Annotated in this window: 52 protein-coding genes and 1 tRNA gene; 8 read left to right on the plus strand and 45 right to left on the minus strand. The window is 64.4% G+C overall.

Annotated features, from left to right (window positions below):
- Positions 1-360: 360 nt before the first annotated feature.
- The 4 genes from AruPA_RS18110 to AruPA_RS18125 form a co-directional block, all read right to left on the minus strand.
- Complete coding sequence (locus AruPA_RS18110; protein WP_265638164.1) at positions 361-1,200, minus strand: glycosyltransferase; 840 nt, start codon at positions 1,198-1,200, stop codon at positions 361-363.
- A complete protein-coding gene (locus AruPA_RS18115; RefSeq protein WP_265638165.1) occupies positions 1,197-1,994 on the minus strand; it encodes a hypothetical protein in 798 nt (265 codons plus the stop codon). The genes AruPA_RS18110 and AruPA_RS18115 overlap by 4 nt, the downstream gene beginning before the upstream one ends.
- 272 nt (positions 1,995-2,266) lie before the next feature.
- Entirely contained in the window at positions 2,267-4,441 is a 2,175-nt protein-coding gene (locus tag AruPA_RS18120) for a glycosyltransferase (RefSeq protein WP_265638166.1), read from the minus strand.
- An 11-nt stretch (positions 4,442-4,452) separates the two neighbouring features.
- Positions 4,453-5,451: a glycosyltransferase family 4 protein gene (locus tag AruPA_RS18125; protein ID WP_265638167.1), complete on the minus strand. Its 999-nt coding sequence runs from the start codon at positions 5,449-5,451 to the stop codon at positions 4,453-4,455.
- Between the two features lie 120 nt (positions 5,452-5,571).
- Between AruPA_RS18125 and metZ the strand changes: the two genes are divergently transcribed.
- Positions 5,572-6,756: an O-succinylhomoserine sulfhydrylase gene (metZ, locus tag AruPA_RS18130; protein WP_265638168.1), complete on the plus strand. Its 1,185-nt coding sequence runs from the start codon at positions 5,572-5,574 to the stop codon at positions 6,754-6,756.
- A 191-nt stretch (positions 6,757-6,947) separates the two neighbouring features.
- Here the strand turns inward: metZ and AruPA_RS18135 are convergent, their stop codons facing one another.
- The 4 genes from AruPA_RS18135 to AruPA_RS18150 all read right to left on the minus strand — a co-directional run bounded on the left by AruPA_RS18135 (position 6,948) and on the right by AruPA_RS18150 (position 9,280).
- Positions 6,948-7,499 (minus strand): acetate uptake transporter, encoded by a 552-nt coding sequence (locus tag AruPA_RS18135; protein WP_265638169.1) that lies wholly within the window; start codon positions 7,497-7,499, stop codon positions 6,948-6,950.
- A 139-nt stretch (positions 7,500-7,638) separates the two neighbouring features.
- Entirely contained in the window at positions 7,639-8,268 is a 630-nt protein-coding gene (locus AruPA_RS18140; protein ID WP_265638170.1) for an ankyrin repeat domain-containing protein, read from the minus strand.
- A 42-nt stretch (positions 8,269-8,310) separates the two neighbouring features.
- Positions 8,311-8,766 carry a TspO/MBR family protein gene (locus AruPA_RS18145; RefSeq protein WP_265638171.1) on the minus strand — a complete coding sequence of 152 codons (456 nt, stop codon included), beginning with the start codon at positions 8,764-8,766 and terminating at the stop codon, positions 8,311-8,313.
- A 121-nt stretch (positions 8,767-8,887) separates the two neighbouring features.
- Positions 8,888-9,280: a winged helix-turn-helix domain-containing protein gene (locus AruPA_RS18150; RefSeq protein WP_265638172.1), complete on the minus strand. Its 393-nt coding sequence runs from the start codon at positions 9,278-9,280 to the stop codon at positions 8,888-8,890.
- 86 nt (positions 9,281-9,366) lie between these two features.
- Between AruPA_RS18150 and AruPA_RS18155 the strand changes: the two genes are divergently transcribed.
- The 3 genes from AruPA_RS18155 to glgX all read left to right on the plus strand — a co-directional run bounded on the left by AruPA_RS18155 (position 9,367) and on the right by glgX (position 13,371).
- Complete coding sequence (locus AruPA_RS18155) at positions 9,367-10,296, plus strand: extracellular solute-binding protein (protein WP_265638174.1); 930 nt, start codon at positions 9,367-9,369, stop codon at positions 10,294-10,296.
- Positions 10,297-10,326: 30 nt separating this feature from the next.
- Positions 10,327-11,067, plus strand: a complete 741-nt coding sequence (locus AruPA_RS18160) for an ABC transporter permease subunit (RefSeq protein ID WP_265638175.1) — start codon at positions 10,327-10,329, stop codon at positions 11,065-11,067.
- Between the two features lie 189 nt (positions 11,068-11,256).
- Positions 11,257-13,371 (plus strand): glycogen debranching protein GlgX, encoded by a 2,115-nt coding sequence (gene glgX / locus AruPA_RS18165; protein WP_265638176.1) that lies wholly within the window; start codon positions 11,257-11,259, stop codon positions 13,369-13,371.
- A 60-nt stretch (positions 13,372-13,431) separates the two neighbouring features.
- Here glgX and AruPA_RS18170 read toward each other — a convergent pair whose 3' ends face one another.
- The 3 genes from AruPA_RS18170 to AruPA_RS18180 all read right to left on the minus strand — a co-directional run bounded on the left by AruPA_RS18170 (position 13,432) and on the right by AruPA_RS18180 (position 16,239).
- Complete coding sequence (locus AruPA_RS18170) at positions 13,432-14,376, minus strand: hypothetical protein (protein ID WP_265638177.1); 945 nt, start codon at positions 14,374-14,376, stop codon at positions 13,432-13,434.
- A 71-nt stretch (positions 14,377-14,447) separates the two neighbouring features.
- Positions 14,448-14,630: a CsbD family protein gene (locus AruPA_RS18175; protein WP_029314330.1), complete on the minus strand. Its 183-nt coding sequence runs from the start codon at positions 14,628-14,630 to the stop codon at positions 14,448-14,450.
- 139 nt (positions 14,631-14,769) lie between these two features.
- Positions 14,770-16,239: a PAS domain S-box protein gene (locus tag AruPA_RS18180; protein ID WP_265638178.1), complete on the minus strand. Its 1,470-nt coding sequence runs from the start codon at positions 16,237-16,239 to the stop codon at positions 14,770-14,772.
- A gap of 137 nt (positions 16,240-16,376) precedes the next feature.
- Between AruPA_RS18180 and AruPA_RS18185 the strand changes: the two genes are divergently transcribed.
- Both AruPA_RS18185 and AruPA_RS18190 read left to right on the plus strand, forming a co-directional pair.
- Positions 16,377-16,451, plus strand: a tRNA-Gly gene (locus tag AruPA_RS18185).
- A 555-nt stretch (positions 16,452-17,006) separates the two neighbouring features.
- Entirely contained in the window at positions 17,007-17,936 is a 930-nt protein-coding gene (locus AruPA_RS18190; protein ID WP_265638179.1) for a LysR family transcriptional regulator, read from the plus strand.
- Here AruPA_RS18190 and AruPA_RS18195 read toward each other — a convergent pair.
- From AruPA_RS18195 to AruPA_RS18255, 13 genes are all read right to left on the minus strand, one after another.
- Complete coding sequence (locus tag AruPA_RS18195; RefSeq protein ID WP_265638180.1) at positions 17,900-18,157, minus strand: DUF2274 domain-containing protein; 258 nt, start codon at positions 18,155-18,157, stop codon at positions 17,900-17,902. The genes AruPA_RS18190 and AruPA_RS18195 overlap by 37 nt on opposite strands.
- Positions 18,154-19,347 (minus strand): TrbI/VirB10 family protein, encoded by a 1,194-nt coding sequence (locus tag AruPA_RS18200; protein ID WP_265638181.1) that lies wholly within the window; start codon positions 19,345-19,347, stop codon positions 18,154-18,156. Before AruPA_RS18200 ends, AruPA_RS18195 begins: the two co-directional genes overlap by 4 nt.
- Positions 19,344-20,417 carry a P-type conjugative transfer protein TrbG gene (trbG, locus tag AruPA_RS18205; protein ID WP_265638182.1) on the minus strand — a complete coding sequence of 358 codons (1,074 nt, stop codon included), beginning with the start codon at positions 20,415-20,417 and terminating at the stop codon, positions 19,344-19,346. Before trbG ends, AruPA_RS18200 begins: the two co-directional genes overlap by 4 nt.
- The gene (trbF, locus tag AruPA_RS18210; RefSeq protein ID WP_265638183.1) at positions 20,414-21,103 is read right to left on the minus strand and encodes a conjugal transfer protein TrbF; all 690 of its coding nucleotides are present in this window, start codon (positions 21,101-21,103) and stop codon (positions 20,414-20,416) included. The genes trbG and trbF overlap by 4 nt, the downstream gene beginning before the upstream one ends.
- A 3-nt stretch (positions 21,104-21,106) precedes the next feature.
- Entirely contained in the window at positions 21,107-22,465 is a 1,359-nt protein-coding gene (trbL, locus tag AruPA_RS18215) for a P-type conjugative transfer protein TrbL (RefSeq protein WP_265638184.1), read from the minus strand.
- Positions 22,462-22,791: a putative entry exclusion protein TrbK-alt gene (gene trbK-alt, locus AruPA_RS18220; protein ID WP_265638185.1), complete on the minus strand. Its 330-nt coding sequence runs from the start codon at positions 22,789-22,791 to the stop codon at positions 22,462-22,464. The genes trbL and trbK-alt overlap by 4 nt, the downstream gene beginning before the upstream one ends.
- Before the next feature lie 9 nt (positions 22,792-22,800).
- Positions 22,801-23,538, minus strand: coding sequence for a P-type conjugative transfer protein TrbJ (gene trbJ, locus AruPA_RS18225; RefSeq protein WP_265638186.1), 738 nt, complete (start codon positions 23,536-23,538; stop codon positions 22,801-22,803).
- Positions 23,535-25,973 (minus strand): conjugal transfer protein TrbE, encoded by a 2,439-nt coding sequence (gene trbE, locus AruPA_RS18230; protein WP_265638187.1) that lies wholly within the window; start codon positions 25,971-25,973, stop codon positions 23,535-23,537. Before trbE ends, trbJ begins: the two co-directional genes overlap by 4 nt.
- A 7-nt stretch (positions 25,974-25,980) precedes the next feature.
- Positions 25,981-26,256 carry a VirB3 family type IV secretion system protein gene (locus AruPA_RS18235; RefSeq protein WP_265638188.1) on the minus strand — a complete coding sequence of 92 codons (276 nt, stop codon included), beginning with the start codon at positions 26,254-26,256 and terminating at the stop codon, positions 25,981-25,983.
- Positions 26,256-26,597, minus strand: a complete 342-nt coding sequence (locus AruPA_RS18240; RefSeq protein WP_265638189.1) for a TrbC/VirB2 family protein — start codon at positions 26,595-26,597, stop codon at positions 26,256-26,258. The genes AruPA_RS18235 and AruPA_RS18240 overlap by 1 nt, the downstream gene beginning before the upstream one ends.
- Positions 26,594-27,598, minus strand: coding sequence for a P-type conjugative transfer ATPase TrbB (trbB, locus tag AruPA_RS18245; protein WP_265638190.1), 1,005 nt, complete (start codon positions 27,596-27,598; stop codon positions 26,594-26,596). The genes AruPA_RS18240 and trbB overlap by 4 nt, the downstream gene beginning before the upstream one ends.
- A gap of 126 nt (positions 27,599-27,724) precedes the next feature.
- Positions 27,725-28,186: a ribbon-helix-helix protein, CopG family gene (locus AruPA_RS18250; protein ID WP_265638191.1), complete on the minus strand. Its 462-nt coding sequence runs from the start codon at positions 28,184-28,186 to the stop codon at positions 27,725-27,727.
- An 8-nt stretch (positions 28,187-28,194) separates the two neighbouring features.
- Positions 28,195-30,174: a conjugal transfer protein TraG gene (locus tag AruPA_RS18255; RefSeq protein WP_265638192.1), complete on the minus strand. Its 1,980-nt coding sequence runs from the start codon at positions 30,172-30,174 to the stop codon at positions 28,195-28,197.
- Positions 30,175-30,426: 252 nt separating this feature from the next.
- On the opposite strand from AruPA_RS18255, the gene AruPA_RS18260 reads away from it, so the two are divergent.
- Positions 30,427-31,602 (plus strand): Fic family protein, encoded by a 1,176-nt coding sequence (locus AruPA_RS18260; RefSeq protein WP_265638193.1) that lies wholly within the window; start codon positions 30,427-30,429, stop codon positions 31,600-31,602.
- Positions 31,603-31,607: 5 nt separating this feature from the next.
- On the opposite strand, the gene AruPA_RS18265 is transcribed toward AruPA_RS18260, so the two are convergent.
- The 12 genes from AruPA_RS18265 to AruPA_RS18320 all read right to left on the minus strand — a co-directional run bounded on the left by AruPA_RS18265 (position 31,608) and on the right by AruPA_RS18320 (position 39,548).
- Positions 31,608-33,371 carry a DUF3363 domain-containing protein gene (locus AruPA_RS18265; RefSeq protein WP_265638194.1) on the minus strand — a complete coding sequence of 588 codons (1,764 nt, stop codon included), beginning with the start codon at positions 33,369-33,371 and terminating at the stop codon, positions 31,608-31,610.
- 370 nt (positions 33,372-33,741) lie between these two features.
- Positions 33,742-34,458: a lytic transglycosylase domain-containing protein gene (locus AruPA_RS18270; RefSeq protein ID WP_265638195.1), complete on the minus strand. Its 717-nt coding sequence runs from the start codon at positions 34,456-34,458 to the stop codon at positions 33,742-33,744.
- A gap of 4 nt (positions 34,459-34,462) precedes the next feature.
- Positions 34,463-34,798, minus strand: a complete 336-nt coding sequence (locus AruPA_RS18275) for a DUF736 domain-containing protein (protein WP_265638196.1) — start codon at positions 34,796-34,798, stop codon at positions 34,463-34,465.
- A complete protein-coding gene (locus AruPA_RS18280) occupies positions 34,767-35,378 on the minus strand; it encodes a S26 family signal peptidase (protein WP_265638197.1) in 612 nt (203 codons plus the stop codon). Before AruPA_RS18280 ends, AruPA_RS18275 begins: the two co-directional genes overlap by 32 nt.
- Complete coding sequence (locus AruPA_RS18285) at positions 35,375-35,896, minus strand: DUF2840 domain-containing protein (RefSeq protein WP_265638198.1); 522 nt, start codon at positions 35,894-35,896, stop codon at positions 35,375-35,377. The genes AruPA_RS18280 and AruPA_RS18285 overlap by 4 nt, the downstream gene beginning before the upstream one ends.
- Positions 35,893-36,147: a hypothetical protein gene (locus AruPA_RS18290; RefSeq protein WP_265638199.1), complete on the minus strand. Its 255-nt coding sequence runs from the start codon at positions 36,145-36,147 to the stop codon at positions 35,893-35,895. The genes AruPA_RS18285 and AruPA_RS18290 overlap by 4 nt, the downstream gene beginning before the upstream one ends.
- Complete coding sequence (parA, locus tag AruPA_RS18295) at positions 36,144-36,782, minus strand: ParA family partition ATPase (RefSeq protein ID WP_265638200.1); 639 nt, start codon at positions 36,780-36,782, stop codon at positions 36,144-36,146. Before parA ends, AruPA_RS18290 begins: the two co-directional genes overlap by 4 nt.
- Positions 36,779-37,891, minus strand: a complete 1,113-nt coding sequence (locus tag AruPA_RS18300) for a replication initiator protein A (protein ID WP_265638201.1) — start codon at positions 37,889-37,891, stop codon at positions 36,779-36,781. The genes parA and AruPA_RS18300 overlap by 4 nt, the downstream gene beginning before the upstream one ends.
- 14 nt (positions 37,892-37,905) lie before the next feature.
- Positions 37,906-38,157 carry an AlpA family transcriptional regulator gene (locus AruPA_RS18305; protein ID WP_104519085.1) on the minus strand — a complete coding sequence of 84 codons (252 nt, stop codon included), beginning with the start codon at positions 38,155-38,157 and terminating at the stop codon, positions 37,906-37,908.
- A gap of 213 nt (positions 38,158-38,370) precedes the next feature.
- Positions 38,371-38,910 (minus strand): DUF2285 domain-containing protein, encoded by a 540-nt coding sequence (locus AruPA_RS18310; RefSeq protein ID WP_265638202.1) that lies wholly within the window; start codon positions 38,908-38,910, stop codon positions 38,371-38,373.
- Positions 38,911-38,947: 37 nt separating this feature from the next.
- Positions 38,948-39,157, minus strand: a complete 210-nt coding sequence (locus tag AruPA_RS18315) for a transcriptional regulator domain-containing protein (protein WP_265638203.1) — start codon at positions 39,155-39,157, stop codon at positions 38,948-38,950.
- 127 nt (positions 39,158-39,284) lie between these two features.
- Positions 39,285-39,548 carry a DNA -binding domain-containing protein gene (locus tag AruPA_RS18320; protein ID WP_265638204.1) on the minus strand — a complete coding sequence of 88 codons (264 nt, stop codon included), beginning with the start codon at positions 39,546-39,548 and terminating at the stop codon, positions 39,285-39,287.
- A gap of 230 nt (positions 39,549-39,778) precedes the next feature.
- Between AruPA_RS18320 and AruPA_RS18325 the strand changes: the two genes are divergently transcribed.
- A complete protein-coding gene (locus AruPA_RS18325) occupies positions 39,779-40,030 on the plus strand; it encodes a helix-turn-helix domain-containing protein (protein ID WP_265638205.1) in 252 nt (83 codons plus the stop codon).
- Positions 40,031-40,201: 171 nt separating this feature from the next.
- Here the strand turns inward: AruPA_RS18325 and AruPA_RS18330 are convergent, their stop codons facing one another.
- The 9 genes from AruPA_RS18330 to AruPA_RS18370 form a co-directional block, all read right to left on the minus strand.
- Positions 40,202-40,528: a DUF736 domain-containing protein gene (locus AruPA_RS18330; protein WP_265638206.1), complete on the minus strand. Its 327-nt coding sequence runs from the start codon at positions 40,526-40,528 to the stop codon at positions 40,202-40,204.
- Positions 40,488-40,760 (minus strand): hypothetical protein, encoded by a 273-nt coding sequence (locus AruPA_RS18335; protein ID WP_265638207.1) that lies wholly within the window; start codon positions 40,758-40,760, stop codon positions 40,488-40,490. The genes AruPA_RS18330 and AruPA_RS18335 overlap by 41 nt, the downstream gene beginning before the upstream one ends.
- 423 nt (positions 40,761-41,183) lie before the next feature.
- The gene (locus AruPA_RS18340; protein WP_265638208.1) at positions 41,184-41,624 is read right to left on the minus strand and encodes a hypothetical protein; all 441 of its coding nucleotides are present in this window, start codon (positions 41,622-41,624) and stop codon (positions 41,184-41,186) included.
- A gap of 151 nt (positions 41,625-41,775) precedes the next feature.
- On the minus strand, positions 41,776-41,940 hold the full coding sequence (locus tag AruPA_RS18345; RefSeq protein WP_265638209.1) for a hypothetical protein: 165 nt from the start codon (positions 41,938-41,940) through the stop codon (positions 41,776-41,778).
- 250 nt (positions 41,941-42,190) lie between these two features.
- Positions 42,191-42,613, minus strand: a complete 423-nt coding sequence (locus AruPA_RS18350; protein WP_265638210.1) for a type II toxin-antitoxin system VapC family toxin — start codon at positions 42,611-42,613, stop codon at positions 42,191-42,193.
- Positions 42,610-42,864 carry a FitA-like ribbon-helix-helix domain-containing protein gene (locus AruPA_RS18355; RefSeq protein WP_265638211.1) on the minus strand — a complete coding sequence of 85 codons (255 nt, stop codon included), beginning with the start codon at positions 42,862-42,864 and terminating at the stop codon, positions 42,610-42,612. The genes AruPA_RS18350 and AruPA_RS18355 overlap by 4 nt, the downstream gene beginning before the upstream one ends.
- A gap of 79 nt (positions 42,865-42,943) precedes the next feature.
- Positions 42,944-43,879 carry a DUF2493 domain-containing protein gene (locus AruPA_RS18360; protein ID WP_265638213.1) on the minus strand — a complete coding sequence of 312 codons (936 nt, stop codon included), beginning with the start codon at positions 43,877-43,879 and terminating at the stop codon, positions 42,944-42,946.
- Positions 43,880-44,200: 321 nt separating this feature from the next.
- A complete protein-coding gene (locus AruPA_RS18365; RefSeq protein WP_265638214.1) occupies positions 44,201-45,262 on the minus strand; it encodes a toprim domain-containing protein in 1,062 nt (353 codons plus the stop codon).
- Entirely contained in the window at positions 45,262-45,771 is a 510-nt protein-coding gene (locus AruPA_RS18370; protein ID WP_265638212.1) for a hypothetical protein, read from the minus strand. Before AruPA_RS18370 ends, AruPA_RS18365 begins: the two co-directional genes overlap by 1 nt.
- Between the last annotated feature and the right edge of the window lie 83 nt (positions 45,772-45,854).

Consider the following 45,854-nt stretch of genomic DNA (forward strand, 5'->3'; position numbering starts at 1 on the left):
ATTGACACCTGCCGCAAGCGCCGCACGGATCCATGGGCCTATGCCTACGCCCTCATCACCGCCGCTCGCTCTAACAATCTGCTGCCCACCATCCCTGCCCAGCTAGCGATCTGACCCGGGGGTGTGAACGGTTACCACGCAATTCCCTTCAAGACCTGCGGCGAGCGGTTGGTTCCACGGAGGTCCAACACCGATCTCGAGGAACGTACCGCACACCACGTGAATGGTAGCAAAAATCTTCTCAAGGACACCATCTTCGCCGAACTGTGACAAATATTTCCGCTCAAATGCTGATAGGTCGGTTGGGAAGACAAACATATTAACGCCCATTACTTGTCTGTGATTTTGTCACCAGCGCGTTCAAACGACGATCTGCGGCAGCAGCGCCGGCGTCGATGTCGGATGAGCGGGCCGGCCATAATTGTTGGGAAGGTCATCCACATACTGCCTGATCCAGGCGTGGAAATTGGTTGCGGTCGCCCGCACTTGGCCTGGTGTCAGATCGGCCAGATATGGCCACGCCAGCGTCTCCCAGAGATGATTGGCATAACCTAGCGGCTCAATCGGCTGGTTCGACTCGTAGATCCATTTGAGATGGTCCGGCGTCCAAAGTGGCCAGAAGAAGGCGTTGTAAGGCAGCACCAAGACCTCATGAGGGTATTCCAAAGCAAGTTTTGCAGGCATCTGTACCGGGTGCTCGCCCCAAAATTCATCGCGCCCCCGGCTGCGGAAAGACTTGTAACTGTCCAACCAACGCACAAGGAATGGCGACTTGGCATGTCCGAGAATTACAGCGTCGGCCATGCCATAGATATGGTCTTTACCTTCGATGCCCAGCACGGCCGGGTGGTCCAAGAGATTTTCGAAACTTCTATGGACAAAGACATCAGCGTCGAGATAAATACCGCCATGTTCGATCAACACCTGTAGTCTGACTACACCGGCCTGATGAGCGACGTGGAGAAGATCGTTACCGAAGATCTTCTTAGGCGCCTTCATGAGCTTCAGGCTGATGAGCGGCCTTGTAAGATCCCACCACGGTCCTTCCGGCTCAAATTCGCAATGAAACATCACGACATCCGGCCGGAGACGGTCGATTGCGCTCATCAGGCAGGCGTAATGGACCAGACTCCAAGGTTTGCCTCCAAAATCGGCCGCCATGCCGAATACGTAATGGACGATACGAGCGGATTTTGTCATGACGTTGCACCTATTTCGCGCGACATAATCGAAGTACCCAAGACGGCCGGGGCGCCGAAAGAAGTGGAAGCCGTGATCTCTCGGAACACACGCGGAGAAAGCAGCTTGGTCAATTCGATATCGGACTGTGCCGGATTGTTTGGTCCATCAAAAATGCCCGGGATTACGTCGGATGAGAAACCAGAAAATGTCCCATGGTCGTTACGTATATACGTCAGTTCTACGACATCCGGAACCAAAACATTATGTACCATCGTTCGATCACGGTAACTGTTCGGATGAAGGTGAACCGGCGTATGATGCCGAGCCAATGCCGCAAAAAGACCTTTGGCCTTTTTGAAGAAGTCACCATCGTTCAGTTTGTGTAAATCGTGAACTTCGCACACGATAATGTCAAAAATAGCCAGATCGTCCGCAGCCGTGGTGGTGATCGCATCAAATTCGTCCCCTTCGATGTCAAATTTGAGAATCCAGCGCTGCGACGCGTGACGGCGATATAACGACATGATGTCTTCGAAACAAAGGAACCGCCCCTCTGTCAAAGCGCCCCAGCCGACGCTATAAAACCTGAAGTTTTCGTGCCTAGCGGGAGGCTGCTCGATCGTATGGTCGAATCGCAGCACTGTCATGCCGTATTTGGCTAACTCGAGATCGAAGCTCACGTTATTGCCAATGCCGATCAGTTGGATAATGTCCCTCTCGCAGACGTCTCCCACGGGCGGGCGGGGGGCGTCACACCTCTTGACATTTTGAGCTTGCCAGACCAACTCGTCCACTTCGATATGCTCTTCCATAGCGGTTCCTAAATTATATACTTTAGTTGCTAACCAGCATCATAGTCCTTCGGAGTAAACATTCGATTAACACCTGACGTAGCACGATTTTATTTATCGAAAAGTTGCAACTGTTCACCGCCATCGATCTGATCGACGGTTCCGGCGTACTGAACATCGTGCTTGACACGGTCACGGTGGATGGGACCTGCCATCCTTGGCACCCGTGAAGTCCGTCTCACCTTTTCCAAGGATTGTCTGGTTGACCCGGATTTGGTGCAAGAAGCATTACATCAATTATACAACGCGGCCCTGTCAGCGCGGCCATCGGATAGATCCGTTAATGTGAGTCCAAAAATCTGCCCAACTCGATCCCGATGTAGCGCTTTGGAGCGATTTTGTGCAATATAGTTGAGACAATGGCGACCCATGGCGATACGAAGCACATTATCACTGCTCAACGCCCTGATATGTTTACAATAGCTTTGAGCGACCATCAACGTATCGGCATCATAAGGCGTCAAAAAACCGGTAATCCCATCTAGAACGATATCCGGCAATCCGTCACAAGCCGGCGCGATCACCGGCAAACCATTGGCCATGGCCTCCAGCACGACATTGGGAAGCCCATCATACATTGTAGTATAGATAAACCCGTCGTAACCGGATGTATCGATCGCGCCAAAATGATCGTATGGGCCCAGATAGTTCAGATTTTGACAGTTCCGGAAAATTTCGGGGTCTATTGCATCGGCAGCACCATAGGCTGATCCGTAGATATCTATAATAATTTCAGGTTGCTCGCGCGCCAGTATTTCTGATATGATGACAAGCAGAACCGGAAATTTCTGTACTACGAGGCGTGACGCCCATAGAAATCGACCTGTGCTTGCGCCGTGGATTGCAATTGGGTCGGTGGGTACTCGTTTGACTTCACAATATGCCGGCAAACAAACCCATTTTTCAAATTGTGTGCCGATTCTTTGACGATCGAGCGTGATCAGTTGAGGATGGTCGCAGACAACCATGTCAATATATTGAATATTGTCTGATATGAAATCAAATTTGTTGGAACAAGTGATAATTCTGTCGTCAACAATAACACGTTCATCACAAAATCTATAGTAAATTACGTACTTATCGGTGAGGGCAGCAGCGAGGCCGCGCCGGAAGAAATTGAAAATAAAAGAACTTGTTTTGATGTGAACCCTAGCATCGACACCTATACTCTGTAAAATTTTATGTAGAATTAACAAATTTCGTTCTTCATTATTTATTTTTGTTAATTCATCCAGATAAATCAAGGTGACTTCAGATGGCAGTTTTGTTGTCCATTCACTATATATTTTTTCATCGTGACATATAACAAGAATTTGACTATTAATTTGAATATCTGCAATCGCGTTCATAACCTGTATTATATATTGTTCGCTACCACCAGGTTTGATGTTTGATAGTAAAAAAATGTCAGTAAAGGATCTTGACCTTAAACGCCCGCACAGGTCGAGATAAAGCAGACCGGTCGCGACGGCCTCAGAGTGGGGGAAATCAAATTGATTTGGCCGGTAAGCAGCGAGAGAAATTGCTGGTTCGATCTGGTTGGCCTGCAAAACCATACGGCGATACGCCGCCGAACCAAAGAATGCTGAGGCATCGCGCCCTATCTGATCTCGGTCGAAGAAATTGGAAAGCTTTGCTTCGTCGAAACTATCGAGCAATGTCTTATAAGACTCGCACACGGATTGATAGGTTTCGGGTTCGAAGAGAGGACTGCGCGGGATGAGATTGAGCGACCGCTGCCGTGCGAGCGAAGATAAGCTGTCGGCACGTTTGCGATAAAAGATCACCGTCTCCGGTGCGACAAGGAGATTATAACCTTGCGCAATAGCGATTGTATTGAAATGCCAGTCTTCATATGCGTAAGGCGGGTTCGCTGACATATCGTGAAATTTCAATTCCGAGAATATCGAGCGTTCGGCGAAGATTCTAGAGCCGTAGGGATGATATTCCAATAGTACCAACGGTGTTATTTTTTTTAAATCATAATATTTTCTAGCGAAGGTCGCTACACCAAAATATACGTAATACTCTGGAAAGACAATCGCCCTCGGGCCAGCGGATCGTGCTTTAAAATACATGTTAGTGATCATATTATCGGAGACAAGATCATCCGCGTCGCATGTTGCGATATAACGACCTCTTGCCACTGCGATGCCGTCATTGCGCGCGGGGCCTAGCGAGCCTCGATCCACTTCGATCACTTTTATTTCGATGTAATCATCCGATTGGTACTCACGCATCGCTCGCACCAGCGCGGGTCCGGATCGGTCGAGGACCATAATCAACTCGACAGTCAAACCAATCGTTTTCGAGGATTGTGCAGCAGCCGCCAAGGAGTGCAGCGTTCGATGGATCAAGAACTGTTCATCGTGTATGTTCAGAATCAGAGATACGTCAACCTCGCTCATAGCGGTATGCCTCATATGGCCGACGTTATGAGATCTGGCATGACTAGCCCGGACGCCTCATAGGCAGAAGGGGCTGATACATCAGCGATGATTTCAGATAATTTTCGAATCTGGGCGTCTAGGCTATGGTGATTGATAACAAACGTCCGCCAGCGTCCAGGTGCCGCGTTGAGAACCATGTCGACAGCCTCATCGATCGAACGGAAGATCGTCGTGGCGGGCCACGTCGTTTCGGCGCCGGGGTGGTCGAGCAATGCGATATCGCATCCCGAGCATGCCGCTTCGGCGATAGCATAGCCGAAACTCTCGTGGAAGCTGGTGTGCAATAGCATTCCATTGGCTGCATGCCAGCCGGGCATGTCACTTTGTGCGATGTTGCCATCCCACGCTATCGCGCCGGATAGGCCGAGGCGCTCAGCCGAATACCAGAACATCTCTCCCGCGAAGGCATCTCCCGCCATTCCGCAGAAACGCATCTGATAGCGCTGGTCTATAGCCCGCAGTTTAAAAAGGATCTGCAATGCGAGCGTTGGATTCTTTCGCAATGTCATGAGCCCACACCACCCAATCCTGAACCGGTTCCAGTTGACGGCGCCGCTAAATCGGTCGACATCCACACCGTTTGAGACGACGTGCACACGGCTGACGAAATTAAGTTCAGGCGCCGCAGAGAGAACACGCTTGCGCATGTCCGGGCTTACCACAATCACGTCATCCACCTTGGCCCAGGCGGTGTTCGCGACATAAGGCGTTTCGACCGCTTCAATACGGTGGACTCGCACAATCACCCGGCGCCCGCCAAAATCGGTGGCCTCGATCATGGCCGGGAACGGCGGCCAACAGAATTCGAACCAGATGGCGTCGCGCGATGGGTCATCAGTCCACTCCAGGGCGGCGGCCAGGACGGCCGGGCTGGTGACCATGAACTTCTGGACCTCCCAGCCCGAGGCCGCAGGCAGGCGCGCCAGGATGTCGGCCGTGAAGTGGTCCAACGTGGGCAGGGTCATCATGGCAAGGCGGGGTGGACGTTGCATGGGAACGGGATAGCAACAAGAAGTGAATTTCCGATTAACATGCGCGCATTAGCCAACAATTTTTGCGGCAGATAAGAACTGGGATATAGGCGTTGCATGACCAAACGATCTTATCGCCCCGCCACCACCCTCGTTCACGCCGGCCAGGTCCGGTCCAATTTCGCGGAGAACGCCGAGGCGTTGTTCCTTACCTCGGGCTTTGTTTATGACGATGCCGAGCAGGCCGAGGCGACGTTCAAAGGCGAGGTTTCGCATTACCAATATTCGCGTTTCGGCAACCCGACGGTTTCGATGCTCGAGGCGCGGCTTGCGGCGATCGAGGGGGCGGAGGCGTGCCGGGCGACGGCGACCGGAATGGCCGCGGTTCACGCGGCGATGCTGAGCCATTTGAAGGCGGGCGATCGGGTCGTGGCTTCGCGCGCGCTGTTCGGCTCGTGCCACTGGATCGTCTCCACGCTGCTGCCGCGGTATGGGATTGAGACCGTGTTCGTCGATGGTGGAGACCTGACCGGCTGGGCGGACGCGCTGGCGCGGAAGACCGCGCTGGTGTTGCTCGAAACACCATCCAACCCGATGCTCGATATCATCGATCTGCGCGCCGTGTGCGAACTTGCGCATGCGGCCGGCGCGATCGTGGTGGTCGACAATGTGTTCGCGACGCCGTTGCTGCAACGTCCGCTTGAGTTTGGTGCCGATGTTGTCGTGTATTCGGCCACGAAACATATGGATGGTCAGGGCCGCGTGCTCGGCGGCGCCGTGCTGGGGCGCAAGGATTGGATCGAGACCACGCTGCAGCCGTTCACGCGCAACACCGGACCCGCCATGTCGCCGTTCAATGCGTGGGTGATCCTGAAGGGTCTGGAGACCATGGCGCTGCGGGTGGCGCAGTCATGCCGCTCGGCGGCCACGATTGCCGATTATCTGGCGGGGCAGCCGGCGATCGAGCGGGTGTTGTATCCGTTCCGGGCCGATCATCCGCAGGCGGCGCTGGCGCGGGCGCAGATGAGCGAGGGCGGCACGCTGGTGACGTTTGCCCTGAAGGGGGGACAACCGGCGGCGTTCAGGTTCATGAACGCATTGGGATTGGTGGTGATTTCCAACAATCTCGGTGATTCGAAGTCGATGATGACACATCCGGCGACGACGACGCACTCGAAGATCGCACCGGCGGATCGGGCGGTGCTGGGTATTACCGAGGGCATTATCCGGTTTTCGGTCGGGCTCGAGGATGTTGCCGATCTGATCGATGATCTGGACGGGGCGCTGCGGGCGGTCGGGTAAAGCCAACCTGGGCGTTTCTGCGCGAAAGGCGGCGGACAAATCTAAACGGTCAGCGAAGCGTCCGCGTCACGGCAAATCGGGGGCTGCCGCGCGCCGGGTTTTTAGAGCGGCATACGATCAGGGTGACGGGGTACGGCACCGTGATCGCATGCAGGTAGCGGAGCGCGCGGGTTAAGGCGGGGGCGGTACGCCTAGCTTCGGGCGCCGATCGGCAGGATGGTTCTGCCGTGGGTTCCATTCGCGATTTCGGCAGCACCGAGGTAAAACGCGAGGATTGCGGTCAGAAGGCCGCCGTAGCCGCCAAACACCGACAGTTGCGGGCTGCCGAGCAGCGGGCCGAGGGCAAGCAGCAGGAAGGTGATGGTCAGGACCGCGAAAATCATTTGCAGCATGCGGTTGAGTGCCAGCGTACCGATGAACATGGCGAGGGTGAAAAAGCCCCACAGCAACAGATACCAGCCGACCATCAGGCCGGGTACGCCCTTGGCGAAAAACTCGACGAACAATGCGAAGCTCCACCAGAACGCACCGTAGGCGCAGAACGCCACGAAGCCGAAGGTGTTACCGGTCGACATCTCCATCATGCCCGCGACGAACTGCGCGGTGCCACCGAAGGCGAAGGCCATGGCGAGGACCATGCCCATGCCCGTGGCCGGCATCAGGCCGGCGTTGATCATGGAGAGCAGCCAGGTGGTCAGCGCGAAGCCGAACAACCCTAGTGGCGCGGGATTGGCTAGTTTCATAAGTACTCCCTGATTTATTGTTTCTTCGACGTTTCAACGATGGGCGTGATCGTACCGCACGATGCGACCTTACGTCAATTTAACGAAAGCCTCATCGGGACGCAACCAGGCTAAACATCAGTGGGCAAAGAATCGGCCGCTATGAATGGTTGCCGAACCCCAGGAAGCCGGCGGCGGGGTTGGGAATGCCGGGCTGCGCCGGCAGTGCGGCATCAGGCTGCACGCGCGTCTGCTGGGTATGATACATCATGACCCGCCTGCTGGGTGTGGGGCGGGGCGTGTGGGCGGCGGGCACCGGGGTGGCGACAGCCGCACCCTGCGGCGGCTGACCGCCGGCGCCCTCCTCGGCCCGGACCGACAACAGCATGAAGGTGATGTTGTTGCGGTTGAGTTCGACGGCCATTTCGATCGGCGTTTCATCGAGCGCGTTGCGCGCGTTCAGATTGGCGCCGCGGCTGACGGCGGCGCGGGCCTGGGTGTAGTCGCCGTGGTTGATCGCGGAAAACAGCAGTTTGGTCGGGTCTTCATCGGTCGTGGTCACCGGGCCGGCCGAGATATTGCCGGCACCGGATGCCCCTGGGAGCGCGGGCGGCGCGATCTGCTGTGGCTCCTGGGGCGAATGGAGGCCGGCCGAGCCCATGGGACCGGCCATCCCCAGCGGGCTGCCGGCGCCTGCACCGGTCATCTGGGCGTGGGCCACCGGAAGGGCCGCGAGGCTGGCGGCCAGCACCAGGGTGGCGGCAATCCGGACGGGGGTTCTACGGGTCATGACACACTCATTTCTGCGAGATCTGACGCCATGCTTAGCGGATTATCGGTTCAGCCACCAGAACCCGAGGGTGAGATAGGTCGCAAAGCAGGTCCAGGCGAAATACGGGAGCATCAGCGCCGCGGCGATCCGGTCGATGCGGCGGAAGGCGATCATTGTCAGTGCAACCAGGATATCGAGGATCAGAATGATGGCCGATGCGATGCCAGGGCGGTGGAGAGCGAAGAATACCGGCGCCCAGATCGCGTTGACCCCGAGCTGCCAGCCCCACAAGTTGAGTGCGCGTCCGTGGTCGCCCAATATGTCGCCGCATCGCCAGATCCGCCACGCGGCGATGGCCATGCTGACATAGAGAATGGTCCAGACCGGGGCGAACACGCCGTTTGGCGGTGTGAGGGGCGGATGAGGCAGAACGGCGTACCAGGTTTTCACATTGGGTGCCGTTGCGACGCCGGCGACGACCGCGACAAGCAGGGTCAGGCCGAGAAATCCGGCCAATGCCCAGATCTGGGCACCTTGCGTTCGGTTCTGTTCGGGGCGTTCGGGATGGCGGAAGACACAGACTCCTTTGGACCTGATTTAGGCCTGACCGGTCAAAGTGAAAAGATCCAAACCGCCCCTATTCGGAGAAATCCGTGGCGTGCGGGGCAGGACCGGCGACGGCGGCGGTGAGGGTGGCGATGGCGGTTTCACCCGCCTGATGGGCGGTGCGGACCAGGGTGCGATAGGCATCGAGCACGGTTTCGCCCAACGGCGTGAGATGCGCGCCACCGCCGGCGACGCCGCCTTTGGCCGCGACGATGACCGGGGCGTGAAAGCTCGCGTTGAGGGTTTCCGACAATTGCCAGGCGCGTTTGTAGCTCATGCCCATCCGCCGACCGGCCGCGGCGATCGAGCCGGTTTCGCGGATGCCTTCCAACAGGTCGGCGCGGCCGGGGCCGATGATCAGGCCATCGCCGAGCACGACCCGGAGGCGCAGGCCGAGCGTTTCCGGGTGACGCAGTTTCACCATACGAGCGTTCAATCATGAAATTGCCGGATTGACGATATGTTCGAACGGACATATCGGTGACGGAGCAAATTGAGCAGGAGGCGGTAATGGCGATCTCACGGCGTGAACTGGGCTTGGGCGTGGGCGCGGCGGTCGCGCTGCCGGCATTGATGCCGGGCCGGGCGCAGGCTGCGAGCGGCACGGTAACGGTGGCTTATGCGGGATCGATGGGCGTGCTGATGAACAAGGGCCTGGGGCCGGCCTTCACGGCGCAGAGTGGTGAGATTTTTCATGGCATCGGACAGGGCGCCTTCGCGTTGGCACACCTGATCGCGGCGAAGACGATGCTGGCGGATGTGTTCGTCTCGATCACGCCGGGGCCGGTTGCGGTGTTGCAGAAAGCCGGGCTGGTCGGGCACGCGGTGCCGGTGGCGAGCACGGCGATGGTGATTGCGTACTCGCCGAAATCGCGCCTGGCGCCCGAACTCAAGGCGGCGGCCGAAGGCTCCAAGCCCTGGTACAAGGTGCTGGAGACCAAGGGATTGCGGTTCGGGCGGACCGATCCGCGCACCGATCCGCAGGGGCGCAACATTCTGTTCACCTTCGAGCTGGCCGAAAAATTCTATCGTCAACCGGGGTTGAGCCAGCGCATCCTGGGCGCGCCGCTCAACCCGGCGCAGATTTTCACCGAACCTTCCCTGCTGGCACGGCTCGATTCGGGGCAGCTCGATGCGACATCGGGCTATGAGAGTGCGGTGAAATCGCTCAAACTGCCGTTCATTCCGCTGCCCGATCAGATCAATCTGAGCGATCCTTCGATGATCAAGCGTTGGTATGCGACGGCGGCGATCACGCTGGATGTGAAGGGCAAGACCCAGGTGTTGCACACCCAGCCCTTGGTCTTCTATGCGTGCGTTCCGCATGATGCGCCAAACCCCAAGGCGGGGCATGCGTTCGTCGCGATGATGCAAAGCAAGGCGGGTCAGGATCTGTTTGCCTCCTATGGTTACAACCCGCCGCAAGGCGGCACGATCTGAGCGGGGCATTGATCTGACCCCGACCGACGCTTGATCAGGGCGGCGGCCGGCGGGTTTGCGGTTGTTCTGTTGGCGGCGCCGTTTGTCGGGCTGACGATATTGACCGACTGGGCGCATTTCGTGCTGAGCGCCACCGATGGCGCCGCAATCGTCACATCGGTTCTGTATGGTCTGACGGCGCTGGTGGTGATTGCGTTGCTTGGCACGCCGCTGGCGCTGTGGCTCGCACAGGCGAAGGGCAGGCTGCACAATGCGGCGCAGTTGTTTTTGCTGCTGCCGCTGCTGACGCCGCCGTTGGCGCTCGGTATTCTGCTGGCCGCGTTTTACGGCCCGATCGGCCCGGTCGGGGTGTTGCTCGGGCGGTTCGGCGTCTTGATCGGCAATAATCCGGCCGCGTTTCTGCTGGCGGGGATCTATGCGGGGTTGCCGACCTATGTGGTGGCTGCGCGTGCCGCGTTTGCCGACATTCCGCCGGACCTGGCGGAATCGGCGCTGACGCTGGGGGTCACGCGGCGGCAGATTTTCCGGCACATCGTTTTGCCGATGGCGCGCGACGGGCTGGGCGCCGCGCTGGCCCTGGCCTGGGTGCGCGGGGTGGGCGAATTGGGGATCGTGCTGATCTTCGCCTATTTTCCTCAAGGAATGCCGGTCCGCCTCTGGGTCAATCTGGAGGACGGCGGGCTGGATGCGACGTTTCCGCTGTTATGGATATTCCTGCTGGCAGCTCTGCCCCTGCCGTTATGGCTGTTGCGGCGGAGCGGCCGGCGGTAGGCGAGGCGGGGCGGGCCGCGTTTACATCGCGCGGATGCTTGCGCGAAAAACAACGGTATCCTGGACCGGGTCGCCGCGCGGCGCCTGCGGATTCGGCCCGATGACCCTTTTTCTGTGCCGACGCGGTCCCCATTTCAAGCCGGGCCGTCGATTGGCCGGGCGGCAACCACATCAGGAAAGCGACACAGTATGGCGAGTATTCAGCGCGGCCGGATCAAGGCGGGCGTGCCGCATCCAAGGGGTGCGACGTGGGATGGCAACGGCGTCAATTTCTCGTTGTTCTCGGCGCATGCCGAAAAAGTCGAGGTTTGTATTTTCGACAGTTCCGGCAAGCAGGAAGTCGAGCGGTTCGAGTTGCCGGAATACACTGACCAGATCTTTCACGGCTATGTGCCCGATCTGGGGCCGGGCACTTATTACGGCTACCGGGTGCATGGACCGTATCAGCCGGAAGCGGGACATCGGTTCAACGCCAATAAATTGCTGCTTGACCCTTATGCCCGCGCCCATGCCGGCGAGCTCGTGTGGAACCCGGCGTGTTTCGGCTACAAGATGGAGTCCGGCGATGATCTGACGTTCGACGATCGGGATTCCGCACCGTTCATGCCGAAATGCGTCGTGGTCGATCCCGGATTCGATTGGCGGGGTCATCCGGGGCGCAACCCGATCGGGTGGAACCGCACGGTGCTGTACGAGGCGCATGTACGCGGCTTCACGATGCGGCACCCGGACGTGCCGGAGCCGTTGCGGGGCAGTTATGCCGGCATGGGTGATCGGCATGTGGTCGATTACATCAAGTCGCTGGGCGTCACCTCGGTCGAGTTGTTGCCGATCCATACATTCATCAACGACAGTCACCTGCTCGATAACGGCCTGACCAATTACTGGGGCTACAACAGCATCGGGTTTTTTGCGCCGGACCCGCGTTATGCCCATGACGTTGCCAACAGCCTGCGCGAGTTCAAGGAGATGGTGTACCGGTTCCATGAAGCCGGGCTCGAGGTCATTCTGGACGTGGTTTACAACCATACCGCGGAGGGCAATGAAAAAGGTGCCACGCTGAGTTTCAAAGGCATCGACAATGCGAGCTACTATCGGTTGTTGCCGGACAATCCGCGATATTACATCAATGATACCGGCACCGGGAACACCGTGAATTTGTCGCATCCGCGCGTTCTGCAGATGGTGACCGACAGTCTGCGCTACTGGGTCGAGGAAATGCATGTCGATGGTTTCCGGTTTGATCTTGGAACGATTCTGGCGCGTGAGCCGAACGGGTTCGACAATCAGAGCGGATTTTTGAAGGCATGCAGCCAGGACCCGGTGCTGGGATCGGTCAAGCTGATTGCCGAGCCGTGGGATTGCGGGCCGGGTGGCTATCAGGTGGGCGGATTTCCGCCGGGCTGGTCGGAGTGGAACGACAAGTTTCGCGACACGGTCAGGGATTTCTGGCGCGGCGAGGCACCCGCGGCGGAGCTCGCACCGCGCCTTACCGCATCGGCCGCTGAGTTCAATCATCAGGGACGCAGGCCCTGGGCCTCGATCAATTTCGTCACCGCGCACGACGGGTTCACGCTCAACGACATGGTGACCTACAACGACAAGCATAATGAAGCGAACAACGAGGACAACAAGGACGGCAGCAGCGACAATCGCTCCTGGAACTGCGGCGTCGAGGGGCCGACCGACGACCCGGACATCACGACTTTGCGGGCCCGCCAGATGCGGAACGTGCTTGCGACTTTGCTCCTGTCGCAGGGCGTGCCGATGCTGCTGGCCGGCGATGAATTCGGCCGGACCCAACAGGGCAACAACAACGCCTATTGCCAGGACAATGAAATCAGCTGGGTCGATTGGGATATCGATGAGTCAGGCCAGGCGCTGATCCGCTTCGTGCGCACGTTGACGAAACTTCGCCTTGAGCATCCCGCCCTTCGGAACACGCGATTTCTGACCGGGCGCGAGCTGGACGGCGTTCGCGACGTGGCGTGGATCAATGCCAACGGCACGATGATCGACGACGCGCAATGGGGCGATGGCACCATGCGATGCTTCGGGATGATGATCGACGGACCGGCGGCGACCGCGGATTCAGCGTTCCGCCAGGATGATTCCACCTTCCTGCTGGTCTTCAACGCCTACTATGATGCCGTCGAGTTCACACTGCCGGCCTGCAAGGATGGTGAGGTGTGGCAAAGGGTCATCGATACCAACGATCCGGAACCGGACGAGACCGTGGTTCTGCCGATCGGCGAGGTATTCACGGTGACCGGGCGGAGCGTGGTGGTGTTCAGCCGGGGATGAGGGAACGGCCCGGGACGCGGTGCGCCCGGGCCATACCGGTGGCGCTATGCCGATGCGCGGCTAGCTGCGCATCAGCACATCGCGCGTGCCTCGGCGCGAACCGAGGATCGAGGCGAATAACCCGAGCAACATGGTGCCGAACACCGCGAACGATCCGATCATCGCGCCATGGGCGGCCGCCCTGGCGGCTTGCGCGGTATCGCGTTTCAGCCTGGCAAGGTCAGCGGCGGTCTGCTGTTCGACCTGGGCGATTTTCTGCTTTGCCTGATCACGATTGACGCCGAGTTCGGCCGATACCAGGTCGTCGAGCCGGGCGCGATCGGGTTGGGACAGCTTGCCGTCGACGATGCGCTTGCGGATAAGCTTGGTGATCTCGGTACGCCGTTGGGCGGATGACATGTCGCCCGGTTTGTCCTGGCTCTCGAGCGTGCCCTGCATTTGATTGATCAAGGATTGTGCTCCGGATGAAATTGTGTTGCCCGACGTGTGCGCCGCCATTTGATTTCCAACGGTGGATGCCACTGATCCGACACCGTGAGCGAGCCCGCCGAGCAGGTTTGAAGCGCCGTTGACCGCGGTGGTTGCGACACCGGCGATCAGATTGCCGAGCAACACCGCCGAAACGAGCAGGGTGGCCGCCCAGACCGCGAGGCCGTGGAGCGTGCCATCGGTGCCGTCCGCCGTGCCGGACAGGCGCGCCGCTGCATAGCCGCCGATCGCCAGCGCGATCAGATTGCTGACCAGCAGCCAAGCGGCGGCGCCGATGCCGAAGCTCGATGCGTCAGGTGCGTGGCGCGCGCCGGTGTCGGCCAGCATGGCGCCGACCGCAGCACCCAGCGTGTTGAGCATGAGGCCGATCGCAAGTGCGATCACCGCGCCGGCGAAAATCGCGCCCCACGAAATGCGGGCGCTGAGCGACGGTGCGCCTGCGATCAGGCCACGCGCATTCACGACTGCGGGCGCGCTGACGGCGGCGGAGGGGTCCGCCGAGGGATAGGTTTGCATGATTGAATTTTCCAGATTTCGTCCCTGCCCGGCGTGATGGCCGGGCAGGGCGCCGATTGGCGGGTGCAGGCTTACTTCTTGAAGGTATCGCGGATGGCGTCCTTGGCGCCGCCGACGGTGCTCTGCGCCTTACCGGCGGCCTTTTCGGCGGCACCCTCGGCCTGGGTCTTGGTATCGCCGGTCACTTTACCGACGGCTTCCTTGACGGAACCCTTGACCTGCTTGGCGATACCCTCAATGCGATCTTTGTCCATATCAATCTCCTGTTGCGGCGCTGCCCGGGAGTGGGCAGCGGAATTGAACAGGGCTGATATTGGCAAGTTCGCTGAAAAATGCATGTAATTTCGTAAACGGCACTAGTCGTCCGGCATCATGCTGAATAGTGCAGCGGGACTAGACAGCGCCCGTGATGCCGCGTTCACGCGCCCAGATCACCAGGCTTGCGCGGTTTGAAACACCGGTCTTTCGATAAAGCGAGGCGACGTGGTTGCGCACAGTATTGCGTGAGACGCCCAGTTTTTCGCCGATCGCGGCATCGTTCAACCCATCGCAGATCAGGCCGAGCACATCGCGCGCGCGGGGGGGCAGGCCGGTGAGGCCACCGCTGGCAACCGGCGCCGTTTTGCGCCGCTGACGAACGAGTTGCTCGACCACGGCCTTGGAGAAATCCGCCTCCTTCATCGCCGCCTCGATTGCCTGCGCCACTTCCACGCCGGTGCGGTTGCGCTCGGTGACGTTCTGCGCGGCAACCAGGATGCAGGACTGATCGCGGATGTCGACCGCCGCGGCCGAGACCACGCAATCGATCACGGCACCGGTTTTGGTCCGCAGGCGCATATCCACATTGAGCACGGTGTGCTCGCGGCGCAGCCGGCGGTGCAGTTCCGCCGCTGCATCGGCGCTGTCCCACAACGGCAGTTCGGCCGCATCCCGGCCGATCGCGTCTTCGGTGTCGAACCGGGTTTCACGGGTGAACGCCTCGTTGATCAGCAGGAATCGCCAGGAGTCACGGAGCACGATGGCGAGCGGGACCGGCGCGAGGCGGAAGGCGGTTTCGAACCGCTCCTCGCTCTGGCGCAGCGCATCCTCGGCCTGGCGCCGGCCATCCAGATCGGCGAAGGTGAACAGCATGCAGCTGACATCGCCCATCTCGATCGGCTGGCCGGCCAGCACGACGCATTTTTCACCGCCGCCGGGTAGCTGGAGCATGCCTTCCATTTGCGGAATGGTGCGCCCCTCCTTGAGCCGTTCGATCGCGAGTTCGCGCCGGGCGGCACCTTCCAGCACATCGACCTCGTACACCGAGCGGCCGATCACGTCCTCCTCGGCATAACCGGTCATTTCGAGAAAACCGCGATTGACCTTGATATGGCGCAAATCATCGAGCCGGAGAATGATCGCCGGTGCGGGGTTGGCGTTGAACGTGCGCTCGAACCGTTCCTCGGCGTTATAGCGCTCCGTCTCATCGTCGAGGATCAGCACGAGCAGGTCGGGTACACCTTCGTCATCCACCAGCACGAGGCTGCGGATGCGGTGAACCCAGGTGGTCTCGTTATTGCCGGCCGGTGCGACCTCGACCACCACCTCGTCGAACGCCTCGCCACTCAACACCCGCTCCATAGGATATTGCCCTTCGGCCAGGCGGTGATTGTTGCGGTAGCGGAGCTCAAAGCGCCGGCGATAATCCGACACGGTCTCCCCCAGGGCCTCGACCGAATCGACCCCGTGCATCGCCAGCGCGCGCTCGTTCGCCCAGGTGATCCGCTGGTCGACGCCGACCAGAATCACCCCGTTGCTGACGCCTGCAACGATCTGACGCAAATGACGGAATTCGGCGTGTTTTCTAGGAACGGTTTCGGACATGGCCGCAATTTAAGGCAAGTTTCGCATCAATGACAGCCGTGCATGCCCCGCGCGCTCGGCATTCAACGCTGTATTCGTGCTGCGGCATAATCGACCGCTTGCCAAGTTCCGCAGAGCTGAGTATCAGAGCGCCAGACGCGGGCGTAGCTCAGGGGTAGAGCACAACCTTGCCAAGGTTGGGGTCGAGGGTTCGAATCCCTTCGCCCGCTCCAGATTTTCATAGGAAAATCAGCAAGTTAGAGCGGTCCTTCGGGGCCGCTTTTTGCTTACCCGCCTTCTGCACGGGTGGCGGGTAAGCGGCGGGTAAGCATGCGGAGGCCGATTTCCGGCGGAAAAGCCGTGCCGAGCGGACGTTCCGCCTTTTGGCGGGCCAAAAGCGTGGGGCCCGGGCGGCGCTGGGGCCGCGCCTGTGCCGGGACACATAAGACCCGCCGAGACATTCCCCTGTATGAACTGTGCTTACCCGGCCGCCCGTTGATGCACGGGTAAGCAGCCCGGGTAAGCAGCCGGGGTAAGCAATTTTACGATGATGGCTGTGGCGCCTGCCGTCGTGTGCGCGGGCCGTCGCCCGGGAGCCCCCGGGTTCGCCGCCGCGACCGGATTGACGCCCATTCAGGCTGTCTTGCGCTGCTCGATCGCGATGCTGATCGGCCGCCGCCCGGTCAGACTAGCGAGATCGGAGAGGCGCTTCATATATCACCGATAAGGAAACGGTTTGGCAGGGGGAGGCACGGTTTTCATGGAGGCGGCCCGCCCGGGGCCGTGACGTGATCGATGTGGACGTAGAGCTTCGTGATTTCCGTTTGGCGGTCACCGCGTCACAGCACCGCAGCCTCAGGCAGGCGGCGGAGGCTCTGAACATCCGCCAATCGACCCTGAGCCGGCGCCTGCGCGACATCGAGCGCCGGCTCGGAGTGGTGCTGTTCGAGCGGACCAATGGCGGCACTCGTCTCACCACCATGGGGCTGGAATTCATCGTGAGCGCGGAGCGACTGCTCGATGAAGTCGACACGGAGCTCCGGCGGCTCAAGAGCCGAAGCGGCGGCGAGCTGGGTCTGCTGACGATCGGCGTCCACGCCTCCCCCTCCGCCGGGAATATGCACGCAACGCTCGTCGACTATCGGCGACGCTATCCGGATGTCGAAATCCGCACGGTCGATGGAAGCCATGACCGGCTGCTCCGGGCGTTGGCGGGCAACGCCGTCGACATCGCGATCATGACGGGCCAGGCGGCGGGTTGGAATGATCGCATGCTTCCGCTCTGGGGCGAGCGGGTCATCTCCGCTTTCCACGAGAGTCATCCGCTTTCTCGTCAAACCAAGATCCGCTGGATCGATCTCGCGGATGAGAGAATTCTTCTTCCCCAGCAGGGGCCAGGTCCGGAGCTGGAGCGGCTGCTCGTGGCGAAGCTACGCAATGCCGTTGGCTCCGAGCACGTGGTCCACCAGGACTCGTCGCTCGACAGGCTGCTGAGCCTGGTCAGCGCGGGGTACGGCCCACTCCTGATGTTCGAGGGCGCGACTGGCGCGCGCTACGAAGGCGTCGTCTATCGTGAAGTGTGGGAGGATGACGGACCGACCCGCGTCAATTTCATGGCCTACTGGCGGGAGGCGAACAGCAACCCGACTCTGCAATCCTTTCTGGGGATGCTGCGCGAACATCACCCGGACCTTTCGCCAGCCCCCGGACCAGCCTGAGCGATTTGATCGCGGCGCGCCTTCGTGAAGGCGCGGTCGGTCGCCATGAAACGCTCAACCATCGGTGGAATGAGTTTGGCGGGCTCGGGCGCCGTCTGGCCCGTCGCGCGGCTGAGAACCTCGGCATAGGCGACGAGATCGCGATGCACCGCTGCGGGGAGCTCGACGCTGACCCTGACCGGTTTATCGTCGGCGATGCGGCCAAGCTTGAGTTTCGTCATGGCTTTCCTCCCATGTCGTAGGGCGCGAGCACCAAGTCGCGCGTGACGATGACGCGCACCGGGAAGCCGGGCCGGATCGTGAGGGTCGGCTGGATGTTGAGCTCGCGTTGAACGATCTGCTGGCCGGTCTGGTTGATGCTTTGCGACATCCCAAGCTGGAGCGCATCGGCGAGCGAGCCGTAATTGTTGGTGCTCATGCCGGCTTCGGCGCCGACGCTGAGGATAGTCGAGAGAACCGCCGCCTTGGCGAGCTCCCACCAGTGGTAGTCCACCTGATCTTCGAGGCCCGCATAGCCTTTGGCATCGGCGCCCGGCTGGCGTTCAAGCACGATCGACGCGCCATTCGGCATGATCAACCGCGTCCACACGAGAAGCATGCGGCTTTGTCCGAAGGCGACCGAGCTGTCGTACTGGCCGATCAGCTTCGCACCCTGGGGTATCAGCAGATTCTGGCCCGTCGGCGTGTCGTAGACGGCCTCCGTCACTTGGGCGGTGATCTGGCCGGGGAGATCAGAGCGGATGCCGGTGATGAGGGCCGCCGGAATGACTGTTCCGGCCTGCACGACATAGGGCGAAGCTTTCGCCTGGAGACGGTCGCCGCTGACCGTGCGGCGGTCGGTCGAGGCGTTGAGGAACGCGGTCTTGCGGTCCTGCATGTTCTGCGCGGCGCCGGCGTCGACCGGCGGCGTGGGCGTCGGGCCGCCTTGCGCGCCGACCGCCGTCGCCCCTGCGAGACCGACCGGCTGGGGCTGCTGGTTGGTCTGGGCGAAGAGACGGCTGACGCGGGCCGCCTCAGCTTCCTGAGCGAGTCGCTGAGCTTGCGTATCTGGCCCGGCGCCCTGGACTGTCGTGTTGGGCGCCGCGCCGGCATTGAGGATCGGCTTGCCGAGGTCGCCGGGCAGCGGCGGCCCCAGCAGCGGAGCCTGGCGCGGCAGGCCGGTATAATCCTTCGGGAGCCCCGCCAGCCCCTCGGCCGAGGGGCGATTCTGCGTGCTGAGCAGCTCCTGGCCGGTCTGGGTCGTGTTGCGGGTCTGGAGCCCGTAGCCGAGCGCACCGGCGACGGCCAGCGCCGAAGCCCCGCCAAGGGCGATCAGCACCTTGCGCGACAGTCGGGTCACGCGCGGCCGCTCGCCTCGAAGCCGCAGGTCGGGCGGCGGTGCGCCCGGTTGTCTTTCCGGCTCCTCCGTCATGACCGCGGCCTGCCATCGGTGCGGACGATGCGGACGCGCCGCTCACTGTTCTTGTCGCCGAGGCGCAGCTCGGCCGCGGCGAACAGGCGGTCGACGATGTAGTAGTTGCCGCTGACGCGGTAGTTCACCAGTTCCGATCCGCCGGCCGGGCCGATGACGAAGAGCGGCGGCATCTCGCCCTGTCGGATGCCGGACGGGAACTCGATATAGACCTTCTGGCCGTCGTCGAAGGCGCGCAGCGGCCGCCAGGCCGGGTTGTCGCCTTCGATCGCGTAGCGGAAGTTGATTGCGGCGAGATCGACGCCGGTGGCGATCGGCGCGGCCGTCTCGGCAGCCTGGTTCTGCTGGCGCAGCGCGATGAGCTGGTCCTCGGGATACTGCCAGGAGACCGAGGCCATGTAGGTCTTCTCGGTCGAGCGCAGCTCCAGAAGATAGGTCCGCCGGTCGCTGTTGATGACGAGGTTGGTGACGAGATCCGGCCGGGTCGGTTTGACCAGGATGTGGATGCGCTTGGTGGCGCCGGCGCCGCTCTCGGTATCGCCGATGATCCAGCGGACCGTGTCGCCGGCGGCGACCGGACCCGTGCCCACGAGCCGTTCGCCCTCCTGCAGGGCGATGTCGGTGATCTCGCCGGGCGCCGTGTAGGCCTGATAGAGCGCGCCGGCCGAATAGGGGTAGACCTGCACGGCGTTGATGAAGCCATCACGCTCCGGTTGCACACGGGCCGCGGCATTGGCGCGCTCGACCCGCATTTCCGGGTTCGCGGCCTGCGGCGGCTCCTTCGCGCCAGCGAGGAGTTTCAATTGACCTGGCAGGGGCAAAGGCTTCGGCAGCTCGACGATCCTGACCGGCGCCGGGGGATCGACGCTGAGCTTCGCGGGCACGGCGCTGTCGTAGTTGATGTCGGGCGGGATGAACTTGTGGGCACAGCCACCGAGCGCGGTCACGGACAGCAGCAGAGCCGCGAAACAGGATTTACGGAAGGGCGCAAAACCTCCCTTCCGGCTCGGTTGAAAAGCGGAAAGACATGAAGCCGGACCGCCGGCCTCCATGGAAATCGGCGGGGTCATTGTCCCAGCTCCTTCGACCAGTTGATGGCGGTGACGTAGATGCCGAGCGGGTTCTTGCGGAGCACGTCGGTGGAGGTCGGCGGCTGGATCGCGACGGTCAGGATCGCGGTCCATCGCGAGGTGTCGGCGAGCGCTCCGTCCTCGTAACGATGCTCGACCCACTCGACGCGGAAGCTCGATGGCGAGGCGCGGATCACGCTGGAGACGTCGATGGCGATCTGCTGGTGGCCGAGCTTGGCGAAGGGATCATTGGCGCGGGCGTAGTCGTTGAGCGCCTGGGACCCTGAGGTGCTGGTGAAGTCGTAGGCCTGGAGCCAGTTCTGCCGGACGATGATCGGATCGGCCGGGAGCGAACGGACCAATTCGATGAAATGGGCGAGATACCAGGCGATCTCCGGATCGGTTGGGCGGAAGTCCGCCGTGGCGGGCGCGATAGCCTGCGCCTGGCCAAGCTTGTCGACCTGCACCACCCAGGGGACGATGCTGCCGTGGGTCGATTGCCACATGAGCCCCCCGGCCAGTCCCATCGAGAGCGCTAGCGAGCCGAAGGCCATCAGCCGCCAGTTTCTCGCCTGCACACGGGCCGAGCCGATCCGCTCGTCCCAGGCCTGCGCGGCGCGCTGGTAGGGTGTTTCCGGTTCGGGGGTGCGGCCATAGCGGACCGACGCCCGGCGAAAGAGCGCCATCGTCTATTCTCCTCCCGAGAGATCCACGGAATGGCCGCCGCCATGGCTGTCGCCCGACCTGAGCGCCTGCGCGGCCGCCTGGGCGCCGTGCGTCATGGCTTGGTTGCGCCGCAGGCGCTGGGCCCAGGCCGGCGGAGCGGCGGCATCGGGTGCGGCGCCGGCCGGATCGGCCGCTGCTTCCGCGCCGCTTACGGTTCCCATGGTCGATGACCCGCCAGTCTTCGCGAAGCTCGATTGCGCGCCAGCCGAGAAGCTGTCCTTCATCGCGCCGGCCGCGCGGGCGGCCGCGCGACGCACAGGCGACGCCGCGGCAGAGGCGGCGGCGCGACCGACCCCGCCCAGGCCCGCCGCGACACCCGAGGCGCCAGAGCGGCCGGCCGAGGCGAGGCTGTAGGCCGAGGAGGCCCCACCCGCCATCGCCGCGCCGCCGCGGGCAGCGGCGGCCGTGCCGGACGCGGCCGCCATCGCTCCCCTTCCGGCCAGGCCCAGCGCCCCGGCGCCCGCCATCGCCGTGCCGGCGACGGCGAGTCCGGTGCCGACGGCGGCGCCCGCGCCAAGCTGCGGCGCGCCGGAGACGAGGCCCGTCGCGATGCCCGGGCCGAAGATGCCGAGACCGAGCAAGGCCAGCGCCGCAAGCACGACGGAGAGCGCCTGCTCGATGGTCGGCTGGCCGGCCACATAGGTCCGGGTGAATTGCGAGAAGAGCCCGGTGCCGATCCCGACGATGACGGCCAACACCATCACCTTCACGCCGGAGGCGACGATGTTGCCGAGCACCTTCTCGGCGAGGAAGGCGGTCTTGTTGAACAGCGCGAAGGGGATGAGGATGAAGCCGGCGAGCGTCGTCAGCTTGAACTCGATCAGGGTGACGAAGAGCTGCACCGCCAGGATGAAGAAGGCGATCAGCACCAGCAGCCATGAGATCATCAGCACCGCGATCTGCACGAAATTCGCGAAGAAGCTGGTGAAGCCCATCAACTGGCTGGCCGCGTCGAGCAGCGGCTGACCGGCGTCGAGTCCGACCTGGGCGAGATGGCCCGGCTGAAGAAACGTCGCCGTCGAAATGGTCGAGCCGCCAGCCTTCAGACCGAGGCCGGCGAAGCTGTTGAAGACGATGGCCGACAGGTTGTTGAAGTTGGTGATGATGAAGGCGAAGAAGCCGATGTAGAGGGTCTTCTTCACCAGCCGCTGAAGGATGTCCTCGTCCGCGCCCCAGGCCCAGAACAGCCCGGCGAGCGCGATGTCGATGACGATAAGGGTCGAGGAGAGATAGGCGACCTCGCCCTTGATCAGGCCAAAGCCGGAGTCGATGTAGGTCGTGAACGTGTTGAGGAAGGTGTCGATGACGCCGACATTGTTCATCGCGCGTCTTCCTTGGCGGGAGTGGCCGGCGCGGCCGCGCCCAGGGACGTTTGCGGCGGCGACGTCCGCGCCGGCTTGCCGAGGAAGCGACGGCGGTTCTCCTCCCAGACCGCCACGCAACGCGCATCCACGGCATCCTTGGGACCGAGCGCGCTGCATCGGCGCAACTCGGCCGAGAGGTCATCCTGTGCAGGGTTGGAGGTCGTTGCAGGCGTAAGGGCGACGGGTGTCGCGGGACGTCGATCGATCGCGAAGAGGCTTGCGATGACGACCGCGACCAGCACGAGGATCGCGGCGGCGCGGAAGGCGCCTGAACGTCTCGGCATCGCCCCGCCTCAGTTGGAGCTGAACATCGTGACGGTTCCCGGCACGTAGCCGGTGGTCGTCCGGAAGGTCTGGTAGTTCTGCTGGCCTTGCGCTTCGGCCGAGGCCGTGCGCGCCTGCTCGAGCGCATCGGCGCGGCTCTTGGCCGACAGCACTGCGACCACGTCCGAAAGCTGCTGCGATTGTAGCGCGAGGAGCTGGTTGCCGGCCTGCGCCGCCTGGAGCGCGCCCGTGGCGCTCTGGCTGGCCGTGACCAGAGAGCTCATCGCGCTGGCATTGGTCGGAATGTTGCCGACGACGCCAGCCTGAACTTTCAGACTGTCCTCGAAGGCGGCGACGGAATTCTGCCAACGCTCCTGGGCGTTGGCGACCATGGTGGCGGTGGAGCCGGCGCCGGCGGCCGATCCGTAGCTCGTCGAATAGGCCTGCTCGATGCCCTGGACATTGAAGGCGATGTTCTGCGCCTGACCGAGCAGAGATTGGGTCTGGGCGGTCGAGGCCTGAAGCTGGTTCAGCGTCGACATCGGCAGGTTGGCGAGGTTGCGTGCCTGGTTGACCAGCATGGTCGCCTGGTTGCTCAACATCTGGATCTGGTTGGTGACCTGCTGCAGCTCGCGCGCGGCGGTCAGCACGTTCTGGCTGAAGTTGCTCGGGTCGTAGACGATCCACTGCGCCGAGGCGGGCGGCGCGGCGATCGCCAGGGACAGCATGGCAGCGCTCGCCGCCGCCAGAAGGCGCCGCTGGATCATGATGATGTCTCCAGGTTGGTCAGCTCGGGGATGAGTTGGGCGGCCCAGGCGAGGTCGCGGTCGGTCAGCCAGGCGGGCGTGAACGCCTCATGGCCGTGCTCGCCGATGATGCGCTCGATCGCGGCGTGATCCTGCTTGGAGGAAGCGGCGCAGAAGGCCAGCGCCACGGGGCCGAGACCCAGCTCGAACAGCCGATTGCCGCGCCGCGACTGGCAGTAATAGTCGCGCTTGGGCGTGGCGCGGGCGAGGATCTCGATCTGCCGATCGTTCAGCCCGAACCGGCGATAGATCGCTGTGATCTGCGGCTCGATCGCGCGCTCGTTGGGTAGGAAAATGCGCGTCGGGCAGCTCTCGACGATGGCGGGAGCGATGGCGCTGCCGTCGATGTCCGAAAGCGATTGCGTGGCGAAGACGACGGAGGCGTTCTTTTTACGCAACGTCTTCAGCCACTCACGGAGCTGCTGCGCGAAAGCGGGATCGTCGAGAACCAGCCAGCCCTCGTCGATGATGAGCAGCGTCGGCCGGCCGTCGAGCCTGCCTTCGATGCGGTGGAACAGATAGGTCAGCACGGCGGGCGCCGCGCCGGCGCCGATCAGGCCCTCGGTCTCGAAGGCCTGGACCGACGCGGAGCCGAGCTGCTCGGCCTCGGCGTCGAGCAGCCGGCCGGAGGGACCGCCGACGCAATAGGGCTGGAGCGCCTGCTTCAGCGCCGTCGATTGCAGCAGGACCGCGAGGCCGGTGATGGTGCGCTCGCCGACGGGCGAGGACGCCAGCGAGGTCAGCGCCGACCAGACATGCTCCTTGGCGGTCGGGTCGATGGTGACGCCTTCCTTGGCGAGGATCGCCGTCACCCACTCGGCAGCCCAAGCGCGCTCGGCCTGATCGTCGATCCGCGCCAGCGGCTGAAGCGAGACCGAATGCTCGGAGCCGGCGGAGAGAGACCCGCCGAGATCGTGCCAGTCGCCGCCCATGGCGAGCGCGGCGGTGCGGATCGATCCGCCGAAATCAAAGGCGAAAATCTGGTTGTTGCCGTAGCGGCGGAACTGCATCGCCATCAGCGACAGCAGGACCGATTTGCCGGCGCCGGTTGGGCCGACGATCAGCGTGTGGCCAACGTCACCGACATGCAGGCTCAGCCGGAACGGCGTCGAACCCTCTGTCTTGCCGAACAGCAGCGGCGGTGCCTGGAAATGCTCGTCGCGTGCCGGCCCGGCCCAGACGGCCGAAAGCGGGATGATGTGGGCCAGGTTCAGCGTCGAGACCGGCGGCTGACGGACATTGGCGTAGGCATGGCCGGGGATCGATCCGAGCCAAGCCTCGAGCGCGTTCACGCCTTCAGCCATGCAGGTGAAATCGCGGCCCTGGATCACCTTCTCGACGAGACGCAGCTTCTCGGCCGCCAGGCCGGCGTCCTCGTCCCAGACGGTGACGGTGGCGGTGATATAGGCTTGACCGACATCGTCGGCGCCAAGCTCTTGCAGCGCCTGATCCGCGTCGGCCGCCTTGTTGGCCGCGTCGGAATCCACCAGCGTCGAGGCCTCGTTGGTCATTACCTCCTTGACGATGGCGGCGATGGACTTGCGCTTGGCGAACCACTGGCGGCGGATTTTGGTGAGCAGGCGCACCGCCTCGGTCTTGTCGAGCAGGATCGCGCGGGTGGACCAGCGATACGGGAAGGCGAGCCGGTTCAGTTCGTCCAGAATTCCCGGATGGGTCGCGGTCGGGAAGCCGACGACGGTGAGCGTGCGCAGGTGATGGGCGCCGAGGCGCGGCTCAAGCCCGCCGGCGAGGGATTCGTCCGCAAGCAACGCATCCAGATGCATCGGTGTCTCAGGGACGCGGATACGTTGAGGGCGGGTCGAGATGGTCGAGTGCAGGTAGGTCAGGGTGTCGCCGTCATCGAGCCAGGCGACCTCGGGCATGAAGCCCTCGACCAGTTGCAGCACCCGATTGGTGCGGTCGACGAAGCCGTGCAGCAGCTCCCACGGATCGACGCCGCTTTGCGATCGGCCTTCATAGAGCCAGCTCTCGATGCGGGAGGCGTCCTCGGCCGGTGGCAGCCAGACGAATGTCAGGAAGTAGCGGCTCTCGAAATGCGCGCCGGCTTCCTCGAACGCGTCCTGACGCTCAAGATCGACGAGGGCCGAGGCCGGGTCGGGAAAGACGCCGCGCGGATAATGCTGCGCCGCCTGCCGAACGGCTTCGACGAAGATCGCCCATCCGGAGCCGAGGCGCCGGAGCGCGTTGTTCAACCGCGCGGTCACGCCCACCAGCTCGGCCGGCGTCGCGCTGTCGAGATCGGGACCGCGAAAGCGCGCCGTGCGCTGGAACGACCCGTCCTTGTTGAGGATGACACCTTGTTCGACGAGCGCGGCCCAGGGCAGGAAATCGGCAAGTCCCGTCGGGCGGCTGCGATATTCGGCGAGGTTCAGCATGTCCGCCTCACACGCCGAGATGGGCGGGATAGCGGAGATGCCGGCGCACGACGTCGACGAACTGTGGATCCCGCTTGGCCGCCCAGACGGCGGCGGCATGACCCACCGCCCAGAACAGCGCGCCCGGAATCCAGAGGCGCAGGCCGAGCGCGATGGCGGCGGACAGCGTGCCATTGGCGATCGCGACGGTGCGTGGCGCCCCGCCCATGAGGATCGGGTCGGTGAGCGCGCGGTGAACCGGCGCGAAGAAGCCGGGCACGTCGAGATCGATGATCGCGGCCATCAGATCAGCGCCCCGCCGGAGAAGCTGAAGAAGGACAGGAAGAAGCTCGACGCGGCGAAGGCGATCGACAGGCCGAAGACGATCTGGATCAGGCGGCGGAATCCGCCGGAGGTGTCGCCGAAGGCGAGCGTCAGGCCGGTCACGGTGATGATGATTACCGAGATGATCTTGGCGACCGGCCCCTGCACCGACTCCAGGATCGAGTTGAGCGGCGTCTCCCACGGCATGGAGGAGCCGGAGGCATAGGCGGCGGGCGCAAACGCCAACGAGAACGCCACCAGCGCAGCGAAGTCGGCCAGGCGTCGGCGCGCACGCCGGGCGATGGCGGGAACACGGATCATGGTTGATCTCCGGGAAGGCCGCCCGCCCCGGCGGACTGGACACGGTAGTCGCCGGTGGCGGGGTCGAGACCGGCGACGGTGGCGAGTTCGGCCAGGCGGCGTTCCGTGCCGCGGCCGCGCAGGACCGCGACGAGATCGATCGTTTCGGCGATCAGCGCGCGCGGGACCGTGACGACGGCCTCCTGGATGAGCTGCTCGAGGCGACGAAGCGCGCCGAGCGAGGTACCGGCATGAATGGTGCCGATACCGCCGGGATGGCCGGTGCCCCAGGCCTTCAGAAGATCGAGCGCTTCAGCGCCGCGCACCTCGCCGATGGGGATGCGATCCGGGCGCAGCCGCAGCGAGGACCGGACGAGGTCGGACAGCGAGGCGACGCCGTCCTTGGTGCGCATGGCGACGAGGTTCGGCGCGCGGCACTGAAGCTCGCGGGTATCCTCGATGAGCACCACGCGGTCGCTCGTGCCGGCGATCTCGGCGAGTAGCGCATTCGTGAGCGTGGTCTTGCCGGTGCCGGTGCCGCCGGCGACGAGGATATTTTTGCGGGCGGCGACGGCCGCGCGCAGCGAAGCCGCTTGCCCTGCGGTCATCGTGCCAGAGGCGACGTAATCATCGAGTGTGAAGACAGCGACGGCGGGCTTTCGGATGGCGAAGGCTGGCGCCGTGACAACGGGCGGCAACAGTCCCTCGAACCGCTCTCCCGTCTCGGGGAGTTCTGCAGAGACGCGCGGGCGCTCCGCGTGGACCTCGGCGCCGACATGGTGCGCCACCAGGCGCACGATCCGCTCGCCGTCGGCGGCGGACAGGGTGCGGCCGGTATCCTCCAGACCGCCCGAGAGCCGATCGATCCAGAGCCGGCCGTCGGGGTTCAGCATCACTTCGACGATCGAAGGGTCTTCGAGGAAGGCTGCGATAGCCGGCCCGAGCGCGGTGCGCAGCATGCGCGCGCCGCGCGAGAAGGCCTCGGAATGCAGCGGAACGGCCGTCACATACGCCCCCGTCATGGGCCGATCGCGATACACGACCGGCGACGGGGTCGATTAGAAAAGGCAGGAAATAGGGCGGCTCAACAAGTATTTCACAGTTGTAGCGGTGCGGCGTAACGCAGAGAAAAAATACTTGCCTCAGCGTTATTCGACCGCATCCGGGAAATCGTGGTCCGTGTCCTTTTTGCCTGACGCCGAATCGGACCGAATGAGGTCCGTCGGAATTTCGTCCCTGAGCGTACGGCCCTGGTTCAGCCGCCGGCCCAACGCCTCGATGAATCCCTCATAGCGCTCGCGTCCCTTGCCCTGCGCGGTTTCCTGCGCATCCGATGGTAAGGGCGGCGTGATGGTCAGCCAGAAGCGGATGAAGAGCGCGAGGGCTTCGGTCGACAGACCGCTGTCGCGCTCAAGCCGCTGCACCTGGCGCGTCAGGCGGTCGAGCCGTCGCGCGAACGCCGCTTCCAGGCGATCGGCGCCATCCGGCGAGAGAAATGAGGCCACGGCCGCCTCGACGATCGCCGACCGGGTGAGGCGTCGGCGGGTTGCGAGATCGTTGATCTGGGCGATCATCTCTACAGGCAGCGAAAGATTGAGCCGGTCTCGCATGGCCTCGCCTACATGCCGAGACGGTCGCCAGGATCGAGCGCGGTCTGACGTACGGCGCCGCGCTGGCGCTGGCGCAAAGCTTCCTGCTGACGCGCGGCGTCATCCGGCGTGTCGTCAACGACGTCGAATTCACGGCGCTCGCGGCGTGGTGGTGTCGTCTCCTTCGCGACGGACACGTGATCCGGCAGTTCCGGCTCGCGCCGCAGGCCGCCATTGGCTTCGTCCTCCGCTTTCAACGCGGCCATGAGCACGGCCGACGGGGGACGGATTGGCAGTGACGACCAATCGTCCGGCCTCGGCGCATGGTCCGTTATCGTGGGTGGCTCAAGCACCCGCTCGGCGAAACGGCGGTCTTCGTAGTAGCGCGCCTTCTTCGCCCGGATCGGATGCAGGCCGGAGACCATGACGATCTCGTCGGAGGGCGGAAGCTGCATGATTTCGCCCGGCGTCAGCAGCGGACGGGCGGTTTCGGAACGCGAGACCATCAGATGACCGAGCCAGGGCGAGAGCCGGTGGCCGGCGTAGTTCTTCATGGCCTTCATCTCGGTCGCCATGCCGAGGGCATCGCTCACCCGCTTCGCGGTTCGCTCGTCATTGGTCGCGAACGATACGCGCACATGGCAGTTGTCGAGGATGGCGTTGTTGGCGCCATAAGCCTTCTCGATCTGGTTCAGCGACTGGGCGATCAGGAAGCTCTTGAGCCCATATCCGGCCATGAAGGCGAGCGCGCTCTCGAAGAAATCGAGCCGGCCGAGCGCCGGGAATTCGTCGAGCATCAGGAGCATGCGTTGTCGCCGGTTCTTCGGATGAAGCTCCTCGGTGAGCCGCCGGCCGATCTGGTTGAGCACCAGGCGGATGAGCGGTTTGGTGCGGCTGATGTCCGACGGCGGCACCACGAGATAGAGCGTGGCGGGCCGCGTGTCCGAGACCAGGTCGGCGATCCGCCAGTCGCACTGGCGTGTGACCTGGGCGACGACCGGATCGCGGTAGAGGCCGAGGAACGACATGGCCGTCGACAGCACGCCGGAGCGCTCATTGTCCGATTTGTTGAGCAATTCCCGCGCGGCCGAGGCGACGACCGGATGCGGCCCGGCTTCGCCCAGATGTGGGGTCGTCATCATTACCCGCAGGGTCGCTTCGATCGGACGCTTCGGATCCGAGAGAAAGGCGGCGACGCCGGCGAGCGTCTTGTCCGCTTCCGCGTAAAGGACGTGCAGAATGGCGCCGACCAGCAGCGAGTGGCTGGTCTTTTCCCAATGGTTGCGGCGTTCTAGCGAGCCTTCGGGATCGACCAGAACGTCGGCGACATTCTGGACGTCGCGCACCTCCCACTCGCCCTTGCGGACTTCGAGCAGGGGATTGTAGGCGGCGGAGTCCCGGTTGGTCGGATCAAACAATAGCACTCGGCCGAAGCGCGCGCGAAAGCCGGCGGTGAGCTGCCAGTTCTCGCCCTTGATGTCGTGGACGATGGCGCTGCCGGGCCAGGTCAGGAGCGTTGGCACCACCAGGCCAACGCCCTTGCCGCTCCGGGTCGGTGCGAAGCACAGCACATGCTCGGGGCCGTCATGGCGGAGATAGGACCGCTCATAGCGGCCGAGGACCGCGCCGTCCGGCGCGAGCAGTCCGGCGGAGATCATTTCGTCCGCGCGCGCCCAGCGGGCGGACCCATAGGTCTCGGCGTTCTTGGCCTCGCGGGCGCGCCAGACCGACATGCCGATCGCGACCACGGCCGAGATGAGGCCGCCGGAAGCCGCGATGTAGGCGCCCTCGATGAAGATCTGTGGCGCGTAGGCGTCGTAGGCGAACCACCACCAGAAGAACGCCGGCGGCAGGTAAATCGGGAAACGCAGTATGTCGAACCAGGGCCGTCCCAGTTCGGGCTGGAAGCCGAGCCGCCAGGCCGTCCATTCGGTCGCGGTCCACATCGTCACCAGCACGATGGCGAAGACGACGATGACCTGGCCCCAGAGAATCTTGGTCGCGGACACTGAACGCCTCTCCTTTCCCGGAGAGACATCGGCGTCGGAGAAACGGCATCGCAAGCGCGATCCGCGGCGCTTCGCAGGCCGTCGCGTCGGAGCGAAAAACTATTTGAAGGGGCGTAGGTGGCCCATGGCCACCCGCGCAGGCAGGGGCTCAGGAGCACTTGGCAGGACGCCAGCCTTCAATAAGCGCCCTTCCTTATTGAAGGATAAAGCCATATCATTCATTAAGGCTTGGGGCCTATTGAAGGATCGCGCGTGGCGGACACGAAAAACCGGCGCCTCGGCGCCTATGTCGAGACGAGCACGGGGGGCGAGCGGGTGCGCGCCTATGTGCCCGCCCCGCTGCCGCCGGACCCGCCGCTCGATCTGGCGCGCTTCATGCGACTTTACGAGCGGGCGATGGCCGCCGTCGGGCGGCTCGATGGCGTGGTGACGATCCTGCCGTCGACGCCCCTGTTTCTCTACATGTATGTCCGCAAGGAGGCCTTGCTGTCCTCGCAGATCGAGGGCACGCAATCCTCGCTTTCCGACCTGCTGCTGTTCGAGAACGACGAAGCGCCGGCCGTCGCGCTCGACGACGTGACCGAGGTCTCGAACTATGTCGCGGCGGTCGAGCACGGCGTCTCGCGGATCCGCAACGGGTTTCCGCTGTCGCTGCGGCTGATCCGCGAGATGCACGCCATCCTGCTGAGGTCGGGGCGCGGCGCGGCGAAGCAGCCCAGCGAGTTCCGCCGCTCGCAGAACTGGATCGGCGGCACACGGCCCGGCAACGCCCTCTTCGTGCCCCCGCCGCCGAATCTGCTGGACGATTGCCTGGGCGCGCTGGAGCGCTTTTTCCACAGCGACGATCCGGCGCTGCCGCCGCTCATCCGGGCCGGCTTGGCCCACGTCCAGTTCGAGACGGTCCATCCCTTTCTCGACGGCAACGGGCGCCTCGGCCGGCTGCTCATCACCCTGATCCTGTGCGAGGCAGGCGTTCTGCGCGAGCCGATCCTCTACCTGAGCCTGTTCCTGAAATCCCACCGCGACGACTATTACCGCCTGCTCCAGGAGGTCCGGCAAGCCGGGACCTGGGAGACCTGGATGGAGTTCTTCCTGACCGGGGTGGCCGAGACCGCCGAGCAGGCGGTCGCGACCACTCGCGAACTGATCGCCATGTTCGACGCCGATCGACAGAAGATCGCCGGCGTCGGCCGCGCCGCGCCATCCGCGCTGAGGGTCCATGAGCTGATGCAGGCCCATCCGATGGTCACCATCCCCACGGTGTCTTCGCGGCTCGGCGTTTCCTTCGCGACGGCCGGGGGCGCCCTGGAGAAGCTGGTCGGCGTCGGGGTGGTGCGGGAGACGACCGGACGCCGGCGCGGGCGGATCTACGCTTACACGGACTATCTGGCGTTGCTCGATCGCGGCACCGATCCATTGCCAGCCTGAACAAGTCACAGACCAAGCCCGCGCTTTCGTCCGAGGCTCCATTCGATGCCGCCGTCGTCACGGGCGGCGCCCGCGACATGTTGACCAAGCTTCTTCTCGAGGATTGGCGACCAGGGCACGAGCTGGAAGCCCAGTCCGTCGTCGATCATGGCGAAGCGGCCCGACAACAGGGTGAGGCGCTGGCGATAAACGCCCATGACAGGCTCGCCCACGCCGGCCGGCGCGGGACGCAAACCCGTCTCGGCCGAAAGCCGCGCGGCGGTCTCGTCCAGCTCACGCCGCCGTAAGGTGGCGAGCAGGTCCCGCCCAAAGGTAACGTGCTCGCCCTGGCGGCGTGCGAGACCATCCCGGATAAGGTGCTCGGTGCGCGCCTTCATCGCCTCACGAACCTCCCCGCCAAACCCACCCATGGCGAGCGGCATCGGCTGGCGCTCGACGAGACGGTGGTCGAGCCAGGTCGCCCCGCGCCCGCCCACCTGGGCGCCGAGGTCGAGATCCGATCGCGTGGCCAGCACCAGCGTCGGCCGGGGATCATCCTGGCCGCCGAAGCGACGGACCTCGACGATCCCGCCGATGGGCGGTGCGTGCTCGAGGGCATCGATACCGCGGAAGCGGACGTGATGAGCGTGGCCGTCCGTGCCGTCGATCACGGCGTAGGCCTCGCCGGTCAGTTCATCATGCAGTCCCCTGTCGATCAGGCGGCCTATGATCGGCGCGTCCGACGGCTGGGCGTCGATGACGTAGTCGCCGACGCCTCGGTCCTGGCCCCGCTCGGCGAAGGCGCGGTGCATGGTCTTGATGATGTCGCCGCGCGCGCCGAGGTCGCGCAGCGTCCGCTCCGCTTGAAGGTCGACCAGCCACTGGCCGGAACCGGCCGAGGCGGCGAGTCCCATCCGCTCCAGCTTCTGCAGCCGGCCGACCATCAGGCGTCTCAGCTCGGGGTCCCCAGGCCCGGCTTGCGCCGGGCGCAGGTCGACCAGGCCCGTCGCGTCGGTGGCGAAGCGAAGCTCGACGTCGAGCCGGGTCCAGCGGTCGGCGCCCACCTCACGTTCGAGCGCCGTGCGGATGGCGTGCTCCGGACGTGGACCAAGCTCGATCCCGACCAGCTCCTCGGCGCGCGAGCGCAGCCCGTGGCTGATATAGTCACGCGAAATGACGAGGTCGGCGCCGGCGTCATCGACACCGCGTACGAGCAGATGGAAGTGCGGATTGTCGGTGTTCCAGTGATCGACCGCGATCCAGTCGAGCCTGGCGCCAAGGTCGCTCTCCATCTGTCGGACGAGATCGCGGGTGAAGGCCTTGAGGTCGGTCATCTCGCCGGCGTCCTCGGGCGAGACGATGAATCGGAAATGGTGCCGATCATCCTCGCACCGTTCGGCGAAAGCCCGATCGTCGGCGCGATCGCTGGCGGCGTCGAACATGACGCCCCGTTCGCCGTCGCGGTTCACGCCTTCGCGCTTCAGATAGGACAGGTGTGCCGACAGCGGCGCCGAACGAAAGGTCCGGCCCCGGTGACGCACGACGCGCGCCTTGACGACGACGCGCCGGGTTGGGCTGAAGAGGCGGCCGCGGCTGAAGGCGGCCCGGCCGCGCCCAAAGCTGGAACGGCCCGGCATGTGGGCTCGCCCCGAGTTCGCCGATCGCTGGATGGCCGGCCCCGCTTTCCGGGCCGCTTTCAGGACCTGGGCGACGAAGCTCTTCGGCTTGGGCGCCTTCGTCGCGCGCGGGCGGCCAGGCCGGACCCGGAACTCATTCTCGCCCCCACTCATCCTGCGCCGCCACTCGGATAGAAAGCGGCGCGCGAACGGCAGTGTGCAGGCCGAAGCCCTGAAATCATTGGGAATAATCGCGCAACCTGCCACCGACCGACCGGCCTGCCCGCCAAAAGACAAGCCGCGACAGTGGCTTGGATGCCGGCGTGGCAGGGGCTTTTAACTTGCCCTCTGTCGGTCGGTTCCTGCACGCCTCCCCTGTTCGCCCCTCCTCCTTCTCGGAAGTGCGCCTCGCTGCGCTTGCCTGCGAACTCGCATCCAGGGGCCTCGACGTGTCCTCGGAAGGCGCCGGACACCGTCGCAACGCGAAGGGAAACGCCAGCCGACCGAGGCAACGCCGCGATATGGCCCCAAGGCGGCGTCGCCGTCATCGCTTGGGCTCCGCCGCAGAAACCGTGACGAACAGGCCGGCGGATTGCGGCGCCATGGCAGAGAGATCGTGCACGGCGACGACAGCCGGCGTGTCGCTCGGCGGCGGCTTGGCTGACGCGCGATCGGCAGGTTCGGCGTTTGCGGACCGCGTGATGAAGAGCGGCGCCTGCGTCCAGGATGAGGGATCGGCTGCCGCCAAGAGGACAGGCCCATCGATCGCCTCGCCTCCCACAAAAGGGACGAGCGCCGCGACATAGGCGACGGTTTCCGCCGGCAGTGGGCGGCGCCGGTCGCGATAGTCCTCGTAGCGGCCAGGCCCGGCATTGTAGGCCGCAAGAAAGCCCGGCGATCCGTAGCGATCGTGCATCTCGCGCAGAAAGGCGGCGCCCGCGAGGACGTTGTCGTGCGCATCGAAGGGGTCACGCCCGAAGCCGTAGCGGGCGCGCAGCGCCGCCCAGGTCTCGGGCATGATCTGCATCAGGCCCATCGCGCCGGTAGAGGAGACGGCGCGCCGGTCGCCGCGGCTTTCGACGCGCATGACGGCGCGTATCCACGCCGCCGGAATGCCGAAGCGTTGCGCGGCCTCGGTGATGAAGGCGGCGTAGGGATCGATGGCGGCCCGCACCGCCGGCGACGCCGCCTGTGCGTGGACGGCGGCGGCCGGCAGGCCGAGCGCCGTCACGCCGGCGAGCAGAAAAAGCGCGCGCCGCACGCGCTCAATCCCGCTCGCTGCGCTTGGGCGGACGGTTCCAGTTCAGCACCCAGGTGGCGTGGTCGTCGGTGGAGCGGAAAAGATTGGCGCGGATCGGCTGCGCCAGCGCCGGATCGTCGATGAGCAATGATACGTATTCGCCGGCCTTCTCGCCGGTGCGCGTCCAGCCCGCGCCGATCTCTGGGCCTTCGCCGTCGCCGAAGTGGACGCGATAGTCGGGCGCATTCTCGGCATCGGAGGATTCGGCCGGAACGAGGGAAAGGTCTCCGGTGAAGAAGAGCGTCTGAATGCGTCCGGTGAAGCCGGATTTATCGCGCGTGAACTGACCGATTTGCGCCATGGGAACCTCCTCTGTTGGCGGGTTGGAAAGCGGGTCGATCGGTGACGGCGCGCCACACGAAGCGGCCGTCGCCGGCCTCGTCGGTCCACAGCGGGACCGCGCGGGCGATGATCGAGGTGATGGGGAATGGCCCGAAATAGCGACCGTCGAGACTGTCCGGGACGGTCGGATTCATCAGGAAGACTTCGCCCGAGGACAGCGTATGGCAGCCGCTCCAGCGCGGCAGCGGGCGACCGAGATGGTCGCGGTCGCGCGCTAGGCCCACCGCGATCTGATCGATGGTGATCGCGTCGCCGGCGCGGCAGACGGTCTGTCCGGCGACGGCCATGACGTGCTTCAGCAATGGCACGCCCTTGGGCAGAAACCCGCCATCGGCAAGGTAGCGGGCGATCGGCCCGGGCGGTCGCACAGCGACCAGTTCGAGCGCGTGCAGGGGTCCGGCCGGCTGCAACGCGTACAGCCCGGTGGGCGTGCTTGCCGTGGCGTTCCAGATCAGCCGGGGTGCGGGATGGCAGAACGCCAGAGCGCCCACGCCCACCATGGCGACGCACGTCGTCATGACGTAGCCGAAGCGGGTCATGGCATGACGCTCCGCCGCTTCCGCCAGGCGGCGTGCTGCTCGCGCGTGTAGGCGCGCGGTTCGTGGTCAGCCGCGAGACGATTGTGAAGATGGCGCCAATATTCCGGTGCGGCGTCGGCCGCATCGATGCCGAGCGCCTCGACACCGTCGATCGCCCGCAGCACACGTTCGACCTTGGGCCAGCCATTGACCCGCAGCAGGATCTCGCCGCCGGGGCGCACGAAGGGCAGCGTCTGGAAGCGCGCGCCTGGCTCGACGGCGCGCGCGATATCCATGCGCGAGACGATGGCGCCGTAGTCGTTCGAGGCCCAGCGGACGAATGCGAAAACGCTTCCGGGCATGAAGCTGGAGATGCTGCGACGCCGATCGAGGATCTTCTCTTCAGCGCGGCGGCCGAAGCGAAGCCAGTGCTCGATCTTCTTCTCGATCCAGGTCAGCTCGACGTGCGTCAGCGCGACTGTCCGCCGATCCGATTGCGGCGCCGGACGCAGCGGTGATGGCGGGAGGTTGCCGTTCATGGCGACGCCCCGGAATCGTCAGGGAATTCGCGCGCCAGGAGGTCGCGGAGCATATCGGCGACGGTGATTCCGCGGCGGAAAGCGGCGACCTTGATGCGGCCGCGCAGCGCCGGTGTGACGTCGATCGTCAGCCTTGCGGTGAAAGCAGCGGCCTCGTCGGTGCGGCGGGATGGCGCATCGTTGGCCTTGATCCAGCTCTCGGCGTCGTCGGGCCGTGCCGCGAAGCCGCGTCGGTGGGAGCGCTCGGTCACGGTGCGATCCTCCCGATCTCGGCGGCGAGCGCCGCGATCTCGCGGGCGGCGGCGCCCTGCTCAGCAAGCTCGAAGACTAGGCGCCCGGATTGCGCCGCGTCGGCGAACGCGACGCGCTGGCCGATGGTGCTGGCGAGCACCGGTGGATCGTGATCCGCCAGAGTTTCCGCCGTCTCGCGTGCGATGACGGTGCGCGCGCCACAGCGGTTCAGCACAAACCGCGCGGCAAGCTGGGGCCGATAAATGCGCGCCTCGCGAAGCAAACCGATCATTTCGGCCGACGCCCAGCCGTCGAGCGGCGACGGTTGCACGGGGATAAGCACCAGGTCGGCAGCGAGAAGGGCCGAGCGCATGAGACCCGCGACACGCGGTGGGCCGTCAATGACGACATGATCTACGGCGCGGGCGAGGTCTGGCGCTTCGCGATGGAGCGTATCGCGCGCCAGGCCGACGACCCCGAACAGCCGAGCCACGTTCTCCCGCGCCCGCTGCTGCGACCAGTCGAGCGCCGAGCCTTGCGGATCGGCGTCGATCAAGGTCACGCGCTTGCCGTGCCGCGCCCATTCACCGGCGAGGTGCAGGGCAAGCGTGGTTTTGCCGACGCCGCCCTTCTGGTTGAGCAAGGCGACGATCATCTTCCCCCTCCCGGCCTGCGGCCGAAGGGCAGCGACGGTTGCTGGGCCGGATGCTCGGAGGTCTGCGTTGGGGCGGCCGGGTTATCCGCAGATCGGCTGGGCCAACAAGAAAAGTTAGATTCTGAGTTAGACTCTAAGTTAGGGCCCGGGATCGTGGTTTCGGGCCAAAGGCTTAGCTGCGATTTGCGCGCCCGAAGTCCCGATACCCCCGCGCCTGAAGTCCCGATGATCGGCGCGCCCGAAGTCCCGAGCGCTTCCACACGTTTATCCACAGGGCCTGTGGATAAGTTGGCTGGCAGGATGCGCATCAGTTCACCGCGGTCGCCGCGCTCGATGCGCAGGCGATAGCCGGGCAGTGACTGGCGGGAGACGATGCGACGGAGGTCGAGGGCGAAATCACGCGGCCGGGCGAGGCTGCCGGATTTCTCGTGCAGATGCACGAGCTCGAACAGCCAGCCACCCGGCTGGCGGCCGGCGTGCTTGCGGGCGACGCGATAGAGCCAGCGCTCGATCCCTCCGGTGAGGCTGAAGTAGGCCGGGTCGATGGCGAGGACGAGGGAGCGATCGATGACGCCGCGGTAGAACCAGTCGGGGAGCACGAACTCCATGCCCTCGACGCGGCCGTCGCGCGTCGCGCATTCCTCCCACTCGTTGACCCAGGAGAACTGGTGACGGCGCCAGTGCTCGCCATTGCGGATAGTGGTGCGGATGACCGTCGACTGGAGGCGGGCGAGCGCGCCCTTGAGCAGCTTGTAGTCCCGGGCGCCGGTCTGGCGGCCGATGGCGGTCAGAAGCTGGTAGGGCGTAAAGCGCAGGAAGCGCGACGTCTTGAGACCCAGATTCTCGGCCTCAACGATCTGGCTGGCCGCCCAGATCAGCACGTCGGCGTCCCAGATGGTCGCCATGCCGTGCTCGGCCACCGCGTAGACTTCGACGCGGATATCACCGGCCTGGTAGAGGATCGGCGCGGTCCTCCTGGTTTTGGCGAGCGAGAAGAACGGCCGCTCCATCAGGTCGCGCTGATCGCGCGGGCTGGCGTCGCCGGTGGCGACGACGAACGGGTCGAGCTTGCTGCGTTCGCTGGCGGTGATGAGACGGCGCGACGACATCGAGGGCCAGCGCCTCAGCGATGGCCAAGACCGGCGGCGCGCGCCTCGACATATCGCGGGTCGGAGGTCGAGCGGCAGGCGGCCTGATCGGCCCAGGCTTGGAGATCGTCGATGGCGTAGACGACGCGGCCGCCGAGCTTACGGAAGGTCGGGCCGTTTCCGTGGCAGCGGTATTTCTCCAGCGTCCGCGGCGAGATCCCGAGGATACGCGCCGCCTCAGGTGTCCGGAGATAGCGTGTCGCGAGCTGTGCGGACCTGTCGAGCATGGGGACCCTCCGTCTTGCCTCGAAGAACCGCGGCCAAGTCGCGGCATGTCGGGGTCAGCGTGGCGGAGGGTCCAGGCGTTGGGGGTGGACGAAGATTTTCGCGAGGGCCTGTCCCCCGTTCAGGCGGACACGCGCACGTCCGTCGCCCGCGAAAGGTTCGAGGCGCGAAGGGATGTTTTGACCGACCTTCGTCCGGGCCGGTTGGCCGCCGGCTCAACCGCCGCGCAGGAACTTGAGATAGCCGCGTTCAACGAGGCAAATCGCGTCGTGGATCAGGCGGTTGGCCGCGCGGCGGGAATGAGAATCCTTCCACTCCACCGAAGGCAGTCCAGCCTGTTCGGAACGCAGTATTGTTTCGGCGACGTCGCGCGGACCGCCTCCGGTCTCGTGGATGTCGTAGGCTTGGAGGAGCTGAATGAGCCGGCGCTTACGCAACACGGTCAATCTGAGCGCCTGGGGGAGAAGGCCGATGGTCTGGCCGCGCAGGCGGCGGACGAAGCGCGAGGCGACATCGAGCCGGAGATCGATCGCCGTGGCGCCGATGGGCAGAATGATCGCAGGGCGTGATACGGCTCTGTCGTTGCATAATCGGATATGAAGTTCGCCGGTTCCGTCGGCGACAACGACCTCCCGGCCGTCATCGTCAATGCGATCCCCGATCACCGATCCGAGCTGCGCCGGGTCGAGAGACAGGGGATCGAAGCTGGACGGGGCGACGTCGATGATCAGGGTGGCGGGCGAGAGTTCCGGCAACCAGGAGACGGGCTCGGTCCCGACAGGGGCATAGGGGTCAGGCGCGAAAGCGTAACCCCCATCGCCGAGCGAGGCCGGAGCGAGCGGTCTGCGCATCGACGTGCAAGCGCGCGATCTGGCGCTGCGTTTGGGCATAGTCGCGCCGATAGTCGGCATTGCGACGCAAGAATTCGACGGCGAAGCCGGGGCGGCCGAGGCGACCCAGTTGGTCGATCGTCTCCGGCGAGCGCCAATACTGCGTGGGCATGGCGTTACCTCTCGTCCTGGCCCCCTTGGTGGGGGGAGCGTCAGACGATCCTGAAACCCGCGCACTGCGCTAGACCCCATGGTTGCATCGCGCGTGACGCCCTATTGGGCGGCTGGCGTGGGCTGAATCACGGAGATCGCGCCGCCAGCAGGTGACGGTATCCGGTTTTTGTCATCCAGTGCGCGCGCGCCAGGTGGCTGTCATGCACGAGTCTCGCCCGATCGGGTTCGCGCTGGGGATCGAGCCCGAAGATCACCTGCACGACCTCGCGCCAATCGGCCCCCTCCTCCTCCGCCATCAAAAGCCGCAGATAGATGGCCAGATGCCGTTCATCATAGGCGCTGATGCGGTCGGAGGGTGGCGGCCGGTCATCGAATGACGTCTCGGTCATTGCGATCCTTCCGTGTCGAGATGAGAGCCATGCGGTAAGTATTCATTTACTGCAAATTTTTGCAAAAATTGCCTCTGATTGGATCGATAGCGCGATGCGCGCGGCGCATCACGTCTGGCAAGGCGATGGTCGATGTGTGCTCCGGTAGGGGGAGATGCTCCAAATAACCCGGGACGATTCGGCATTATCGTTCCTGGAACGATGATTCCTATCTCTGCTCCATCCTCGCCATGGATCTCAAGGAGGTCATGGCGATCAATCTGCGTCGGTTGCGTCATGCAAAGGGGATGACGCAGGAAGAGTTGGCCGAACGGGCGGGGTTGAGCGCCCGGTATATCGGCGCGATCGAACGCGCGCGTGTCTCGGCGAGTGTCACCGTGCTGGGACAAGTCGCTGATGCGCTTGAGATCGAGGCGGCCGATTTGGTGCGGAGGACGCGGCCGACCGGCCAGACGACGGGGTCGACCGAGCCCCAGCGATAGTGTGCTCCCCGTCCAGGTCGCAGACAAATCGCACAGGATCGGGAGCGCAAATCGGAGCGACCTTCGCAATGCCCCCTTCCGGGTATCGATCAGGATGGCGTCGGCCCGGGAGGCGTCGCAAGAACTCAGCGATACCCCGCCCGGTTTCGACCGGGCGGGGCTTGGGCTGGGTCAGTCGGCGCGGCGGCCGTTTGGGCGGGACCAGATCAGGCTGTAGCCCTCGCCGTCCTCGTCGTCGAAGAGGTTGGCGAAGATCGGGGCGGTGAAGCTCGGATCGTCCAGCTTGAGGCTCAGATAGTCGCGACCCTCGTTGGAGCGCTTGGACCAGGCGGCGCCGATCTCGACGCGGCCGCAGTAGACCCGGTGGCTGGGGCTGTTTTCGCCGGTGCGGTTGGCTTCGGGAGCGATGCGGACATTCTTGGCCTGGACCGAGAGGGTGACGATCTGACCGGCGAATTCATTCGCGCCGGTCTTCTTGAAGGTGCCGATGGTCGCCATGGTGGTTCTCCTTGATCTGACGTTTTCGAGCCCGCACCATTGCGGCCTCGATGGTGATCGAAGGGCCGGAGGCGATCGACGGCGCACCCCTTGCCCGGGGTCCCCATCGCGCCTGCGCGACGGGGTGGACGACGGGGCTGAAGCGCCAGCGGAGGATGGCGGCCAGGCGACTTTGTTGTCTCGCGAGGAATGGCGGCGCAGCCGACAGGGGAAGAAAGTCGATCGGCGCCATTGCGCCAAAGGCGGTCGAGGCTTCAGCCGGCCTTCGGCCAGATCCAGCCATCGAAGAGGCCGTGAGGTGCGCTCGATCCAGAACGAAGACCGATCGAGGAGAACGTGGCGACGGTCGAGAAACCTCGAAAAGCCGGTGATGGATTTCGTGGCAGACGCGATCCCTCTGGTCCGCCGATAGACCGCATCTCGCTCGCACAGCCGAGGCGCTTGAGCGAAGGGCCTCCATGCAAGGGACTCAGGAGGGCCGCGTTGCGCGCGTCTCCATTGGTTCCGGAAGCTTTCCGGGGTGCGTCACGATCCGCGAAGAGCCGATCCGCGGCAGCGTCGCCGCCCTTATCCAGGTTCCGGACTTTCGGCGCAGCCGGCGTCTCGGGGCCGCCGCCTGTTCTGGTCCCGCCCCTATCGCCCGCGCCTACTGGGCTCAGCCCCGCGCCATCCCCCGTTGGGTCGGTTCGGGTGGGGTCATGCCGGTGAAGCGAACGAATGCGGTAACGCTGACGGCGATGGCTCCGATCACCGAGAAGACCGTCTGCCATGTGGGCGACGGCATCGCCATCTGGGCGATACCGTGCGTGGCGCTATAGCCGGCGACGGTGGCCGGCGCGATGAAGAGCAGGATGATCAGCAGCCGAAGCCAAACCCAGGGCACGAACGCCATGGCGAGTTGTCCGACGCCGAAGGTGGCACCCGCGGCGAGGACGCCCAGGATGATGCCGCCGAGCGCTCCGGCGCCGGTATGGAAGGCCCATATGCCGACCATGAAGCCGACGAAAGCCGGCAACGCGAAGACGGCCAGCGTGAACAGCAACCAGCAGAAGAACCCGATGGCGAGGACGACGAGCAAAGGTCCGAGAACGATCATGGTGGCAGACTCCGTGAGATGACAATCAAACGGCTGCGCCTTCCACCACCACCACGGCGCAGAACAGAGTATAGCTAAAGACGAGCGCGGATGGGAGCAGAAATCCGGCTCGAAGTCCGCTCACCGAGCCTTACGGTATGGTGCAGCTTGCTCATTCGAACGGATCGAATTCGTGGACCACGTCAGCGGGGTCGCCGTCGAATTCCGAGGCCGGCATGACGCCGTATCCGCCAGTCTCGGCCGTGAAGATGACGACGCAGACCATGAGGGATTTGGCGAGGCTCCAGCCGTTGGCGAAAGCGAGCGATTGAGACATCGATCCGGCTCCTGCTTTGCGGCGGGGCCGATCCCCGCGCGACAGGCGCCCGATGTGTCCGGTCAGGGGCCGCGATCACCGCGCAGTCAGGGACGAGCGGCGGCACGCATGGCGTAGCCGACCCTTCACGGGTTGATGGCCTCAGGCCCGTGGGCGGACCAAGGATCAGCGCATCAGGAAGCGGGGATGGAACATGCCGGCGGAGGCAGCCGGATCGCCGGGCGTCGGTGCGGCTTTCGGGGGCCGCAGCTCAGGGCGTGCTTGCCCAGGGATCGATCACTTCAAGGCCGGCGGCGGTGAAGGCGCTCGTGTCGCGAGACGCGACCGCGAAATCATGCGCCGCAGCGATCGCGGCGATATAGCCGTCGGGCGTCGGGAAGCCCCTGCCGGCCGCGCGGGCCCTGACGGCGAGTTCGGCGTAGCGGCGAGCCGCACGGGTATCGAATGGCAGGATGCGATCCGCGAACAGCTCCAGCACGCCGTCCAACGCGGCGGTCAGCTTGTCCTTCCGCCGGCCGTTGGGCAGCGCGCCGATGCCGAACATCAGCTCGGCTATGGTGACGCTCGACACGTAAAGCGTCTCCGCCGCCTGGGCGTCGAGCCATGCGCGAACCGCCGCCGCCGGCTCGGGCTTCATCGCCTCGGAGACCACGTTCGTGTCGAGCAGGATCATTCGAAACGCAGCGGCTCGGCGGCCCGAGTGTCTCGGCCCTTTTCGAGGGTTTCGACATCGGCGTTGGTCAGCCCGATCTTCCGGCTCATCTCCGCCAATGCTGATCCGAGGCGTAGCCGGCCTTCTGGCCGCACGGCGGCTTCCAGGATGGCGCGCATCTCGGCTTCCGTGCTGCGATTATGCTGCGCCGCCCGGACTTTGAGGGCGCGGTGCGTCTCATCGGACAGGTTGCGGATGGTGACGGCGGGCATGATGGCATAGTCCTGTTCGCGATAGCGTTGATATCAATATGGAGGACTGCCATCAGACGTCAAGAGTGGCACGCGGCGCTCACGCGCCGCCCTTGCCAAACTTCCAGACCGGGATGCCGAGCTTCCTGGCTTTGTCGGCGAGGTTGTCCTGGATGCCGGTGCCCGGAAAGTGCAGCACCCCGATCGGAAGGGTGTCCAGCATCGCGTCGTTGCGTTTGAACGGCGCCGCCTTGGCGTGCTTCGTCCAGTCGGGCTTGAAGGCGATCTGCGGCACCTTGCGATTGTCGGCCCATTTGGCGGCGATCAGTTCGGCGCCCTTCGGCGAACCGCCGTGCAGAAGCACCATGTCTGGGTGCTTGGTGTGGACCTGATCGAGCTTGGCCCAGATCAGGCGGTGATCGTTGAAATCGAGGCCACCGGTGACGGCCACCTTCGGTCCGGCCGGCAACAGCACCTCCCGGTCGGCGCGCTTTTTGGCGGCGAGGAAGTCGCGGCTGTCGATCATCGCGGCGGTGAGATGGCGATGGTTGACCTTCGATCCGCTGCGCGGCCGCCAGGCCGAGTGGGTATGTCGCTCGAACTGGTCGGCGGCCTGGTCGCGCATCAGCTCGAAGACGTTGCGGCGCTCGATCAGCGTCTGGCCTTCCGAGGTCAGCCGTTCGAGTTCGACGGATTTGACCTCGCTGCCGTCCTGTTCCCGCTGCGCGCGTTGCTGCGCCATCTCGTTGTCGTCGAGTTCGCGCTCGATCCGGTCGATCGCGCGATGGAACACATTCACCGTCGACCAGAGCAGATCCTCGAGGTCGGGTTCGAGGCGCGTCTCCGCGAGCGCCACCACGAGGGCGTCGAAGATGTCGGCGACGCTGCCAGCGAGAACGTGCGGTTCGGGGAGCGGCCGCGAGTCGGGTTCATCGTGGAAGGGTCGGTAGCCGTAGAGCTGGAGTTCCTGAAGGACGCGGTCGGTGGGGGATGCGTCGTGGCGGGGCTCGAACTCTTCGTCGTGGTCGATGGACATCGCGGCTTTCCTCGTCGGATCGGCCGCGCCCATCGCGGCCTTCATGGCGACGAAGGCGCCGGGCGGGGCGGACTTGCACCCGCAGCGTGAGCTGCGGGCCGAAGCGGAAGCGGAGGATGGCGAAGGCCGGCGATTTTGCTTCGCGATGGAAAGGCGCGCAGCGCCGCCGGAAAATCGTCGGCCGCAGCCATTGCCGGGACGCCCCGCCTGGCGCCCGATCGCCCTCTCCGGAAGGCCGTGGGCGCGGTCCTCTCCGCGGCACGAGGAAAGCCCCTGGCCATTCGCCGTCGAAGACTGGCCCACACGCCATCCCCGTTCCGGCTACGCCGCCAGCTCCATGAAGCGGGCGACGTCCTGCGCCGCGATCTGCCCTCGGATCGCCGCCCGTAGCGCATCGGCTCCGAGCAGCCTCAGGTCTTCGTTGAAGTCGCTCAGCTCAGGGGAGAGCACCAGCGCCTCGATCCCGGCCGACTGAACGCGGTCGAGGAGCGTCGCCACTGCGCTATCGCCTGCCGGATCGTTGTCGCGGGCGATATAGAGGCGCCGCAGCAAGTCGGGGAACAGGATGGCTGAGAGGTGCGCCGCCGACAGCGAGGCGACCATCGGCATGCCGGGTAGGACGCATCGTAGCGACAGCATCGTCTCGATGCCTTCGCCGGCCGCGAGGACCTCGCCCGCGACGCCGAAGCGCACCGCATGGCCGAGCAGATCGCCCATCGCCCGTCTCGGCGTGTCGATCGGCGCCTTGCCGAGCGTCGCCTCGTTGAAGCCGTCAGGGTCGAGCCAGGTGCGATGCGCGCCGGTCAGGTGACCGGAGAGATCGGTGACGGCGGCGATCATCGCCGGCCACGTCTCGGTCGGGCTGTGCTCGTCCGGCCGGTAGTAGCAGCGGGGATGGAAGCGCAGACTGCCGGTTCCGTGCAAAGCCGTAATGCCGCGTTGGCGTAAATACGTTTCCACGGGAGTGCGCTCGATCGGCTGCGACATGGCGAACAAGCGCCGCGCCACATCCGCCGATCCGGTCGCAGCCTTGGGCCTGCAAACGGAGACGTTCGCTGACGCCGGCTGCAAAACAGGGCGCGGCAGGCTGAGGAACGAACGGGCTTCGTCGGCGACGTCCTTGAAATCGACGAGGCCGCGGCTCGCACGGATGACGTCGAGCAGATCGCCGTGCTCGCCGGTGGCCGCGTCGGTCCATTTGCCGGCCGGTCCCTTCGCGGTTTCCTTGAGCCGAACGAACATCGACCGCCCCGGCGTGTTGCGGGCGTCGCCCACGAGCCAGTAGGCGCCTTGGCGGCGGCCGGCGGACAGGTAATGGCGGCATACCGCCTCGGCATTGCGCGCGAGGCGGTGGGCGAGTTCGGAGGCGTCGAGGCGTTCCATCATGCCGCCCCCCGCTCACTGATGCGTTCGACCGGAAAGCGATCGAGCACGCGCGCCAGCACCTCGGCGCCGCTGGCGTCCGTCGGCACGAACATGCGGAGTTTCCAGGAGATGATTTCGCCGAACAGGCCATAGGCGCGCAGACGGTCACGCATCGCGTCGGTGAAGCCGGAGAGTTCGATTCGAAGCACGTTCATGACGCGGGCGCAGCGCAGTTGCAGCCCCTCCGCGAGATCCAGGACCGTCCGCCCGTCCATGAGCGCCGAGAAGGCGGCCTCGGGCGTCAACGACGGTGCGCTGGTCGCGGTGGCGTTCGCTGCCCAGGCGGGCGAGACCTTGCGCCCGATGACGCGTTCGCCGTCGTCGGTCTGAAGCCGATACACGCGCGTCGACTCGTTCGGCAGCCGCTTCCAGATGGGCAGCAGCAGCCCCGCGACGATGTGCAGCGTGCTTTCGGATGTAAATTCGCTTGCAATAACGACCCCCTGAGGGGCGAAAATCGCGTCCAATTTCGACCCCTCTGACGTTTGATGTCAGCACCCTCCCTAACGCTCGCAGCGGGCGTGAGGAGGCTAATTGGGGGATGATTGCA

The sequence above is a fragment of the Acidiphilium sp. PA genome (genome assembly GCF_026191915.1).
Lineage (GTDB): Bacteria > Pseudomonadota > Alphaproteobacteria > Acetobacterales > Acetobacteraceae > Acidiphilium.

Excerpts from the sequence above, each read along its gene's own strand:
- AruPA_RS18110 (WP_265638164.1), bottom strand. The coding sequence starts at position 1,200 with ATGACAAAATCCGCTCGTATCGTCCATTACGTATTCGGCATGGCGGCC.
- AruPA_RS18115 (WP_265638165.1), bottom strand. The coding sequence starts at position 1,994 with ATGGAAGAGCATATCGAAGTGGACGAGTTGGTCTGGCAAGCTCAAAAT.
- AruPA_RS18120 (WP_265638166.1), bottom strand. The coding sequence starts at position 4,441 with ATGAGCGAGGTTGACGTATCTCTGATTCTGAACATACACGATGAACAG.
- AruPA_RS18125 (WP_265638167.1), bottom strand. The coding sequence starts at position 5,451 with ATGATGACCCTGCCCACGTTGGACCACTTCACGGCCGACATCCTGGCG.
- metZ (WP_265638168.1), top strand. The coding sequence starts at position 5,572 with ATGACCAAACGATCTTATCGCCCCGCCACCACCCTCGTTCACGCCGGC.
- AruPA_RS18135 (WP_265638169.1), bottom strand. The coding sequence starts at position 7,499 with ATGAAACTAGCCAATCCCGCGCCACTAGGGTTGTTCGGCTTCGCGCTG.
- AruPA_RS18140 (WP_265638170.1), bottom strand. The coding sequence starts at position 8,268 with ATGACCCGTAGAACCCCCGTCCGGATTGCCGCCACCCTGGTGCTGGCC.
- AruPA_RS18150 (WP_265638172.1), bottom strand. The coding sequence starts at position 9,280 with ATGGTGAAACTGCGTCACCCGGAAACGCTCGGCCTGCGCCTCCGGGTC.
- AruPA_RS18155 (WP_265638174.1), top strand. The coding sequence starts at position 9,367 with ATGGCGATCTCACGGCGTGAACTGGGCTTGGGCGTGGGCGCGGCGGTC.
- glgX (WP_265638176.1), top strand. The coding sequence starts at position 11,257 with ATGGCGAGTATTCAGCGCGGCCGGATCAAGGCGGGCGTGCCGCATCCA.
- AruPA_RS18170 (WP_265638177.1), bottom strand. The coding sequence starts at position 14,376 with ATGCAAACCTATCCCTCGGCGGACCCCTCCGCCGCCGTCAGCGCGCCC.
- AruPA_RS18175 (WP_029314330.1), bottom strand. The coding sequence starts at position 14,630 with ATGGACAAAGATCGCATTGAGGGTATCGCCAAGCAGGTCAAGGGTTCC.
- AruPA_RS18180 (WP_265638178.1), bottom strand. The coding sequence starts at position 16,239 with ATGTCCGAAACCGTTCCTAGAAAACACGCCGAATTCCGTCATTTGCGT.
- AruPA_RS18195 (WP_265638180.1), bottom strand. The coding sequence starts at position 18,157 with ATGACGAAACTCAAGCTTGGCCGCATCGCCGACGATAAACCGGTCAGG.
- AruPA_RS18200 (WP_265638181.1), bottom strand. The coding sequence starts at position 19,347 with ATGACGGAGGAGCCGGAAAGACAACCGGGCGCACCGCCGCCCGACCTG.
- trbG (WP_265638182.1), bottom strand. The coding sequence starts at position 20,417 with ATGACCCCGCCGATTTCCATGGAGGCCGGCGGTCCGGCTTCATGTCTT.
- trbF (WP_265638183.1), bottom strand. The coding sequence starts at position 21,103 with ATGGCGCTCTTTCGCCGGGCGTCGGTCCGCTATGGCCGCACCCCCGAA.
- trbL (WP_265638184.1), bottom strand. The coding sequence starts at position 22,465 with ATGAACAATGTCGGCGTCATCGACACCTTCCTCAACACGTTCACGACC.
- trbK-alt (WP_265638185.1), bottom strand. The coding sequence starts at position 22,791 with ATGCCGAGACGTTCAGGCGCCTTCCGCGCCGCCGCGATCCTCGTGCTG.
- trbJ (WP_265638186.1), bottom strand. The coding sequence starts at position 23,538 with ATGATCCAGCGGCGCCTTCTGGCGGCGGCGAGCGCTGCCATGCTGTCC.
- trbE (WP_265638187.1), bottom strand. The coding sequence starts at position 25,973 with ATGCTGAACCTCGCCGAATATCGCAGCCGCCCGACGGGACTTGCCGAT.
- AruPA_RS18235 (WP_265638188.1), bottom strand. The coding sequence starts at position 26,256 with ATGGCCGCGATCATCGATCTCGACGTGCCCGGCTTCTTCGCGCCGGTT.
- AruPA_RS18240 (WP_265638189.1), bottom strand. The coding sequence starts at position 26,597 with ATGATCCGTGTTCCCGCCATCGCCCGGCGTGCGCGCCGACGCCTGGCC.
- trbB (WP_265638190.1), bottom strand. The coding sequence starts at position 27,598 with ATGACGGGGGCGTATGTGACGGCCGTTCCGCTGCATTCCGAGGCCTTC.
- AruPA_RS18250 (WP_265638191.1), bottom strand. The coding sequence starts at position 28,186 with ATGCGAGACCGGCTCAATCTTTCGCTGCCTGTAGAGATGATCGCCCAG.
- AruPA_RS18265 (WP_265638194.1), bottom strand. The coding sequence starts at position 33,371 with ATGAGTGGGGGCGAGAATGAGTTCCGGGTCCGGCCTGGCCGCCCGCGC.
- AruPA_RS18275 (WP_265638196.1), bottom strand. The coding sequence starts at position 34,798 with ATGGCGCAAATCGGTCAGTTCACGCGCGATAAATCCGGCTTCACCGGA.
- AruPA_RS18280 (WP_265638197.1), bottom strand. The coding sequence starts at position 35,378 with ATGACCCGCTTCGGCTACGTCATGACGACGTGCGTCGCCATGGTGGGC.
- AruPA_RS18285 (WP_265638198.1), bottom strand. The coding sequence starts at position 35,896 with ATGAACGGCAACCTCCCGCCATCACCGCTGCGTCCGGCGCCGCAATCG.
- parA (WP_265638200.1), bottom strand. The coding sequence starts at position 36,782 with ATGATCGTCGCCTTGCTCAACCAGAAGGGCGGCGTCGGCAAAACCACG.
- AruPA_RS18300 (WP_265638201.1), bottom strand. The coding sequence starts at position 37,891 with ATGTCGTCGCGCCGTCTCATCACCGCCAGCGAACGCAGCAAGCTCGAC.
- AruPA_RS18305 (WP_104519085.1), bottom strand. The coding sequence starts at position 38,157 with ATGCTCGACAGGTCCGCACAGCTCGCGACACGCTATCTCCGGACACCT.
- AruPA_RS18315 (WP_265638203.1), bottom strand. The coding sequence starts at position 39,157 with ATGCCCACGCAGTATTGGCGCTCGCCGGAGACGATCGACCAACTGGGT.
- AruPA_RS18320 (WP_265638204.1), bottom strand. The coding sequence starts at position 39,548 with ATGACCGAGACGTCATTCGATGACCGGCCGCCACCCTCCGACCGCATC.
- AruPA_RS18325 (WP_265638205.1), top strand. The coding sequence starts at position 39,779 with ATGGATCTCAAGGAGGTCATGGCGATCAATCTGCGTCGGTTGCGTCAT.
- AruPA_RS18330 (WP_265638206.1), bottom strand. The coding sequence starts at position 40,528 with ATGGCGACCATCGGCACCTTCAAGAAGACCGGCGCGAATGAATTCGCC.
- AruPA_RS18335 (WP_265638207.1), bottom strand. The coding sequence starts at position 40,760 with ATGGCGCCGATCGACTTTCTTCCCCTGTCGGCTGCGCCGCCATTCCTC.
- AruPA_RS18340 (WP_265638208.1), bottom strand. The coding sequence starts at position 41,624 with ATGATCGTTCTCGGACCTTTGCTCGTCGTCCTCGCCATCGGGTTCTTC.
- AruPA_RS18345 (WP_265638209.1), bottom strand. The coding sequence starts at position 41,940 with ATGTCTCAATCGCTCGCTTTCGCCAACGGCTGGAGCCTCGCCAAATCC.
- AruPA_RS18350 (WP_265638210.1), bottom strand. The coding sequence starts at position 42,613 with ATGATCCTGCTCGACACGAACGTGGTCTCCGAGGCGATGAAGCCCGAG.
- AruPA_RS18355 (WP_265638211.1), bottom strand. The coding sequence starts at position 42,864 with ATGCCCGCCGTCACCATCCGCAACCTGTCCGATGAGACGCACCGCGCC.
- AruPA_RS18360 (WP_265638213.1), bottom strand. The coding sequence starts at position 43,879 with ATGTCCATCGACCACGACGAAGAGTTCGAGCCCCGCCACGACGCATCC.
- AruPA_RS18365 (WP_265638214.1), bottom strand. The coding sequence starts at position 45,262 with ATGGAACGCCTCGACGCCTCCGAACTCGCCCACCGCCTCGCGCGCAAT.